This window comes from Aeromonas sp. SrichE-2G, from assembly GCF_017939565.1.
Taxonomy (GTDB): Bacteria; Pseudomonadota; Gammaproteobacteria; order Enterobacterales; family Aeromonadaceae; genus Aeromonas; species Aeromonas taiwanensis.
On sequence record NZ_JAGKRG010000004.1, the window covers coordinates 337,495 to 393,450 of the forward strand.

At 64.0% G+C, this 55,956-nt stretch carries 52 protein-coding genes and 1 pseudogene; 33 read left to right on the top strand and 20 right to left on the bottom strand.

Annotated features, from left to right (window positions below; all coding sequences use genetic code 11):
• Window positions 1–63: 63 nt before the first annotated feature.
• From nrdD to J9885_RS03630, 4 genes are all read left to right on the top strand, one after another.
• Window positions 64–2,181 (top strand): anaerobic ribonucleoside-triphosphate reductase, encoded by a 2,118-nt coding sequence (nrdD, locus tag J9885_RS03615; protein WP_210548122.1) that lies wholly within the window; start codon window positions 64–66, stop codon window positions 2,179–2,181.
• Window positions 2,182–2,279: 98 nt separating this feature from the next.
• Window positions 2,280–2,792: an anaerobic ribonucleoside-triphosphate reductase-activating protein gene (gene nrdG, locus J9885_RS03620; protein ID WP_210548123.1), complete on the top strand. Its 513-nt coding sequence runs from the start codon at window positions 2,280–2,282 to the stop codon at window positions 2,790–2,792.
• A gap of 63 nt (window positions 2,793–2,855) precedes the next feature.
• The gene (locus J9885_RS03625) at window positions 2,856–3,026 is read left to right on the top strand and encodes a YqaE/Pmp3 family membrane protein (protein WP_005343870.1); all 171 of its coding nucleotides are present in this window, start codon (window positions 2,856–2,858) and stop codon (window positions 3,024–3,026) included.
• A gap of 139 nt (window positions 3,027–3,165) precedes the next feature.
• Window positions 3,166–3,558 (top strand): energy transducer TonB, encoded by a 393-nt coding sequence (locus tag J9885_RS03630; protein ID WP_043758813.1) that lies wholly within the window; start codon window positions 3,166–3,168, stop codon window positions 3,556–3,558.
• Between the two features lie 60 nt (window positions 3,559–3,618).
• On the opposite strand, the gene J9885_RS03635 is transcribed toward J9885_RS03630, so the two are convergent.
• From J9885_RS03635 to slyA, 4 genes are all read right to left on the bottom strand, one after another.
• Entirely contained in the window at window positions 3,619–3,978 is a 360-nt protein-coding gene (locus J9885_RS03635; protein ID WP_043152336.1) for an MliC family protein, read from the bottom strand.
• Window positions 3,979–4,174: 196 nt separating this feature from the next.
• A complete protein-coding gene (locus J9885_RS03640; RefSeq protein ID WP_210548124.1) occupies window positions 4,175–5,203 on the bottom strand; it encodes a DUF2955 domain-containing protein in 1,029 nt (342 codons plus the stop codon).
• 10 nt (window positions 5,204–5,213) lie between these two features.
• A complete protein-coding gene (locus J9885_RS03645; protein ID WP_043758817.1) occupies window positions 5,214–6,269 on the bottom strand; it encodes an HlyD family secretion protein in 1,056 nt (351 codons plus the stop codon).
• A 1-nt stretch (window position 6,270) separates the two neighbouring features.
• Window positions 6,271–6,744, bottom strand: a complete 474-nt coding sequence (gene slyA, locus J9885_RS03650; protein WP_134695700.1) for a transcriptional regulator SlyA — start codon at window positions 6,742–6,744, stop codon at window positions 6,271–6,273.
• A gap of 215 nt (window positions 6,745–6,959) precedes the next feature.
• Between slyA and J9885_RS03655 the strand changes: the two genes are divergently transcribed.
• The 4 genes from J9885_RS03655 to J9885_RS03670 are packed head-to-tail and all read left to right on the top strand — an operon-like array spanning window position 6,960 to window position 12,110.
• Entirely contained in the window at window positions 6,960–8,270 is a 1,311-nt protein-coding gene (locus J9885_RS03655; RefSeq protein ID WP_210548125.1) for a 2-hydroxycarboxylate transporter family protein, read from the top strand.
• A 10-nt stretch (window positions 8,271–8,280) separates the two neighbouring features.
• On the top strand, window positions 8,281–9,831 hold the full coding sequence (maeA, locus tag J9885_RS03660; RefSeq protein WP_210548126.1) for an oxaloacetate-decarboxylating malate dehydrogenase: 1,551 nt from the start codon (window positions 8,281–8,283) through the stop codon (window positions 9,829–9,831).
• 17 nt (window positions 9,832–9,848) lie between these two features.
• Window positions 9,849–11,414, top strand: a complete 1,566-nt coding sequence (locus J9885_RS03665; RefSeq protein WP_210548127.1) for a sensor histidine kinase — start codon at window positions 9,849–9,851, stop codon at window positions 11,412–11,414.
• A 3-nt stretch (window positions 11,415–11,417) separates the two neighbouring features.
• Window positions 11,418–12,110 (top strand): response regulator, encoded by a 693-nt coding sequence (locus J9885_RS03670; protein WP_043758828.1) that lies wholly within the window; start codon window positions 11,418–11,420, stop codon window positions 12,108–12,110.
• Between the two features lie 95 nt (window positions 12,111–12,205).
• Here J9885_RS03670 and J9885_RS03675 read toward each other — a convergent pair whose 3' ends face one another.
• A complete protein-coding gene (locus J9885_RS03675) occupies window positions 12,206–13,093 on the bottom strand; it encodes a DMT family transporter (protein WP_210548128.1) in 888 nt (295 codons plus the stop codon).
• A gap of 96 nt (window positions 13,094–13,189) precedes the next feature.
• Here J9885_RS03675 and J9885_RS03680 point away from each other — a divergent pair, with 96 nt between their 5' ends.
• The gene (locus J9885_RS03680; protein ID WP_210548129.1) at window positions 13,190–13,981 is read left to right on the top strand and encodes a helix-turn-helix transcriptional regulator; all 792 of its coding nucleotides are present in this window, start codon (window positions 13,190–13,192) and stop codon (window positions 13,979–13,981) included.
• Window positions 13,982–14,060: 79 nt separating this feature from the next.
• Here J9885_RS03680 and J9885_RS03685 read toward each other — a convergent pair whose 3' ends face one another.
• Entirely contained in the window at window positions 14,061–15,578 is a 1,518-nt protein-coding gene (locus J9885_RS03685) for an aldehyde dehydrogenase family protein (RefSeq protein WP_210548130.1), read from the bottom strand.
• 231 nt (window positions 15,579–15,809) lie between these two features.
• Here J9885_RS03685 and J9885_RS03690 point away from each other — a divergent pair, with 231 nt between their 5' ends.
• The 19 genes from J9885_RS03690 (at window position 15,810) to J9885_RS03780 (ending at window position 34,830) form a co-directional block, all read left to right on the top strand.
• Window positions 15,810–17,477, top strand: coding sequence for a sigma-54-dependent Fis family transcriptional regulator (locus tag J9885_RS03690; protein ID WP_210548131.1), 1,668 nt, complete (start codon window positions 15,810–15,812; stop codon window positions 17,475–17,477).
• A 94-nt stretch (window positions 17,478–17,571) separates the two neighbouring features.
• On the top strand, window positions 17,572–18,747 hold the full coding sequence (locus J9885_RS03695; RefSeq protein ID WP_210548132.1) for an acyl-CoA dehydrogenase: 1,176 nt from the start codon (window positions 17,572–17,574) through the stop codon (window positions 18,745–18,747).
• Complete coding sequence (locus J9885_RS03700; RefSeq protein ID WP_210548891.1) at window positions 18,747–19,901, top strand: CoA transferase; 1,155 nt, start codon at window positions 18,747–18,749, stop codon at window positions 19,899–19,901. Before J9885_RS03695 ends, J9885_RS03700 begins: the two co-directional genes overlap by 1 nt.
• 120 nt (window positions 19,902–20,021) lie before the next feature.
• A complete protein-coding gene (locus J9885_RS03705; RefSeq protein ID WP_210548133.1) occupies window positions 20,022–20,432 on the top strand; it encodes a VOC family protein in 411 nt (136 codons plus the stop codon).
• 102 nt (window positions 20,433–20,534) lie between these two features.
• Window positions 20,535–21,224: a phosphate regulon transcriptional regulator PhoB gene (gene phoB, locus J9885_RS03710; RefSeq protein WP_043758840.1), complete on the top strand. Its 690-nt coding sequence runs from the start codon at window positions 20,535–20,537 to the stop codon at window positions 21,222–21,224.
• Between the two features lie 65 nt (window positions 21,225–21,289).
• Window positions 21,290–22,585 carry a phosphate regulon sensor histidine kinase PhoR gene (phoR, locus tag J9885_RS03715; protein ID WP_210548134.1) on the top strand — a complete coding sequence of 432 codons (1,296 nt, stop codon included), beginning with the start codon at window positions 21,290–21,292 and terminating at the stop codon, window positions 22,583–22,585.
• Between the two features lie 248 nt (window positions 22,586–22,833).
• Window positions 22,834–23,808: a phosphate ABC transporter substrate-binding protein PstS family protein gene (locus J9885_RS03720; RefSeq protein WP_043758844.1), complete on the top strand. Its 975-nt coding sequence runs from the start codon at window positions 22,834–22,836 to the stop codon at window positions 23,806–23,808.
• Window positions 23,809–23,961: 153 nt separating this feature from the next.
• Complete coding sequence (locus J9885_RS03725) at window positions 23,962–24,777, top strand: M48 family metallopeptidase (RefSeq protein WP_210548135.1); 816 nt, start codon at window positions 23,962–23,964, stop codon at window positions 24,775–24,777.
• Window positions 24,765–25,271, top strand: coding sequence for a GNAT family N-acetyltransferase (locus tag J9885_RS03730; RefSeq protein ID WP_210548136.1), 507 nt, complete (start codon window positions 24,765–24,767; stop codon window positions 25,269–25,271). Before J9885_RS03725 ends, J9885_RS03730 begins: the two co-directional genes overlap by 13 nt.
• Before the next feature lie 110 nt (window positions 25,272–25,381).
• Window positions 25,382–26,284 (top strand): ROK family protein, encoded by a 903-nt coding sequence (locus J9885_RS03735; RefSeq protein WP_210548137.1) that lies wholly within the window; start codon window positions 25,382–25,384, stop codon window positions 26,282–26,284.
• A gap of 42 nt (window positions 26,285–26,326) precedes the next feature.
• Window positions 26,327–27,052 (top strand): copper homeostasis protein CutC, encoded by a 726-nt coding sequence (locus J9885_RS03740; protein ID WP_210548138.1) that lies wholly within the window; start codon window positions 26,327–26,329, stop codon window positions 27,050–27,052.
• 155 nt (window positions 27,053–27,207) lie between these two features.
• A complete protein-coding gene (locus tag J9885_RS03745) occupies window positions 27,208–27,819 on the top strand; it encodes an FKBP-type peptidyl-prolyl cis-trans isomerase (RefSeq protein ID WP_043758853.1) in 612 nt (203 codons plus the stop codon).
• 147 nt (window positions 27,820–27,966) lie between these two features.
• Window positions 27,967–28,848: an ABC transporter ATP-binding protein gene (locus tag J9885_RS03750; RefSeq protein WP_210548139.1), complete on the top strand. Its 882-nt coding sequence runs from the start codon at window positions 27,967–27,969 to the stop codon at window positions 28,846–28,848.
• Between the two features lie 76 nt (window positions 28,849–28,924).
• Window positions 28,925–29,938 (top strand): ABC transporter permease, encoded by a 1,014-nt coding sequence (locus J9885_RS03755; RefSeq protein WP_210548140.1) that lies wholly within the window; start codon window positions 28,925–28,927, stop codon window positions 29,936–29,938.
• Window positions 29,935–30,234: a DUF2845 domain-containing protein gene (locus J9885_RS03760; protein ID WP_081843642.1), complete on the top strand. Its 300-nt coding sequence runs from the start codon at window positions 29,935–29,937 to the stop codon at window positions 30,232–30,234. The genes J9885_RS03755 and J9885_RS03760 overlap by 4 nt, the downstream gene beginning before the upstream one ends.
• Window positions 30,235–30,701: 467 nt before the next feature.
• Window positions 30,702–31,721: an amino acid ABC transporter substrate-binding protein gene (locus J9885_RS03765; protein WP_210548141.1), complete on the top strand. Its 1,020-nt coding sequence runs from the start codon at window positions 30,702–30,704 to the stop codon at window positions 31,719–31,721.
• Window positions 31,722–31,781: 60 nt separating this feature from the next.
• On the top strand, window positions 31,782–32,969 hold the full coding sequence (locus J9885_RS03770; protein ID WP_246876789.1) for an amino acid ABC transporter permease: 1,188 nt from the start codon (window positions 31,782–31,784) through the stop codon (window positions 32,967–32,969).
• A gap of 9 nt (window positions 32,970–32,978) precedes the next feature.
• Window positions 32,979–34,073 carry an amino acid ABC transporter permease gene (locus tag J9885_RS03775; RefSeq protein WP_210548142.1) on the top strand — a complete coding sequence of 365 codons (1,095 nt, stop codon included), beginning with the start codon at window positions 32,979–32,981 and terminating at the stop codon, window positions 34,071–34,073.
• 13 nt (window positions 34,074–34,086) lie between these two features.
• Window positions 34,087–34,830 (top strand): amino acid ABC transporter ATP-binding protein, encoded by a 744-nt coding sequence (locus tag J9885_RS03780; RefSeq protein WP_043758863.1) that lies wholly within the window; start codon window positions 34,087–34,089, stop codon window positions 34,828–34,830.
• 34 nt (window positions 34,831–34,864) lie between these two features.
• On the opposite strand, the pseudogene J9885_RS03785 reads toward J9885_RS03780, so the two are convergent.
• Window positions 34,865–35,594, bottom strand: a pseudogene (locus tag J9885_RS03785) (IS1595 family transposase).
• Between the two features lie 235 nt (window positions 35,595–35,829).
• On the opposite strand from J9885_RS03785, the gene J9885_RS03790 reads away from it, so the two are divergent.
• Window positions 35,830–36,375, top strand: coding sequence for a hemerythrin domain-containing protein (locus J9885_RS03790; protein WP_210548143.1), 546 nt, complete (start codon window positions 35,830–35,832; stop codon window positions 36,373–36,375).
• 94 nt (window positions 36,376–36,469) lie between these two features.
• Here J9885_RS03790 and J9885_RS03795 read toward each other — a convergent pair whose 3' ends face one another.
• Together J9885_RS03795 and tal are read right to left on the bottom strand one after the other, a co-directional pair.
• The gene (locus tag J9885_RS03795; RefSeq protein ID WP_043762059.1) at window positions 36,470–36,649 is read right to left on the bottom strand and encodes a DUF3545 family protein; all 180 of its coding nucleotides are present in this window, start codon (window positions 36,647–36,649) and stop codon (window positions 36,470–36,472) included.
• 191 nt (window positions 36,650–36,840) lie between these two features.
• Entirely contained in the window at window positions 36,841–37,791 is a 951-nt protein-coding gene (gene tal, locus J9885_RS03800) for a transaldolase (RefSeq protein WP_210548144.1), read from the bottom strand.
• A gap of 726 nt (window positions 37,792–38,517) precedes the next feature.
• Here tal and J9885_RS03805 point away from each other — a divergent pair.
• Window positions 38,518–39,948 carry a sodium:alanine symporter family protein gene (locus tag J9885_RS03805; protein WP_043762056.1) on the top strand — a complete coding sequence of 477 codons (1,431 nt, stop codon included), beginning with the start codon at window positions 38,518–38,520 and terminating at the stop codon, window positions 39,946–39,948.
• 46 nt (window positions 39,949–39,994) lie between these two features.
• Here the strand turns inward: J9885_RS03805 and J9885_RS03810 are convergent, their stop codons facing one another.
• From J9885_RS03810 to J9885_RS03820, 3 genes are read right to left on the bottom strand one after another with little or no spacing between them, the layout of a single operon-like run.
• On the bottom strand, window positions 39,995–41,974 hold the full coding sequence (locus J9885_RS03810; RefSeq protein WP_210548145.1) for a transglutaminaseTgpA domain-containing protein: 1,980 nt from the start codon (window positions 41,972–41,974) through the stop codon (window positions 39,995–39,997).
• On the bottom strand, window positions 41,961–42,950 hold the full coding sequence (locus tag J9885_RS03815; protein ID WP_210548146.1) for a DUF58 domain-containing protein: 990 nt from the start codon (window positions 42,948–42,950) through the stop codon (window positions 41,961–41,963). Before J9885_RS03815 ends, J9885_RS03810 begins: the two co-directional genes overlap by 14 nt.
• Window positions 42,950–43,870 carry an AAA family ATPase gene (locus J9885_RS03820; RefSeq protein ID WP_210548147.1) on the bottom strand — a complete coding sequence of 307 codons (921 nt, stop codon included), beginning with the start codon at window positions 43,868–43,870 and terminating at the stop codon, window positions 42,950–42,952. The genes J9885_RS03815 and J9885_RS03820 overlap by 1 nt, the downstream gene beginning before the upstream one ends.
• Window positions 43,871–44,061: 191 nt before the next feature.
• Between J9885_RS03820 and ampC the strand changes: the two genes are divergently transcribed.
• Window positions 44,062–45,204, top strand: a complete 1,143-nt coding sequence (gene ampC / locus J9885_RS03825) for an FOX/MOX family class C beta-lactamase (protein WP_210548148.1) — start codon at window positions 44,062–44,064, stop codon at window positions 45,202–45,204.
• Between the two features lie 65 nt (window positions 45,205–45,269).
• On the opposite strand, the gene ruvX is transcribed toward ampC, so the two are convergent.
• The 7 genes from ruvX to metK form a co-directional block, all read right to left on the bottom strand.
• Window positions 45,270–45,692, bottom strand: coding sequence for a Holliday junction resolvase RuvX (ruvX, locus tag J9885_RS03830; RefSeq protein WP_043762048.1), 423 nt, complete (start codon window positions 45,690–45,692; stop codon window positions 45,270–45,272).
• A 79-nt stretch (window positions 45,693–45,771) separates the two neighbouring features.
• A complete protein-coding gene (locus J9885_RS03835; RefSeq protein ID WP_043762047.1) occupies window positions 45,772–46,326 on the bottom strand; it encodes a YqgE/AlgH family protein in 555 nt (184 codons plus the stop codon).
• A gap of 183 nt (window positions 46,327–46,509) precedes the next feature.
• The gene (gene gshB, locus J9885_RS03840; protein WP_043762046.1) at window positions 46,510–47,460 is read right to left on the bottom strand and encodes a glutathione synthase; all 951 of its coding nucleotides are present in this window, start codon (window positions 47,458–47,460) and stop codon (window positions 46,510–46,512) included.
• Between the two features lie 51 nt (window positions 47,461–47,511).
• Window positions 47,512–48,243, bottom strand: coding sequence for a 16S rRNA (uracil(1498)-N(3))-methyltransferase (gene rsmE, locus J9885_RS03845; RefSeq protein ID WP_210548149.1), 732 nt, complete (start codon window positions 48,241–48,243; stop codon window positions 47,512–47,514).
• Between the two features lie 62 nt (window positions 48,244–48,305).
• The gene (locus tag J9885_RS03850; protein WP_043762044.1) at window positions 48,306–48,998 is read right to left on the bottom strand and encodes an endonuclease; all 693 of its coding nucleotides are present in this window, start codon (window positions 48,996–48,998) and stop codon (window positions 48,306–48,308) included.
• A 73-nt stretch (window positions 48,999–49,071) separates the two neighbouring features.
• Window positions 49,072–49,599: a SprT family zinc-dependent metalloprotease gene (locus tag J9885_RS03855; protein WP_210548150.1), complete on the bottom strand. Its 528-nt coding sequence runs from the start codon at window positions 49,597–49,599 to the stop codon at window positions 49,072–49,074.
• Between the two features lie 68 nt (window positions 49,600–49,667).
• Window positions 49,668–50,819 (bottom strand): methionine adenosyltransferase, encoded by a 1,152-nt coding sequence (gene metK / locus J9885_RS03860; protein WP_043762042.1) that lies wholly within the window; start codon window positions 50,817–50,819, stop codon window positions 49,668–49,670.
• A 340-nt stretch (window positions 50,820–51,159) separates the two neighbouring features.
• Between metK and tkt the strand changes: the two genes are divergently transcribed.
• Together tkt and J9885_RS03870 are read left to right on the top strand one after the other, a co-directional pair.
• Window positions 51,160–53,151, top strand: a complete 1,992-nt coding sequence (gene tkt / locus J9885_RS03865) for a transketolase (RefSeq protein ID WP_039040146.1) — start codon at window positions 51,160–51,162, stop codon at window positions 53,149–53,151.
• A 360-nt stretch (window positions 53,152–53,511) separates the two neighbouring features.
• Complete coding sequence (locus J9885_RS03870; protein WP_246876790.1) at window positions 53,512–53,922, top strand: hypothetical protein; 411 nt, start codon at window positions 53,512–53,514, stop codon at window positions 53,920–53,922.
• Between the two features lie 92 nt (window positions 53,923–54,014).
• Here the strand turns inward: J9885_RS03870 and J9885_RS03875 are convergent, their stop codons facing one another.
• Entirely contained in the window at window positions 54,015–55,280 is a 1,266-nt protein-coding gene (locus tag J9885_RS03875) for a RidA family protein (protein ID WP_210548151.1), read from the bottom strand.
• Between the last annotated feature and the right edge of the window lie 676 nt (window positions 55,281–55,956).

Genomic DNA, 55,956 nt, shown 5'->3' on the forward strand with positions numbered 1-55,956 from the left:
GGGAAGGGGACTCCATAGGGCGAGCCGAGGGTGGCCGCCAGGCCTTTAATGCGGGGATATTCGATGAAACCGGTAGTGATCAAACGCGATGGATGTCGTGCACCATTCAATGGCCAGCTGATTGCCGAGGCGGTGAGCCGGGCGGCGGAAGCGGTCAATCAGGCCAACCCGGCGCTGGCTGCGGGCATCGCAAACGCGGTCTGCCAGGAGCTGGAAGGGCGCGGCGAGGTGGACATCCACGAGATCCAGAACCGGGTCGAGAACCACCTGATGGCGTCCGACGACAAGGCCATCGCCCGCGCCTACATCGAGTACCGGCACGACAGGGATCAGGCCCGTGAGGCCCGTGGCCGCCTGGCCCAGGAGATCCGCGGCCTGGTGGAGCAGACCAACGCGGCCCTGCTCAACGAGAACGCCAACAAGGATTCCAAGGTGATCCCGACCCAGCGCGATCTGCTGGCGGGCATCGTCGCCAAGCACTACGCCATCAGCCACATGCTGCCCCGGGAGGTGGTGCAGGCCCACGAGAGCGGCGATCTGCACTTCCACGATCTCGACTACTCCCCCTTCTTCCCCATGTTCAACTGCATGCTGATCGATCTGCAGGGGATGCTGACCCACGGCTTCAAGATGGGCAACGCGGAGATCGACACCCCCAAATCCATCAGCACCGCCACCGCGGTGACCGCCCAGATCATCGCCCAGGTAGCGAGCCACATCTATGGCGGCACCACCATCAACCGCATCGACGAGGTGCTGGCGCCCTATGTGACCATCAGCTGGCACAAGCACCGGGAGGTGGCCGAGGAGTGGGGGATCCAGGACGTGGATGCCTACGCCATGGCCCGCACCGAGAAGGAGTGTCACGACGCCTTCCAGTCCCTGGAATACGAGGTGAATACCCTGCACACCGCCAACGGCCAGACCCCCTTCGTCACCTTCGGCTTTGGCCTCGGGGACAGCTGGGAGTCGCGCCTCATCCAGCGCGCCATCCTCGGCAACCGCATCACGGGCCTTGGCAAGAACAGGAAGACCGCCGTCTTCCCGAAACTGGTGTTCGCCATCAAGGATGGCCTGAACCACAAACCGGGGGACCCCAACTACGACATCAAGCGGCTGGCCCTGGAGTGCGCCTCCAAGCGGATGTACCCGGACATCCTCAACTACGACCAGGTGGTCAAGGTCACCGGCTCCTTCAAGACCCCCATGGGGTGCCGCTCCTTCCTCGGTGCCTACGAGGAACACGGCGAGCTGGTACACGAGGGGCGCAACAATCTGGGGGTAGTGAGCCTCAACCTGCCGCGCATCGCGTTGAAATCCCGCGATGAGGCGGACTTCTGGGACAAGCTGGATGCTGCCCTGCGGGTGGCCAAGCAGGCGCTGATGTACCGCATCGAGCGTCTCAAGGGGGTCAAGGCCAGGGTCGCCCCCATCCTCTACATGGAGGGGGCCTGCGGCGTGCGCCTCAAGGCGGACGACAACATCAGCGAGATCTTCAAGCACGGCCGCGCCTCCATTTCCCTGGGCTACATCGGGGTGCACGAGACCATCAACGCCCTGTTCGGCACCAACACCCATCTGTTCGACAGCGAGGTGCTGCGGGAGAAGGCCATCGCCATCATAGCGCGGCTCAAGGCGGCCACCGACGAGTGGAAGGAGGAGACCGGCTACGGCTTCAGCCTCTACTCCACCCCGAGCGAGAACCTCTGCACCCGCTTCTGCCGCATCGACGCCAAGGAGTTCGGCGTGGTGGCCGGGGTGACCGACAAGGGCTACTACACCAACAGCTTCCACCTGGACGTGGAGAAGCAGGTGAACCCCTACGACAAGCTGGACTTCGAGGCGCCCTATCCGCCCATCGCCAGCGGCGGTTTCATCTGCTACGGCGAGTACCCCAACATCCAGCACAACCTGGAGGCGCTGGAGAACGTCTGGGACTACAGCTATGACAAGGTGCCCTATTACGGGACCAACACCCCCATCGACGAGTGCTACGACTGCGGCTTCACCGGCGAGTTCGAGTGCACCTCCAAGGGGTTCACCTGCCCGCGCTGCGGCAACCACGATCCGGCCAAGGTGTCGGTGACCCGTCGGGTGTGCGGCTACCTCGGCAGCCCGGATGCGCGCCCCTTCAACGCGGGCAAGCAGGAAGAGGTTAAGCGCCGCGTCAAGCACATGTGAACGCAGTGGCGATGTAGCACCGGCCCCTGACTCCAGGGGCCATTTTCATGGGAGGTAAGCCACCCGGCGCCTTCCATGAGGGAAGCAGGAAACAAGCGATGCACTACCACCAGTACTATCCGGTCGATGTGATCAACGGTCCCGGCACCCGCGCCACCCTGTTCGTGTCGGGTTGCGAACACCAGTGCCCCGGCTGCTACAACCAGAGCACCTGGCGGCTCGATGGCGGCAAACTGTTCGATCAGGCCATGAGCGATCGCATCATTGCGGATCTCAACGACACCCGCATCAAGCGGCGGGGGCTGTCGCTCTCCGGCGGCGATCCGCTCCACCCCGCCAACGTGCCTTTTGTGCTGGCGCTGGTGCAGAGGGTGCGCGCCGAGTGCCCCGGCAAGGACATCTGGTGCTGGACAGGCTATCTGCTCGGCGAACTCAGCCCGGCCCAGCGGGAGCTGGTGGCCTTGCTGGACGTGCTGGTGGACGGCAAGTTCGAGAAGGGACTGGCGGATCCCGGCCTGCTGTGGCGCGGCAGCAGCAACCAGATCATTCACCACCTCGATGCATGGCGGGCGCAACAGGGGCAAGACATCCCCTGTCAGGTTTGCAGTTGAGGCCAGGGATGTTTATGGTTAGCCCATTCCAATTCCTGTGACATCGTTACGAGGAGATGCGCGATGAACAATCTGCTCAAGATCCTGCTGGCCATTTTTCTGCCCCCGGTCTGCGCCTTTATCCAGGTGGGCTTCAGCCTGCATTTCTTGATCAACATAGTGCTGACCCTGCTCGGCGGTCTGCCCGGCATGGTCCACGCGCTCTGGCTGGTGGTGAGCGACAAGCGCGGCTGATCCGCCCGATTGAAAAAGGCCAACCCCGGGGTTGGCCTTTTTGTTGCCCGCCAGATGGGGGCTTCCCGTATGAGCCCTTTCATCTGACACTGGCACGCCGTTCAAGGAGACGAACGGTGCAACGAAGAGGGAGTGTCGAGTGCGTTTGAAGGTGTTGTTGCTGTGGGCCAGCCTGGGCCTGCTGGGGGGCTGTGCCAGCCCGAGTCCGACCGTGAAGCTGAACCAGCCTCCGGTGGATGTCACCTGGGAAGAGCTGCCCAGATACTGGGTGCTGGTGGGGGACATAGGCGTCTTCCGCCCGGTCGGGGGGCTGCCGGAGAAGCGGCCGGTCAAGGGGTATGTGAAGCTCCGCTATCTCATCGATTCCAATGGCAATCTGTTCAGCCCTGAAGTCCTGGCATCCGAGCCCCCCGGCGTGCTGGATCTCATCGCCATCTCCGGGCTGGCGAAGATGCGCTACCGGGCATCCGATCAGAATCCACAAGCCATTCCGGCTCGGGTTGAGGCACGATTCGAAGTGGAAGTGAAATGACAAACACCCCGGCCTGGCCGGGGTGTTGCGTGTCTGCAATGCGCCATGGCGGCGCCAGGCTTACTGCTCCTTGCAGTCGTTGTAGCGGCTCTGCCACTCCCCGGCCTCATCGCGCATCTCGACGAACCCCTCCTTGCCCTTGTTCCACCAGACCACCTCGTGATCGTCGGTGTAGCGGGCGCCGGAGGCGGAGACGGCCTGGGGCAGGGTGTAGTCCTTGCCATCGGGCAGGGCGAGCTTGACGAAGTTCAGGCTCTCGTCCGAGAGGGAGAAGTAGCGTACCTGCACCTTCTGGTTCTGTTCGCACAGGTAGGTGACGGTATCCCCGCCGGTGACACCCAGCTTGCCGGTACCCAGATCGCAGCCGCTGAGCAGGGTCAGGGCCCCGGTTCCCAGTAGTAAGAGCTTGGCGTGTTTCATGTTGCATCCTTTGATCGGTGTCATATGGCATTGAGCCTAACAGGATGAGGATCAACTGCAACCTCATCAAGGGCCGCCTGCGTCGGGATGCGTCCTGCTGGCGGCTGCTCGCGTCATTTCCTGTGCAGCGGGCAAAAAAAACGCCCCGGCAGGCAAGCGGGGCGAAAGGGAGCCGTCCTTTGGCTGCAGAAAAGGGTCAATGGCCGAAGCGGGTCGCCTCGAAGTGGTTGAGCAGGCGATGGAGGAGGTAGCAGGCCAGCAGGGTGACGACGATGGCAAAGAGGATGCTGCTCACCCGGTAGAGGGCGCTGAACACCAGATCATTGCCCGGCGTCAGGTACTGGCCGAACAGGATGCCGAGGGTGGTGAGGGCGCCGAAGCCGACGCCGGAACCGCTCGCCTCCTTCACGTGGGCATGGCTGAACAGCATGGCCCCGAGCCAGAGCAGCGGGGTGACCAGCAGCAGTTGCCCTGACCAGTCGTAGAGCACCAGCTGGCCGACCAGGCCGAAGCTGACCCCGAGCAGGGTGCCCATGGCCCGCTTGCGGGCATAGCCCAGGGCGCCGTTCCAGTGCATGGGGAAGAGCAGCAGCAGGGTGGTGGCCTGGGCCGACATGGAGTCGCGCAGATCGAAGATCTGGAACACCAGGAACGACAGGGTGGCGATGCTGGCCCCCAGCAGGGCCTCGTGGCGCATCCGGTGCGGCGCTTTGGGGGAGGGGGTCGGCAGGGGCCTGGCCTCCACGTCCGGGATCAGGGCCGTCATCAGGTAGGCGATGAGGACCGACAGGACGCTGGCCCAGATGTTGCTGAAGATGAGGTCGTTCAGATCGGTCCCGGGGTAGCTGGCAAAGTGCAGCATGATGCTGAGGCTCAGCACCCCGTTGGCACCGAACAGGAACAGGCTGCCCCGGGACATGGCGGCGAAACGGTAGAGGAACAGCAGGAAGACGATGGGCAGCATGAGCCCGGGGTGTCCCCCGAACAACCCGCCGAGCAGCCCCACCTCCAGCCCGCACATCACGGAAGAGGCGATGAGCTGGCGGGCTGCGTGGCCGCTCATCACGGGGATCATGCCGAGCAGCAGCACCGGGGTGACGGTGAAGAAGACCCCGTTGCTCCAGCCGAAGATCTTGCACAGCACAAACCCCAGGGTGCAGCCAAAGGCGATGCGCAGGCACTGGCGCAGTTCATTGGCGGTGAGGGGTCTGTGCCACAGGTTCATGGTCGTCATCTCAGTAGATGTAGTGCAGCAGGCTGAGCAGGCGGATCTGGCCGCGGGCAAACAGGGCACTCAGGGAACCCTCCGGCAGCAGCTGGACGGTGGCGCGGGCCCCGGCCGGCAAGTGAGCGGGCAGCTGCTCCAGGGTCAGGTGCAGGCGCAGGCGCTGGGCATCGCGCACCCAGCGATCCGATTCTACTGGCGCCGCCAGGGTGCCGTTGGCATCGAACTGGCCGGCGCTGACCCCGGCATCCAGGCTGGCGACGCGGGCCGGGTAGAGGCGACCGGGTTCACCGTCGAAGGCGATCAGGGCCTGGCTGCCCGGGCTGATGTGACGCAGGCTCTTCTCGCGAAAATCGGCGATCACGTCCACCTGCTCGGAGACCAGGGCCAGCAGGGGGGAACCCGCGTTGGCCACGCTGCCCGGCTTGAGTTGCAGGTTGGTGATGATGCCATCCTGACTCGCGTGGACCCGGCTGTAGGCGAGGTTGAGCTCGGCCTGGGCGAGGCGGTTGCGGGCCTGGCGCAGCAGCAGGTTGTCGTCGCCTGGCAGGCCACGATTGACACGGGCCTGCTCCACGCGAGCCTGGCTGCCGATCAGGTTGGCCCGGGCAGTGCGGGCGGCGCTGTCGGCGTCGTCCTTCTGCTGTTCCGACACCATGTGGCGGCGGTAGAGGGCGTCGATACGCGCCGCTTCCCGCTGCTTCTGGTCGGCCTGGGTCTGCAGGGAGCTGTACTCCGCCTCATTGGCGGTCAGGGTGGCGTCCAGCTGGCGGTTCTGCTGCTGGGCCTGATCCAGGGCGAGCCTGGCCTGCTCGACCGCGAGTTCGAAGGGGACGGGGTCGAGGGCGAACAGCAGATCCCCCTGCTTGACGTGCTGGTTGTTGGTCACGGCCACCTCGGTCACCTTGCCGCTGACCTGGGGCGCCATCTTGGTGACGACGCGGGTCGCCATGGCCTGGGGCGTCAGGGGCATCTTGATGTCGGCCAGCAGGAAGTAGCCAAACACCAGGGTGAAGCAGACGATGGCCCACTTTATCCAGCGTTTGAATTGTTGATCCGGGGTCATCTCATTCTCTCTCTTCGTGATGTGCGGCTATCTTGCCGAGGGCATTGGTGGAGATGCGGTGCACAATGTCTTCAAACTGGGACAGCTCCTGCTGGCTGATGCCGACGAGCAGCTCCCGGCGGATCTCCATGATGCGATCCTCGATCTGGTCGAGCAGCGCCTTGCCGGCCGGGGTCAGGGTGACGATGCGGGCCCGCTTGTCCTGGCTGCAGCAGTGGCGCTCGATCAGCCCCTGCTCCTCCAGCTGACCCAGGGTCCGCATCAGGGAGGGGAGTTCGATCTCCAGGGCCTCGGCCAGGGTCTTCTGGCTGAGGTGGCCGCCGAGCCGGCTCAGCTTCCACAGGGCGGTCCAGCGGGGGTGAGTCAGTCCCAGGGGGGCGAGCTCCTGGTCGGCCACGGTGCGCCACAACCGGTGCAGCCGCCCCAACTGTTCGGCGAGGGAGAGCTCTCGCAACATTTCCAGATCCTTTCCCATGACGGGCACCTCAATTACTTAGCTTGCGAAGCATTATAATTGTTTCGCAGGCTAAGTAAATAGTGTGATACAGGTCACGTTCAGTTTTTGGGGGCGGGGGGCCGGGAATGGTGCTTAAGGTTTCAATGTTTTTATATGGCTTTGTAAGGCCGCTAACCGACAGTGTCCGGGGGGAGCAGTAGAGTGGCGCCACACCACAATGCTGGAGCATAACAATGACAAACCTCTCTACCTCACGCGCACAGGTCAAGTCCCCCTGGGGTGACCAACAGATCGCCGGCATGCCCATGATGATCTTCCTCGGGCTCGCCACCTGCGTCCTCTTCTCGGGCTGGAACGGCTCCCTGCCGCTGGGCATGGTCGGCGCCCTGGCGCTGATGTTCGTCCTCGGCACCCTGCTGACCGAGCTCGGCGAGCGTATCACCCCCATCCGTGAATACTTGGGGGGCGGCACCATACTCGCCATTTTCGGCGGCGCTGCCCTGTTCGAATATGGCGTCATGCCGGCCGAGGCGGGCCAGGTGATCACGAACTTCATGAAGGAGGGGGGCTTTCTCAACTTCTTCATCGCGAGCCTGGTGACCGGCTCCGTGTTCGGCATGAGCGGTGCCCTGCTCAAGAATGCCGCCATGCGCTACCTGCCGGTGATCCTGGGGGGCGTGGTGCTGGCGCTGGTGAGCGTCGGCCTGGTCGGCGTGCTCCTGGGTTACGGCTTCAAGAACGCGGTGCTGCTCATCGGCCTGCCCATCATGGGCGGCGGCATGGGGGCCGGCGCCGTGCCGCTGGTGGAGATCCTCTCCGGGCCGCTGCAGATGTCGAGCGCCGATCTGCTGTCGCGCATGGTGCCCGCCGTGGTGATCGCCAATACCCTGGCCATCCTGGTGGGCTCCCTGCTGGCGCGCCTCGGCCGCCGCTACCCCTCCCTGACCGGCAACGGCAAGCTGATGGTGAAAGAAAGCACCGACAGGGTGGCCGAGGAGAAGGCGCAGGCGCCGACCCTTGAGAGCCTGGGGCTCGGCCTCTTCATCAGCTCCAGCATGTTCGTGCTGGGCTCATTGCTCGGCAACTTCATCCCCATGCACCCCTTCGCCCTGATGATCCTGGCGGTGGCCATCATCAAGGTGAGCGGCCTGCTGCCACGCCGCTACGAGCAGGCGGCCGCAGACTGGTACCAGTTCGTGGTGGGCAACCTCACCCCCTCCCTGCTGGTGGGCATCGGGGTCGCCTACACCAGCATTCCCGAGCTCATCGGCGCCTTCTCGGTCAACTACTTCATCATGGTGCTGACGACAGTGGTGGGGGGCGCCCTGGGAGCGGCCATCGTGGGCCGGATGATCGGCTTCTACCCCATCGAGGCGGCCATCACGGGGGGCCTGTGCATGGCCAACATGGGGGGGACCGGCGACGTGGCCGTGCTGTCGGCGGCCCAGCGCATGACGCTGATGCCGTTCGCCCAGATTTCGTCCCGTCTCGGGGGGGCCTTCATGCTGATCCTGGCGACCCTCATCATCTCCCTGCTGGCATAAGGAACAGACAATGAACGACACCATGATGGGCACCAGCCTGCCCTATGCCGAGCGCAAGCGTCAGGGCCTGATGGGGCGCATGCCCCACAAGGAGGAGTCCCTCTCCCAGCAGCGGCGCCGGATCTACCGCCTGGTCAGTGCCATGCAGAGCCCCTTCGATCAGCACCTGCTGCTGCGCCAGCTGCAGGAGGACAACCCGGTGCTCTTCTACGATCTCGTGCGCCACCACCTGCCCGAGCTCCTGCCCATCATCTACACCCCAGTGGTGGGGGAGGCGTGCCAGCGCCACAGCGATCTCTACCTGCGCAGCCACGGCCTCTACCTCTCCTGGCACGACAGGGACGATCTGGACGATATCTTCACCAGCGTGGAGCAGGAGGTGGACGTCATTGTCATCTCCGATGGCGAGCGGGTGCTGGGGCTCGGGGATCTCGGCATCGGCGGCATGGGGATCTGCATCGGCAAGCTGGCGCTCTACAGCGCCGCCGGCGGCATCAACCCGGCGCGCACCCTGCCCCTGTGCGTGGACGTGGGCACCAACAACCCGGAGCTGCTGGAGGACGACTCCTACCTCGGCTGGCAGGCGCCGCGGGTCGACGGGGAGGCCTACTACCTCTTCATGGACAAGGTGGTGGCGGCCATTCGCAAGCGCTGGCCCGGGGTAGTGCTGCAGTTCGAGGACTTCGCCGGCAAGCACGCCGCGAACCTGCTGGCCCGCTACCGGGACGAGCTCTGCATGTTCAACGACGACATTCAGGGCACGGCGGCGGTGGCCTCGGCCTGCGTGCTGGCAGGCTTGCAGCAGGCGGGCAGCCGGCTGGCCGACACCCCTGTGCTCATCGTCGGCGCGGGCTCGGCGGGCTGCGGCATCGCCGCCATGCTGGCCCAGCTGGCGGGCAGTCCCGAGCAGATCTGGCTGTTCGATCAGGACGGCCTGGTGTGCCGGGATCGCGCCAGCCTCACCCCGGCCCAGCAGCCCTTCGCCCGCGCACCCGGGGAGGGAGGGCTGACCCTGCCCGAGCTCATCAGGCAGCGGCGCCCCGGGGTGCTCATCGGGGTGAGCGGTCAGGGGGGCCTGTTCGACGAGGCGGTGCTGACGGCCATGGGGGAGGCGTGCGAGCGCCCCGTCATCCTGCCGCTCTCCAACCCCACCCGCAGCGCCGAGGCGACCCCGGCCGAGGTGTGGCAGGCCACCGGCGGACGGGCCCTGCTCGCCACCGGCAGCCCCTTCCCGTCGGTGGCGGTGGCAGGGGAGATGCGCGGGGTCTCCCAGTGCAACAACGTCTACGTCTTCCCCGGCATCGGCCTCGGTGCCTGCGCCGTCAAGGCGCGCCGCATCAGCGACGGCATGCTGCAGGCGGCGGTGCGGGCAGTGGGTGCCTACCCGCTCGCCGAGGGGCGGCTGCTGCCCCCCATCGAGCAGGTGGGGGAGGTGGCGCGCGCCGTGGCCCGTGCCGTGGCGCTCTGTGCCCGTGACGAGGGGCTGGCGGATTTTGCCGGTGATCCTGCCCCCATGATTGACCAGACCTGGTGGCGCCCGCACTATTGGTCCGCCTCCTGACGTTGCAAGGTAACAAGATGAAACTGCGCCACCAGCTAGTCACCCTCTCCCTCGGTCTGTCACTGCTGCTGATCCTGATCCTGGGGGGCCTGCTCGCGCTCTTCATCCGCCACCTGCTGGAGAGCAACCTGGAGGATAAAGGCAGCGATCTGGCGCGGGTGCTGGCGGCGGATACCCGGGTGGTGCAGGCGCTGCAGCAGGGGCAGGATCCGGGGTTGCGGGACTATGTGCAGGGGATCTGCGACCGCACCGATGCCGCTTACATGGTGGTGACGGACGAGCACGCCATTCGCCTGAGCCACCCCTCGCCGGAGCTGGTGGGCGCGAGCTTTCGCGGCGAGGATATCTGGCCGGCGATCCAGGAGCGGCGCAGCTACTGCTCCAGGGACGTCGGCACCCTGGGACCGGCCATCCGCTGCTTCTCTCCCGTCATCGGGGCGGACGGGCGCGCCATCGGCGCCGTGGTGGTGGGCTACCTGATGCGGACGGTGGAGGGCATCTACCTGGAGCGGATCGCCCTGCTCATCAGCGCCATCGGCGCCGTGCTGGGCTGCGGCCTGCTCCTGGCGTTCTGGGTGCAGCATCGGCTGCGCCGCACCCTGCTGGATCTGGAGCCGGAGACCATAGCAAACCGCTTCGCCCAGCAGGATCTGGTGTTGGAGGGCATCTCTGAGGGCATAGTGGCCCTGGACGCCGGCGATCGCATCCGGATGATCAACAGCGCCGCCTTCTATCAGCTGCGCCTGCCCGGCACCGGCCGTCATGCCCTGCTGGGACGCTCCCTGGCAGAGCTGGCCCCCAGCCTGCTGCCGACCCTGACCCAGGAGGGCGGGGTGCGTTTCTCCGTGCAGGGGGAGGACTTCGTCGGTCACTGGCAGGATCTCGGCGGGCGGGAGCCGGGTCGCATGCTCATCTTCAGCCGGCCGGATGGCACCGGCAGCCTCGGCATGCAGGTGACCCACCTGCGCCAGTACGCCGAGATGCTGCGGATCCAGACCCACGAGTTCGCCAACAAGCTGGGCAGCCTCTCCGGCCTGCTCCAGCTTGGCCACGTGGATCAGGCGGTGGAGCTCATCCAGCAGGAGAACGAGGCCTGCCAGACCATGCTCCAGGATGTGCTGCGGACCATAGAGAACAAGCCGGTGGCCGGGCTCATCCTCGGCAAGTTCAGCCGGGCGCGGGAGCTGGGGGTCGAGCTGGTGCTGGATCCCGGCTCGGCACTCGGGGAGTATCCGGCGGAGGTATCGGCGGATCTCATCACCTGCCTTGGCAACCTGCTGGACAACGGCCTGCGTGCCGCCTGGGCGAACCGTGCCCATTGCCCCCCCAGGGTGCTGCTCTCCCTCGATGACTTCGGCCGGCGCCTGGTGATCGAGGTGGAGGACAGCGGCGAAGGGGTGGACGAGGCGCTGGCGGACCATTTGTTCGACTACGGCGTGAGCCGTCAGACCGGCGATCATGGCGTAGGTCTCTTTCTGGTCAAGAAGACCGTGGCCCGTCGTGGGGGTGTGATAGAATGGCGGCGCACCGCCGAGCAGACGACACTGTTCGGTATCTATTTGAATAAAAACCAATTGGTGTAAGTCATGAAGCCAATTTTCACGCTGATTATCGAGGATGACGAACGGATCGGCGCCATTCTGGCGGAACTGATCTCCTCGACCCCGGGATACTCATTGCTGGGGCGGGCCGGCAGCCTGGCCGAGGCCGATCTCATGCTGCGCGCCACCGAGCCCCAACTGCTGATCGTCGACATCTCCCTGCCCGATGGCTCGGGCCTGGAGTGGGTCAACCAGCTGCGTCACCACAACCGGGAGGTGTTCGTGGTCATGGTCACCGCCTCCTGCGACGTGGAGACCATACAGCAGGCCCTGAACCTGGGGGTGCAGGACTACATCATCAAGCCGCTTCGGCTGTTTCGCATCCAGCAGAGCCTGGACGAGATACTGACCCTGCACCGGCGCCTGTGCGAGCGCGGCCTGCTGGAGCAGAGCGACCTCGATCGGCTGATGGGCAAGGGGCGGGTGCAGCCGAGGGAGGTGCGCGACACCCCCAAGGGGATCGACGCCATCACCCTGCGCCAGGTGCTGGAGCTGCTGGCGGGGGAGCCCGACAACGCCTTCTCCACCGATACGGTGGCGCTGCGCCTTTCACTCAGCCGCACCACGGCGCGCCGCTATCTGGAGTTTCTGGAGTCCGAGGACAAGCTGGACGTGGATCTCAACTATGGCCAGCGCGGTCGCCCGGAGCGGCGCTACCACTGGCGGCGCAGCAACTGAGCCGAGGGGCTCGCAAGCCTGCACGCGAGCAACGCAAGACAAAACAGAAAAGGGAGCCTGGGCTCCCTTTTCTGTTGGCCGTGTTCGGGCCCGCCTCAGGCCTCTTCCGCCAGGACGGGGCGGGCTCTTGGCTTGAGCTGGGCGAGCATGACGCCCCCCAGGATGAGGCCACCCCCCAGCAGGTGATAGCCGTGGATGGGCTCCCCCAGGGTGATGACGGCGATGAGCGCCGTGCACAGGGGCATCAGGTTCATGAACACCGAGGTGCGCTCCGGCCCCAGGCTCGCCAGGCCGCGCATCCAGCAGTAGGCGGCAAACAGGGAAGAGGCGATGCCGGCAAACAGCACCATGCCCCAGCCCTCCCGGGGCACCGCCAGCGACTCGGCGCTGAGGGCGACCGGGACCAGCAGCAGCACCGCCAGCAGGATCTGCAGATAGAGGTTGAGCCAGGGGCCGAACGGCAGTTGCCAGCGGCGGATCAGGAGGCCATAGAGCGCATAGCTGGCGGCCCCCAGCAGCATCATGCCATCGCCGGGATTGATGCCGGTGTGCAGCAGCGCCAGCGGCTCGCCCTGGCCGAGCAGCCAGAACACCCCGAACAGGGAGAGGCTCATGCCGAGCAACGCTTGCCTGCCGGCGCGCTGACCGAAGAAGAGCGCGCCTTGCAGCAGGGTGAGCAGGGGCAGCAGGGAGCCGATGACCCCCATGTTGGTGGCCGAGGTCGAGTGGGCGGCGTAGTAGGCGAGGCACTGGTAGAGCACCATGCCGAGCAGGGAGAGCACCAGCAACTTGCCGAACCAGGGGCGGATCTCGCTGCGCCGGCGCCAGAGAGCGGGCAGGCAGAAGGGGCTCAGGGCCAGGGCGGCGATCACCCAGCGGTAAAACGAGATGGCAGCGGGATCCACCACGCCGGCGGCGGCCTTGGAGACCACGGTATTGGCGGCCCAGATCAGGATGGCGAGCAGGGGGAAGAGAATGGGCATAGGCACTCCTTGAGTCGATGGTGAGAGTCTAGCCTTGTCTTGAACGATGCAAGTAGCGTAAATAAGACATGTCATAACCGCTTTGGGACATTTTCCATGGGAAGCCGCACCCTGGCCGAGCAGGATCGCCTGCTGGCCCCCCCCAACCCCCTCTATTTTCGCTACAGCCAGATCCAGGGGGGCAACGCCTGTGCCGAACATGCCCACCCCTGGGGCCAGCTCAGCCTCATCAGCCTGGGGGTCATGGTGGTGGAGGTGGGGGGGCAGCGGCTGGTGGCGCCGCCGGACTACCTCATCTGGGTGCCGGCCAATCTGCCCCACAGCGCCTTCAACGAGCAGACCCTGGATTACACCTCCATCTACGTGAGCCACGCGCTGGCCCCGCGCCTGCCCCGGGAACCCCAGCTGCTGGCGCTCACCCCCCTGCTGCGCGCCCTGCTGGACGACTTCACCCAGCGCCGGGTCGGCCATCTGGAGGACGAGTGGGACGCCCGCCAGGGGGAGCTCTTCATCGAGAAGCTGGCGCGTACCCGCTGCCAGCCGAGCTACCTGCCCCAGAGCCGGGATCGCCTGCTCGCCCCCCTGCTGGCGGCGCTGCAGGCGGCTCCCGAGGATAACCGCACTCTGGCCGAGTGGGCCAGGGCGCTGCACAGCACGGAGCGCACCCTGGCGCGGCACTGCCAGAAGGAGCTTGGCATGAGCCTCGGCCAGTGGCGCACCCGGCTGCGCCTGGTCAAGGCGCTGGACTGGCTGCGCGGCGACATGCCGGTGCAGGAGATCGCCTGGCGCCTGGGCTACACCTCCACCTCGGCTTTTATCGCCATGTTCCAGCGCGAACAGGGCTGCGCCCCCCAGCGCTATCGCCAGCAGCTGGGTCAGCCCGGGTGATCCCGGTGGCAGCCGGACAGAGTTCGGCGGAAAAAGAGAGGGCGCCTGACAGGCGCCCTTTTTATCAGCGATGACCGGCTTAGAAGAAGCCGAGGGGGTTGATGTCGTGGCTCACCAGCAGGTTCTTGGTGTTCTGGTAGTGGTCCAGCATCATCTTGTGGGTCTCGCGACCGATCCCTGACTTCTTGTAGCCGCCGAAGGCCGCGTGGGCCGGGTAGGTGTGGTAGCAGTTGACCCAGACCCGGCCGGCCTGGATGCCGCGCCCCATGCGCCAGGCCAGGTTGCTGTCCCGGGTCCACAGCCCCGCCCCCAGGCCGTACTGGGTGTCGTTGGCAATCGCCAGCGCATCCGCCTCGTCCTTGAAGGTGGTGACCCCCAGGGCCGGCCCGAAGATCTCCTCCTGGAACACCCGCATCTTGTTCTGGCCGTGGAAGATGGTGGGCTGGATGTAGAAGCCTCCCTCCAGCCCGCTCACCCTGGCCGCGCCGCCGCCGATCAGCATTTTTGCCCCTTCGCCACGGCCAATCTCCATGTAGCTCAGGATCTTGTCGAACTGCTCGCGGGACGCCTGGGCGCCCACCTGGGTGGCGGTGTCGAGGGGGTTGCCCTGGACGATGGTGCGGGCACGGGCCAGCACTTTGTCCATGAAGTCGTCATAGATGCTCTCCTGCACCAGGGCGCGGGAGGGGCAGGTGCACACCTCGCCCTGGTTGAAGAAGGTCATCAGCATGCCTTCCACCGCCTTGTCGATGTAGCTGCTCTCGTGCTGCATCACGTCGGCGAAGTAGATGTTGGGGGACTTGCCGCCGAGCTCGACGGTGGAGGGGATCAGCTTGTCGGCGGCGCAGCGCAGGATATGGGCCCCCACCTCGGTGGAGCCGGTGAAGGCGAGCTTCTGGATCCGGTTGCTGGTGGCGAGCGCCTGGCCCGCCTCGGCGCCGAAGCCGTTGACCACGTTGACCACGCCGGGGGGCAGGATGTCCTTGATGAGATCCATCATCAGCATGATGGTGACCGGGGTCTGCTCGGCGGGCTTGAGCACGCTGCAGCAACCGGCCGCGAGCACGGGAGCCAGCTTCCAGGCGGCCATCAGCAGGGGGAAGTTCCACGGGATGATCTGGCCGACCACGCCGATGGGCTCCTTGAAGTGGTAGCTGACGGTGTTCTGATCCAGCTCGGCGGCCGAGCCCTCCTGGGCGCGGATGCAGCCGGCGAAGTAGCGGAAGTGATCCACCACCAGGGGCAGGTCGGCGGCCAGGGTTTCGCGCACCGCCTTGCCGTTCTCCCAGGTCTCGGCGATGGCGAGCCGCTCTATGTTCTGTTCGATGCGATCGGCGATGCGCAGCAGCAGGTTGCTGCGCTCGGTGACGCTGGTCTTGCTCCAGGCCGGGAAGGCCTTGTGGGCGGCGTCGAGCGCGAGCTCGATGTCGGCGGCGTCGGAGCGGGCCACCTCGCAAAACACGCGGCCATCCACCGGCGAGATGTTCTCGAAGTAGCGACCGGCGCGCGGCGCGACCCAGTCGCCACCGATGAAGTTGTCGTAACGGGACTTGAAGCTGACCAGGGCACCTGCCTGACCGGGAGCGGTATAAATCATCTCATCATCCTTATGTGTGTGGTCCTGACCGGCCGGAGAGGCCGGCTGCACTCCTGCTTTCGCAAGGGGCGTGCCAGAGGGTCTGACCAGCATCACAAAAGTTACAAAAACGTTATCAAATGGGGTGCGGCGGCGTATCTTGATTAACCAGTGACCCTGGCGACGACCACAGAAGTGTGCCGTTTCTGGACAGGGGTCGTGACACTGTGCCCTTTGTGAACAGGAGGCGTGATGAGCGAGTTCCCCCAATCTGGTTCCAGCCCGATCCAGCGTTCCTGGCAGCGCTGCCTGCATCAGGGGCTGCACCGCCAGCAGAGCGCCGAGCTGGATCTGCTGCCCCTGGGGGAACTGTCGGCCCGCCAGGAGGAGCACAGGCTGCTTATCGCCAGCTTCCAGCGCTTCGTGCTGCCCCTCTTCGAGCAGCTGCTGGCGGGCCGCCCCTGCCGCCTGCTGCTGTGCGACGGCGAGGGGGCCATCCTGGCCGCCAGCGGTGACGACGGCTTCGCCCGCCACGCCGAGCGGGTCTTTTTGCGCAGCGGCGCCCGCTGGGGAGAGGCGAGCAAGGGCACCAACGCCATCGGCACTGCGCTGGCCGAACAGGGGGAGGTGCAGGTGCTCGGCGCCCAGCACTTCTTCGCCCAGCACAGTTTTCTCAGTTGCAGCGCCTGTCCGCTGCTCGGGCCGGACGGCCGCCTGCTCGGGGTGCTCGACATCTCCACCGATGCGGCCCACCACGACGGCGACATGCTGGGCACGGTGCGCCTCCTGGCCATGACCCTGGAGAACGCGCTGCTGACGAGCCAGCCGGGCTGGCTGGTGGATCTCGATCCCCAGAGTTTCTGGTCCGCCCGCCTGCTGCTGGGGGAGGCTGGTGAGCTGCTCGGGGCCAACCGGGCCGGCCGGCTCTGGCTCGGCCAGCACCCCTTCGACGGCAAGCAGTGGCTGCGGGAGGGGCGCGCCCTGCGGCTGGTGCCGGAGCCTGCCTCCCCCCGGCCCCGCAGGCAGGAGGACGCCAGGGAGTTGAAGGCGCCCGGGGAGGTACCCCTCAAGATGCTGGAGCGCGGCATATCCCTGCTCATCGAGGGGGAGACCGGCAGCGGCAAGGAGCATCTGGTGCGCGATCTCCATCGCCGCTCGAGTCACCACGAGAAGCCCCTGGTGTGCGTCAACTGCGGCGCCCTGCCGGCGGATCTGGTGGAGGCAGAGCTGTTCGGTTATGTGGGCGGGGCCTTCAGCGGTGCCCGCAGCCAGGGCAGTCAGGGATACCTGCGCGCCGCTCACGGCGGCATCCTGATGCTGGACGAGATTGGCGAGCTGCCGCTCTCGGCCCAGACCCGGTTGCTGCGGGTATTGCAGGAGCGCGTCGTCACCCCGGTTGGCAGCACGCGCCCCGAGCCGGTGGATTTCTGGCTGGTGTCGGCGAGCCATCGGGATCTGGCGGCCATGGTGGCGGCCGGCACCTTTCGCGAAGATCTCTACTACCGCATCTGCGGCTGGCGCCAGCAGCTGGCCCCATTGCGGGCCTGGCTGGCAGAAGATCGGCGGGCACTGATCCTGCGGTTGCTGGCCGAGATGGACCCGGCGCTGCAGCTGACCCGGGAGGCCGAGCAGCAGCTGCTGACCCACCCCCTGCCTGGCAACGTGCGCCAGCTCAAGCAGGCGCTGGAGGTGGCCTGCGTGCTGGCGGAGGGAGAGGGCTGGATTGAACCCGCCCACCTCCATCTGCCGGAGGCGACCGCCGTGCCGGCCCCTTCGGGCGAGGGCACCACCTTGCGCGCTCAGAGCCGCCAGCGGGTGCAGCAGACCCTGGCGGAGTGTGGCGGCAACGTGAGCGAGGCGGCGCGCCGGCTCGGCATCAGCCGCACCACCCTCTATCGGGCGTTGCGAGGGGAGGCGTGACACAGGTGTTGTCCACCCGCTTCCCTGGTCAGGCAGGGTCTGCAAGAGACCCGTTTGTTACGGTTTGATTCTTTCACATGGCATGGAGTGCCTTATGACGCGTACCCCCTTCGATTGGCAAGACCCCTTCTTTCTGGATGACCAGCTGAGCGACGAGGAGCGGCTCATCCGCGACGCCGCCCGCGATTACTGTCAGTCCCGCCTGATGCCGAGGGTGCTGGAGGCCAACCGCCGCGAGCAGTTTGATCGCACCATCATGAACGAGCTGGGGGAGCTGGGGCTGCTCGGCGCCACCCTGCCGGAGCAGTATGGCTGCGCCGGGGTCAATCACGTGGCTTACGGCCTCATCGCCCGGGAGGTGGAGCGGGTCGACAGCGGCTACCGTTCGGCCATGAGCGTGCAATCGTCCCTGGTGATGCACCCGATCCACGCCTATGGCGACGAGGCCCAGCGCCAGCGCTGGCTGCCGGGGCTGGCCCGGGGCGAGCTGGTGGGCTGCTTTGGCCTCACCGAGCCGGATGCGGGCTCGGATCCGGGTTCCATGAAGAGCCGCGCCGAGCGGGTCGACGGCGGTTATCTGCTCACCGGCAACAAGATGTGGATCACCAACTCCCCCATCGCCGATCTCTTCGTGGTGTGGGCCAAGCTGGACGGCGAGATCACCGGCTTCGTGCTGGAGCAGGGGATGGCCGGGCTGTCGGCCCCCAAGATCGAGGGCAAGTTCTCCCTGCGCGCCTCCATCACCGGCGAGATCGTGATGGATCGGGTCTTCGTGCCCGAGGCCAACCGGCTGGCCGGGGTGAGCGGCCTCAAGGGGCCGTTCGGCTGCCTGAACAAGGCGCGTTACGGCATCGCCTGGGGGGCGCTCGGCGCCGCCGAGTTCTGCTGGCACGCCGCCCGCCAGTACGGGCTGGATCGCCAGCAGTTCGGTCGCCCCTTGGCCGCCACCCAGCTGTTCCAGCTCAAGCTCGCCAACATGCAGACCGAGATTGCCCTCGGCCTGCAGGGCTGCCTGCGCGCCGGGCGCCTGATGGACGAGGGGCGCTGCCCGGTGGAGCTGGTGTCGCTCATCAAGCGCAACAGCTGCGGCAAGGCGCTGGAGATAGCCCGCATCGCCCGCGACATGCACGGCGGCAACGGCATCAGCGACGAGTTTCACGTCATTCGCCACCTGATGAACCTGGAAGCGGTCAACACCTACGAGGGGACCCACGACATCCACGCCCTGATCCTGGGGCGGGCCCAGACCGATCTGCAGGCGTTCGAGTGATGGGGCCGCTCGCCGGTGTGCGCGTGCTGGATCTCAGCCGCGTGCTGGCCGGCCCCTGGGCCAGCCAGCTGCTTGCCGATCTCGGCGCCGACGTGGTCAAGGTGGAGGCCCCCGGGCGCGGTGACGACACCCGCCATTGGGGCCCGCCCGAGCTGGTGGCGGGGGAGGCGGCCTACTTTCACGCCGCCAACCGGGGCAAGCGTTCCATCGCCCTGGATCTAGCGCGCGACAGAGACACCCTGCTGGCCCTGGTGGACTGTGCCGACGTGGTGATCGAGAACTTCAAGGTGGGGGGGCTCGCGCGCTACGGCCTTGACTACCCTAGCCTCAAGGCCCGCCGCCCAGAGCTCATCTACTGCTCCATCACCGGCTTTGGCCAGGACGGGCCCTGGGCCCAGCGACCCGGTTACGATCTGCTGATCCAGGGGCTGGGCGGATTGATGAGCATCACGGGTCAACCCGATGGGGTGCCCGGCGGCGGGCCGGTCAAGGTGGGGGTGGCGCTCGTCGACATCCTCACCGGCCTCTACGCCACCATCGGTATCCAGGCGGCCCTGCGTCACCGGGAGCGGACCGGGGAGGGGCAGCAGATCGATCTGGCCCTGCTGGACGTGTCGGTGGCGGTGCTGGCCAACCAGGCGATGAATTATCTCGCCACCGGTCAGGCCCCCGGGCGCCTTGGCAACGGTCACCCCAATATCGTCCCCTATGACGTCTACCCCACCAGCGATGGCCACCTCATCCTCGCGGTGGGCAACGACGGCCAGTTTGCCGCCCTGGCGGCCCTGCTGGGGGAACCCGGGTGGGCGCAGGATCCCGACTTTGCCACCAACGCCGCCCGGGTGCGCCAGCGCCACCGGCTCAACGCCCAGATTGCCGAGCGGTTGCTGGCGCGCACCAGCGCCGAGTGGACGGCCCTGCTGGAGGCGGCCGGGGTCCCGGGCGGCCCCATCCTCACCCTGGATGCCCTGTTCGCCCTCGAGCAGGGGGCGGTGCGCGGCTGGGTGCAGCAGGTGCAGCGCGGTGAGCAGACCTTGCCGACCCTGGCCAACCCGCTCCATCTGTCGGCCACCCCGGTGCGCTACGCGCGCGCCTCGCCGGCCCTGGACGGTGACCGGGATGCGGTGCTGCGCGACTGGCTTGGGCAGGGCTGAGCAAGGGCGAGCGAGCCTGCCAGGCGGCAGGATCTGCTCGCCATTGTCCCGGATCGCTGGAGCCAGAGCGACGCGCCCGCTATGATGCGCCCCGTTCATTCATCTGTGGAGGCACTTCCCATGGCACAACATCTTGGCGCCCTGACCCTGCTGGTGGCCGACTATGACGAGGCCATCGCCTTCTTTACCCGAGGGATGGGCTTCGCGCTGCTGGAAGACACTCTGCTCGATGAACCGGGCAAGCCGGGCAAGCGCTGGGTGCGGGTTGCCCCCAGGGGGGCCCCCGGTTCCGCCCTGTTGCTGGCGCGGGCAGCCAGCGAGGAGCAGCAGGCCGCCATCGGCCGGCAGGGGGGCGGCCGAGTCTTCCTCTTCCTCGAGACCGATGACTTCTGGGGGGACTACGAACGCATGCGGAAATACGGCGTTCATTTCTGTGAAGAACCCAGGTGCGAGCCTTACGGCACCGTAGTGGTGTTCGAGGACATCAGCGGCAACCGCTGGGATCTGTTGCAACGCACTGCTGCCAACTGAATCTGAAAACGTTTATCATCCCGCCCGTCATAAAGTCATAAAAGTGTCACAGAAAGTTCTAATAATTGGCGCACCCATCTTCACAGAGGAGAGAGAAGGGATATGGCTAAGCGAATTCTGGTGGTCGAGGACGAGGCACCGATCCGCGAAATGCTCTGCTTCGTGCTCGAGCAGAAGGGATATGAAACAGTAGAGGCGGAAGACTACGCCGATGGACTGGCAAAGGTGCGCGAGCCTTACCCCGAACTCATCGTGCTGGACTGGATGATGCCCGGTGGCAGCGGCATCCAGTTCATCAAGCAGCTCAAGCAGGATGAGATGACCCGCCAGATCCCGGTGGTGATGCTGACCGCCCGCGGTGAGGAAGAGGACAAGGTCCGCGGCCTGGAGGCGGGTGCCGACGACTACATCACCAAGCCGTTCTCCCCCAAGGAGCTGACCGCCCGCCTGCATGCGGTGATGCGCCGCGTCTCTCCCACCTCGGTGGACGAGGTGATCGAGGTGCAGGGGCTCAAGCTGGATCCGGTGTCTCACCGGGTCAGCGCCGAGGAGAAGGCGCTGGACATGGGGCCGACCGAGTTCAAGCTGCTACATTTCTTCATGACTCACCCGGAGCGGGTCTACAGCCGCGAGCAGCTGCTCAACAACGTCTGGGGTACCAATGTGTACGTCGAGGACAGAACCGTGGACGTGCATATCCGCCGCCTGCGCAAGGCTATCGAGGAGACGGGGCACGACAGGCTGATCCAGACGGTGCGCGGGGCTGGTTACCGCTTCTCGACCCGCCTCTAGGGACCCCATGCCGGACGCGCCTGCTGGCGCAGCTCCCTGCTCTTTGCCGTCTCTAGGAGACCTGAATGTTGCAACCTTACGCCTGGCGGCGACAGTTGTGGCGAATGGCGTTCTTCTACGCCCCCTTCGTCTTGGTAGGTTGGTTAATCGATCATCTCGCGCTCTGCCTGCTGGTGGCGACCGTGCTCCATCTGGGCTGGCACTATCGCTTCCAGAAGCGGCTGTCGGATTGGCTGTGGCACGATCGCAGCCTGGTCCCCCCCCATGGCAGCGGTAGCTGGGAATACATCTTCAACGGCATCTACAAGTTGCAGCAGCGCCACCGTGCCCGTCGCCGGGAGCTGGCGGGTCTTATCCGCCGTTTCCGGGAGGGGGCAGAGGCGCTGCCCGACGCCGCCGTGGTGTTTCGCACCGACGGCAGCATCCTCTGGTGCAACCGGCTGGCGGAGCAACTGCTCGGCTTTCGCTGGCCGGAGGACGCCGGCCAGCACATCGGCAACCTCATCCGTCACCCGGCCTTTGCCGCCTACCTCGGCAAGGGGCAGTACGACGAACCGTTCGAGATGGCGTCCCCCATCAACGAGGAGAAATTCCTCGAGTTTCGCATCATGCCCTATGCCGAGGATCAGGCCATGCTGGTGGTGCGGGACGTGACCCGGCTGCGCAGCCTGGAGAAGACCCGCAAGCACTTTGTCTCCAACGTCTCCCACGAGCTGCGCACCCCCCTCACCGTGCTCAAGGGCTACCTGGAGATGACCGAGGAGCCGCCGCCGCCCGCCATGTGGGCCAAGGCGCACAGGGTGATGATGGAGCAGACCATCCGCATGGATAACCTGGTCAACCAGCTGCTTACCCTGTCACGCATCGAAGCCGCCCCCACGGTGGATCTCTCCCACCTGGTGGACATGCCCGCCATGCTGGGGCTGCTGGAGCAGGAGGCGCGGGCGCTCTCCGGCGAGCGGGGCCACGAGATCGTGTTCAACGTGCAGTCGAACCTGTTCGTGCGCGGGGATCAGGATCAGCTGCGCAGCGCCGTCTCCAACCTGGTCTACAACGCCATTCACTACACCCCAGCGGGACGCAAGATCACCGTGGAGTGGCGCAAGCAGGGGCAGATGGCGCTCTTCGGGGTGCAGGACGAAGGGGAGGGGATTGCCCCCGAGCACCTGTCGCGTCTCACCGAGCGCTTCTACCGGGTGGACAAGGCACGCTCGCGTCACACCGGGGGGTCCGGGCTCGGCCTTGCCATCGTCAAGCATGCCCTGAGCCATCACGATGCCCAGCTGGAGATAGAGAGCCGTGTCGGGGCGGGCAGCCGCTTCAGCTTCCTCATTCCCGCCCGCATGGTGGTGATTAAATAGCCTTTCACAGCAATGGGTTAGCAACGAAAGGAGGGCTGCGTTCGCAGCCCTCCTTGCATTTGTGCAAAACCTTGCTCATGTCATTAAAGTGTCACATTAAATCCATAAATTTGTCACTGCCAGGTCAGATACTGGCGCCGTTTCAAGAACGGACCTTCTGTAACTGTGGAGAGGGTGATCGGGTTTGAACCATGTATCGACGTCATACTGACGATTGCCTTCTGCAACCTTGGACTTGGAGAGATTGGATGAAACTCAACAAACTGGCTGGTGTCATCGGATTCACCGCTGCAACCCTGTTTTCTGTCAGCGCACTGGCCTACGGTGTCGACAAGGATCTGCCGGAATACGCACCGACCAGCGGCATCTCGGGCAACCTGTCCTCTGTCGGCTCGGACACCCTGGCCAACATGATGACCCTGTGGGCCGAAGAATTTAAGCGCATGTACCCCAACGTCAACGTGCAGATCCAGGCCGCCGGTTCTTCTACCGCGCCTACTGCCCTGACTGAAGGCGTCGCCCAGTTTGGCCCTATGAGCCGTGCCATGAAGGCCGGTGAAGAGGAAGCTTTCGAGAAGCGCTACGGCTACAAGCCGACCGCTATCCGCGTCGCGGTCGATGCCCTGGCGGTGTTCGTCAACAAGGACAACCCCATCAAGGGTCTGACCATGTCGCAAATCGACGCCATCTTCTCCAGCACCCTCAAGTGCGGCGAACCTAAGGCAGCCACCAAATGGTCCGATCTGGGTCTGGATGGCAGCTGGTCCGGCAAGGATCTGCAGCTGTTCGGTCGCAACTCCGTGTCCGGCACCTACGGTTACTTCAAGGAGCACGCCCTGTGCAACGGTGACTTCAAGAGCGGCGTGAACGAACAGCCGGGCTCTGCCTCCGTGGTGCAGTCCGTCTCCTCCTCCCTGAACGGCATCGGCTACTCCGGCATCGGTTACGTCACTTCCGGCGTGCGCGCCGTGCCGCTCTCCAAGGATGGCAAGACCTTCATCGAGGCGACCTCGGACAACGCCATCACCGGCAAGTACCCGCTCTCCCGCTTCCTGTACGTCTACGTGAACAAGCATCCGAACAAGCCGCTCTCCCCGATGGAGCAGGAGTTCGTGAAGATGATGCTCTCCAAGGCGGGCCAGAGCATAGTGGCGAAGGATGGCTATGTGCCGGTACCGGCCAAGGTGGTGCAGGCCGACCTGAAGAAACTGGGCATCATGTAATCACTCATGTCCCAGCAGCAAAAACGAGCCCCAAGCGGGCTCGTTTTTATTTTGGCGCCCTGGGATCTTTTTGGTCGCAGGGCGCGGTTGCTGGCTTGCACCGGACGGCGGCATTTCCGAAAATAGGGCAACTTCATGGTTAAGGACCTTTTCATGCGTGCCTCCTCCCTGTCCCTCTTCGCCCTGACAGCCCTGTGCAGCGCCCTGCTGGCAGGTTGTGCCCAGTCGCCGACCGGCCGCAGCCAGATGCTGCTCTTCTCCCCCCAGCAGATGAGCCAGCTGGGGGCCGACTCCTTCGAGCAGATGAAGCAGCAGGAGAAGGTGAGCAAGGATGCCAGGATGAATACCTATGTCTCCTGCGTGGCCAGGGCGGTGACCGCCCAGGTGCCCGCCAGCTATGGCATCACCAGCTGGGAGGTGGTGGTGTTCGACTCCAAGGAGGTCAACGCCTTCGCCCTGCCCGGCGGCAAGATCGGCGTCTACAGTGGCCTGCTCAAGGTGGCCAGGAATCAGGACCAGCTCGCCACCGTCATCGGTCACGAGCTGACCCACGTGCTGGCCCAGCACTCCAACGAGCGTCTCTCCCGCGACCAGCTGACCGGTCTCGGGCTGGCGGTGGCCGATGCGGCCATCGGCAGCAGTAGCAGCCTCGGGGGGGCGGCCACCATGGCGGCCCTGGGTCTCGGGGTCCAGGTGGGGATCGCCTTGCCTTATGGCCGGACCCAGGAGAGCGAGGCGGACAGGCTCGGTCTCGAGCTGATGGCGCGCGCCGGTTTCAACCCGGCCGAGGCCATTCCCCTGTGGCAGAACATGAGCGCCGCCTCCGGGGGCAAGGCCCCGCCCCAGCTGCTCTCCACTCACCCCAGCGACCAGAGCCGGATCGCGGAGTTGCAGGCCCAGCAGGGCGAGGTGCAGCCCCTGTATCAGCAGGCGAGAGCCTCAGGGCTGGTACCCCAGTGCAAGGCATAACGCTGCGCCTGGCCCGGGCTGCCGACGCCGCCGCCATGACGGTGATGCAGCGGGCCAGCTGGCTGGCGGCCTATGGCGGCGTGCTCGGCAGCGACATGCTGGCCCAGCTCGCCGTCACCGATCATCTTCACATCTGGCGCCAGCGGCTCGCCGAGGCCGGCCCCATCCCCATGCTGATCTGCCGGGACGAGGTGGTCATCGGCCTGCTCTACTGGCAAACGTCCGTGGAAGAGGGGCTGATGATGGCGCGCATCCGGGCGCTCTATCTTCACCCGGATCACTGGCGTCAGGGCCATGGCAAGCGGTTGTGGCAGGCGGTGGCGGTGCAGATGCGCCGGGCCGGCTGCGAGTGCGTCAGGCTCTGGCTGCTCGACGGCAATCACATCGGCGAGGGATTCTACCTGCGCCGCGGCTTCGTGTTCGACGGTCAGGAGCGTACTCTGACCAGCCTTGGCCAACCTTGCCAGCAACGACAAATGTTCCGCTTGCTTTGATCTCTCTCCCGTTTTTCGCCCCAGGTCACTTTATTTTTTTTGCGAATTAATACAATGTGCCCCATCTGGACAGACTGGGGTGGACGGGTCCACCGGCAAGGGAGTGTGGCATGTATTACGGATTTGATATCGGTGGCACCAAGATCGCGTTCTCGGTGTACGACGGCGCCCTGGCTCTCTGCCATGAGGAGCGCATGAGTACGCCGGGCAACGACTATCAGGCGCTCCAGCAGGCAATCCGTGAGCGAGTCGAGGCGGCCGACGTGCGTTTTGGCGTGAAGGGGGCCGTGGGGATCGGGTTTCCCGGCATCCTCAATCGTCTCGACGGAAGCATAGTGGCGGCGAACCTGCCCGCCATTCACGGTCGTCACCTGGGGGCGGATCTGGCCGAGCTGCTGAGTCGTCCGGTCAGGGTGGACAACGATGCCAACTGCTTCCTCTGGTCCGAAGTACACCAGGGAGCGGCCGAGGGGGCCGACAGTGCGCTGGGCGTCACTATCGGTACCGGGATAGGCGGCGCCGTCTATCTGGCGGGGCGCCTCATCCAGGGGCGCAACTGGCTGGCCGGCGAGATTGGCCACTACCCGCTGCCGGCCACCATCCTGATGAAATACCCCGACCTGCCCCGTCCCCGTTGCGGCTGCGGCCGTCTGGTCTGTTTCGAGACCTACGCCTCGGGCACCGGCCTGGAGCGGCTCTATCACCACTTTCGCGGGGAGCGCGCCAGCGGTCACCAGATCGTCGAGCGTGCCGAGGCCCGGGAGCCTGCGGCGCTCTCGACCATCGACTGCTGGCTGGAGATCCTGGCAGCCGGCATCGCCACCGCCATCTCGGTGATCGATCCGGACGTGGTGGTACTGGGGGGAGGCCTCAGCGTCCTGCCGGCCCTGTATGAAGAGCTGCCCAAACGCCTGCCCGGCCATCTGCTTCCCGGCGTCGCCCTGCCCGAGATCCGCGAGGCCCGCTTTGGCGGGGCCGGCGGTGTGCGTGGGGCCGCCCTGCTCAATCTGTGAGATCGGACCGCGGGTCTGATCTCCCCGAATCAAGGAGTCATCATGACCCGTCTTGAAATCTGTATCGACAACCTGGAATCCCTGTTTACCGCCCAGGAGGCCGGTGCCGATCGCATCGAGCTCTGCTCCGCCCTGGGCCTCGGCGGCCTGACCCCCTCCTACGGCTTCATGCAGCAGGTGGCACGCCATGCCACCGTGCCCGTCTACGCCATGATCCGTCCCCGTGCCGGCGATTTCTGCTTTGGCGACGACGAGTTCGAGATCATGCTGCAAGACATCGCCGCCGCCCGCGCCGCCGGCCTGCAGGGGGTCGTGGTCGGCCTGCTGGACGAAGAGGGGCGGGTGCCCGCCGCCAGGCTCCGCCAGCTGGTGGCGGCGGCCGGGCCGCTCGGGGTCACCTTCCACCGCGCCATCGATCTCTGCTCCGACTGGCGCGCCGATCTGGAGGTGATCGTGGCCGCGGGTTGCGAGCGCATCCTGAGCTCGGGCCATGCGCCGACCGCGCTGGCAGGGCTCGAGACCCTGCAGGCCATGCAGCAGGCGCTGGCGGGCCGCGCCAGCCTGATGCCGGGGGCCGGGGTCAATGCCGACAACGTGCGCACCATCATCGAGTTCACCGGGGTTAGCGAGGTACACATGTCCGGTATGGGCTGGCGTGGCGGCATGGTGCCGCATGGGGTCAACATGGGTACCTCGGACGACGGCCGCGTGAATATCACGGATGGCGCCAAGGTGGCCGCGGTGCGGGCCCTGATTGACCGGGCTTGAAGAAAGCACCTAAGCAAAATGTCGCCAGCCTGTTGCCCGCTTGTGTGAACTCTCTCCCACGGGCGGGCAAATCAGGGCTACCGCCCGCAGCACGGTGCCCAAAAGTCTGTTATCATCCCGTCTCTTTTACCATCAGGACCCGGAGCAATCTCTCAATGTCCCAATACGACTCTATCGAACAGAAGGCCAGCTACGGCATCGGCCGCAACATGGGTGATCAACTGGCGCAGCAAGCCTTCGCCGGTCTGGATATCCCGGCCCTGCAACAAGGTCTGGCAGATGCCCTGAACGGTCTGGAGTTCGCGGTCAGCCGTGACGATATCAACGATGCCTTCCAGGTCATCACCGCCCGCATGCAGGAAGAGCAGGAAGCTGCCGCCAAGGCCGCTGCCGCCGAAGGCGAAGCCTTCCTGGCCGACAACGCCAAGCGCGCCGAAGTGAACGTGACCGACTCCGGTCTGCAGTACGAAGTCATGGTTGAAGGCAACGGCGCCGTGCCGGTGGCCGGTCAGTCCGTGCGCGTGCACTACCACGGTACCTTCACCCACGGTGGCGTGTTCGACAGCTCCGTCGCCCGCGGCCAGCCGGCCGAGTTCCCGGTGACTGGCGTTATCGCCGGCTGGGTAGAAGCCCTGCAGCTGATGCCGGTTGGCTCCAAGTGGAAGCTCTACATCCCGCAGGATCTGGCATACGGTGCCCGTGGCGCCGGCTCCATCCCGCCGTACTCCGCTCTGGTGTTCGAAGTGGAACTGCTGGACATCCTGTGATCCGGCTGACGTGATGAAAACGGCGACCCCAGGGTCGCCGTTTGTTTTTGTGCGCTTCTCCGCCCTCTTCGCAATGGGCTTTGTGTCTGCGCGGGGGATTTGGATATAGTCAGAGCGTCGCCATCCGGCCGCGCGAGGAGAGACGCCATGGCAGCCATCATCGAGGTCGTCGATCTCGTCAAGCACTTCCCCGGCGTCAGGGCGGTGGACGGGCTCAGCTTCGCCATTCCTGCCGGCTGCTGTTTCGGCCTGCTCGGTCCGAACGGGGCGGGCAAGACCACCTGCATCGAGTTGCTGGAGGGGATCCTCACCCCGGACAGCGGCGAGATCCTGTTTCACGGCGCGCCGCGGGGCCCCGATTACCGCTCTCGCATCGGTATCCAGTTCCAGCACACGGCGCTGCAGGACTTTCTGACGGTACGGGATACCCTGCGCCTGTTTGCCAGCCTCTACCCCAATCCTCTGCCGCGGGAACTGCTCATCGAGCTGTGCGCCCTGGGCGAGTTCATCGACAGGGACAGTCGCAAGCTCTCCGGTGGTCAGCGTCAGCGCCTGCTGCTGGCCCTGGCCCTGCTCGGCGACCCCGAACTGCTGTTTCTGGATGAACCCACGACGGGGCTGGATCCCCAGGCCCGCCACCATTTCTGGGAGCGTATCGAGGCGATCAAGGCCCAGGGCAAGACGGTGGTGCTCACCACCCACTACATGGATGAAGCGCAGCAGCTGTGCGATCAGATTGCCATCGTCGATCACGGCCACCTGCTGAGCCTGGATACCCCGGGGGCCCTGCTGGCCCACCACTTCGACGGCGTGCTGGTGCGCCTGGCGGATCACCCGGCCCTGGCCGGGCTTGGTTACCCCCTGCGCCCGGCGGGCGATCAGGTGGAGCTGAGCTGCCCCGACGTGGCGGCCTTGCTGCCGCGGCTGCTGAGCCTGGGCGTGCCGCTCACCGGCATGCAGGTGCGCTCCCCCAATCTGGAGGATCTCTTCCTGCACCTGACCGGCCATAGCCTGCGGAGCGGCGCATGAAGAGGCGCATTTGCTGTGAGGGGGGAGGTGTGTGCCAGGTGGTTGCCCGACGGGTGTCAGGTGCGAGGATCAGAAGATGACGGGAGCCATCAAGCGCATCGGCGCGCTCTTTTACGCCAGAACCCTCGAATTCGTGCGCGATCGGGCCGCCCTGGTGTGGAACCTGGTCTTCCCGCTCTTGCTGGTGATCGGCTTCTCCCTCATCTTCTCGGGTCCCCCCAAGCCGCTGGTACAGATAGGGGTGGTGGGGGTTCTGCCTGCCACCTACGCTCCCCTGCACGATGTCCCGCTGCTCAGGGTCATCCACTATGACGAGGCGGAGAAGGGGCGGCTCAAGGTGCGCCACCATCAGCTGGACCTGCTGATCTCGCCGGGGGAGGGGCGCTACTGGATCAACCCGGATGCTCCCCAGGGGGCCATGGCCGAATACCTGCTGCACCAGGCGGTGCCCGTGCCGCTGCACAGGGAGGCCCTGAGGGGCAGAGCCATCCGCTACGGCGACTGGTTGCTGCCCGGGGTCATCGGCATGAACCTGATGTTCTCCGGCCTGTTCGGCGTCGGCTTCGTCATCGTGCGCTATCGCAAGAACGGGGTGCTCAAACGGCTTGGCGCCACGCCACTCTCGGCCGCCGAGTTTCTCTGCGCCCAGTTGCTGTCGCGGGTGATGATTACGCTGGTCGTGAGCCTGCTGGTCTTTCTGGTGGCCTATTGGCTGCTGGATGTGCCCCTGCTCGGGTCTGGCTGGTTGCTGCTGCTGATCGCCCTGGTCGGCGGGACGGCCATGGCCTCCCTCGGCCTGCTCATCGCCGCCCGGATCCAGAACGAGGAGCTGGCGAGCGGTTTGCTCAATCTCATCAGCTTGCCCATGATGTTCTTGTCCGGCGTCTGGTTCTCGCTGGAGGGCTCTCCCCCCTGGTTGCAGGCCCTGGGGGCCTGTCTACCCCTGAGCCAGATCATCGAGGCGGCCCGCGCCGTGATGCTGGAAGGGGCGGGGTGGCAGGCGGTGGCGGGGAGTCTGGGTCAGGTCATGTTGTTTGCCCTGGCGTGTATCGCGCTGGGTTCGATCCTGTTCAAATGGAGTGCAAAATGAAACCGATTCTGTGGTTGCTGCTGGTGGCGGTCTTGCCCGTGCATGCCGGCACCCTGCGCTGCAAGAGCGCCTTGCTGACCGAGGGTGACACCACGGCCGAGCTCTTGATCCGCTGCGGCCAGCCCCTGCTCAAGGAGGATCTCACCCGCTACGAGGAGAACGGCTTCGGGGCGCGGATGACGGTCAAGTATGCCGAACGCTGGACCTACAACTTCGGCAAGAGCGAGTTCATGCAATTCGTTACCGTCGAGAACGGCGTCATCACCGAGATCGAAGACGGCCCCCGCGGCGGTTGAGCCCTCCCGACCCGGGGGAGCACGCCAAATGTGGCAATGTGGCTCCGGCCTCCCTCCCGGCTTGTGCCACCCTCGCCCCCACGTTTTCATGTTCTCTCCCCAGATTGCCCGATATTGGTTCATCCCCCCCAATGGTGGGCCCCGTGGGCAGAAATGTGAGCCTGATGAGTGAGTTGTCAGCGCGTTTTTATGCCCCATCCCGGTGCGCCCGATTTTTTTGCGAAAAATAATCCTCACACTACGAGGGGCTTTTAACAGCAGGCCATTTTGTAAATAAGGGTCTATTTTTGATTCTAAGAGTGCATATCGACCCGCTTGCCTATTTTGTGCTGTTGCACCAGATTTGGGCCGGTTTGCACCGATTGACAGGTTTTTGAGTCGCTCGATAAGCTGCGAAAAAGCAAGTAAATGAAGGCATCTTGCCAGGTTTTGGTGCCTATTTGAATCAAACCACAGGGAAGAGTGAGATGAAGCAGATACACAAGGCAGGTATGGTAATGGTGCTGTCGCTGGTGGCAGCCAATGCGTGGGCCGACGGCACACTGGATGCCGTCAAGAAGAAGGGATTCGTTCAGTGCGGGGTGGGTGATGGCCTGCCTGGCTTCTCCAATCCGGATGTCAAGGGCACCTGGACCGGTCTGGACGTGGACGTGTGCCGGGCTGTGGCTGCGGCTGTGCTGGGGGATGCCGGCAAGGTCAAGTATGTCTCCCTCACCGCCAAGGAGCGGTTCACCGCCCTGCAGTCCGGCGAGGTGGATCTGCTGTCGCGCAACACCACCTGGACCCTGACCCGGGACGGGTCGCTGGGTCTGACCTTTGCCGGGGTGAACTACTACGATGGCCAGGGCTTCCTGGTCAAGCAGTCCCTCGGGGTCAAGAGTGCCAAGGAGCTTGACGGCGCCGCCGTCTGCATCCAGTCCGGTACCACCACAGAGCTCAACCTGGCGGACTATTTCCGTGCCAATGGTGGCATGAAATATACCCCTGTGGTGTTCGATACCTCGGATCAGACCGTCAAGGGGTTCGAGGCGGGGCGCTGCGACGTGCTGACCTCGGATCAGTCCCAGCTCTATGCCCTCAAGATCAAGCTCACCAAGCCGGCGGAGGCCATGGTGCTGCCTGAGGTGATCTCCAAGGAGCCGCTGGGGCCTGCCGTGCGCCAGGGGGACGATCAGTGGTTCAAGGTGGTGCGCTGGAGTCTGAACGCCATGCTCAACGCCGAGGAAGCCGGGGTCACCAGTGCCAACGTGGACGAGATGCTCAAGTCCACCAACCCGGATATCCGCCGTCTGCTGGGACTGGAAGAGCCCAAGGGATCGGTGCTGGGGCTCGATGACAAGTGGGCCTACAACATCGTCAAACAGGTCGGCAACTACGGTGAATCCTTCGATCGCAACGTCGGCGCCGGCTCTCCCCTCAAGATCGATCGCGGTATCAACGCGCTCTGGAACAAGGGTGGCCTGATGTACGCGCCGCCCATCCGCTGAGTCGACAACAATCGGGGGGCAAGGCCCCCCATTTCCCCTGGCTTTGTCGGAGTCATCCTCATGGCGTTACACGCATCAAACCATAGGAAAGAACAGGGCCGCTGGTGGTATGACGCCAAGGTGCGGGCATTGATCTTCCAGTGCCTGGCCATCGCGGTCGTTGTCGGGTTCCTGTTCTACATCGTCAACAATGCCCTGACCAATCTGGCCACCCGTGGCATCACCACCGGCTTCGGTTTCCTGGGCAACACGGCGGGCTTCGGTATTCTGCAGAGCCTGATCCCCTATGACGAAACCTATACCTTCGGTCGTACCTTCGTGGTGGGGCTGCTCAACACCCTGCTGGTTTCCGTGCTCGGCATCCTGTTTGCCACCCTGCTCGGTTTCATGCTCGGGGTGGCGCGTCTGTCGCGCAACTGGCTGGTGGCGCGGATTGCGGCCGTCTACATAGAGACGTTTCGCAACATCCCGCTGTTGTTGCAGATCTTCTTCTGGTACTTCTCGGTACTGCGTACCCTGCCATCACCGCGCCAGAGCGTGGATCTGGGGGGGCTCGCCTTCCTCAACGTGCGGGGCTTCTATCTACCCAAGCCGGTGTTCGAAGAGGGATTCGGTTACGTGCTCTGGGCCCTGCTGATCGCCGTGGTGCTGAGCTGGGGACTGAGCCGCTGGGCACGGCGCCGTCAGGCCCTGACCGGCAGGATTTTCCCGTTCTGGCGCTGTGCGGCCGGGTTGGTCATTCTGCTCCCGGCCGTCACCTTCCTGCTGGCGGGCAGTCCGCTCAACTGGAGCGTGCCAGCGTTGCAGGGATTCAACTTCCGGGGAGGGATGACGGTCCTGCCCGAGCTTGCGGCTCTGCTGCTGGCGCTGACCATCTACACGGCGGCCTTCATCGCGGAGATAGTGCGCTCCGGCATCCTGGCCATCAGCAAGGGGCAGACGGAGGCCGCCTCCGCACTCGGGCTCTCTCCCGCCAAGACGTTGCGGCTGGTGATCATTCCCCAGGCGATGCGGGTCATCATCCCTCCCTTGACCAGCCAGTATCTGAACCTCACCAAGAACTCCTCGCTGGCCACGGCCATCGGCTATCCGGATCTGGTGTCTGTCTTCATGGGCACCACCCTCAACCAGACCGGGCAGGCCATCGAGGTCATCGCCATGACCATGGGGGTCTATCTCGTCATCAGTATCACCACCTCGGTGCTGATGAACATCTACAACCGCAGGATGACGCTGGTTGAGCGCTAGGGAGCTGTCATGTTCGTGAACGAATTGCAGGAGGCCCTGCCGCCTCCCAGCCATCGCCGGGGCCTGGTCGCCTGGCTCAGGCAGAATCTGTTTCCCAACTGGTGGAATGGCCTGTTGACCCTGGCGCTGGCCTATCTACTGCTGCCACTGATCTGGTCCGCCCTGGACTGGGCGCTGTTCTCGGCCACCTGGCAGGGGAACAGCCGTGAAGCCTGCGCCGAGGGAGGGGCGTGCTGGATCTTCATCGAGAGCCGGCTGGGGCAGTATCTCTATGGCTTCTATCCGGCCGATCAGTACTGGCGCATCAACCTGACCTTCGCCGGCCTGGCGGTGCTGCTGGCCTTGCTGATATGGCCCAAAACCCCGCGCAAGGGGTGGCTGGCGCTCTTTACCCTGCTGGTGTTTCCTGTCATCGCCTTTCTCCTCATCCATGGCGGTGCGGGACTTGAGGTGGTGGAGACGAACCGCTGGGGCGGGCTGATGCTGACCCTGGTGCTGGCGGTGGTGGGCATAGTGGTCGCCCTGCCGTTCGGCATCCTGCTGGCGCTGGGGCGTCGCTCCCACATGCCGGTCATCTCCAGTCTCTCCACCGTCTACATCGAGTTCTGGCGGGCGGTGCCGCTCATCACAGTGCTCTTCATGGCGTCCGTCATGCTGCCGCTGTTCATGAGTACCGAGGTGGAGCTCGACAAGCTGCTGCGGGCGCTCATCGGCATCATCCTGTTCCAGGCGGCCTATGTGGCCGAGGTGGTGAGAGGGGGGTTGCAGGCAATACCCAAGGGGCAGTACGAGGCGGGGGATGCCCTGGGGCTCTCCTACTGGAAGGTGATGGGGCTCATCATCATGCCCCAGGCCCTCAAGATCACCATCCCCTCGCTGGTGAACACCTTTATCTCCCTGTTCAAGGACACCAGCCTGGTGCTCATCATCGGGCTGTTCGATCTGTTGGCCATCTCCAAGGTGGCGCTGGCGGATCCGGCCTGGCTGGGGTATTCCACCGAGGCGTATGTCTTTATCGCCATGATTTTCTGGATGTTCTGTTTTGGCATGTCCCGCTACTCCATCTATCTGGAGCGCAAACTCAACACGGGCCACAAGCATTAGGAGTAGTTTCGAGATGAAAACGGACGCTGTCGTCGAACTGAAAGCAGTCAACAAGTGGTACGGTGAATTTCATGTGCTGCGCAACATCAACCTGCAGGTGGGCAGAGGAGAGAAGATCGTCATCTGCGGCCCATCTGGCTCAGGCAAGTCCACCATGATCCGCTGCATCAACCGGCTGGAGGAGCACCAGAGCGGACACATCCTGGTCAAGGGCACGGCCCTGACCTCGGATCTCAAGAACATTGAGGCGGTGCGCCGGGAGGTGGGGATGGTGTTCCAGCACTTCAACCTCTTCCCCCATCTGACCGTGCTGGAGAATTGCTGCCTTGCCCCCATCTGGGTCAAGCAGTTGCCGCGCAAGGAGGCCGAGGAGATCGCCATGAACTTCCTGCGCCGGGTCCGGATCCCGGAGCAGGCGCTGAAGTACCCGGGCCAGCTCTCCGGCGGCCAGCAGCAACGGGTCGCCATCGCCCGCAGTCTGTGCATGAACCCCCAGGTCATGCTGTTTGACGAGCCCACCTCGGCGCTGGATCCCGAGATGGTGCGCGAGGTGCTGGACGTCATGGTGGAGCTGGCCCACGAGGGGATGACCATGCTCTGCGTCACCCACGAGATGGGGTTTGCCAAGCAGGTGGCTGACCGGGTGATCTTCATGGACAGAGGGCAGATCATCGAGGAGAACGTGCCGGATCAGTTCTTCGACAATCCCCAGTCGGATCGGACCAAGCTCTTCCTCTCCCAGATCCTGCAGCATTGAGCACCCATCGGGTGCGATGTGCGCCATAAAAAGGCTATGTGCCGATGACGTGTTGTATGGGGCGCCCTGGCGCCTCATACGAGCACAGCCTGATGTTCACCTCCCTTCCGTACCGATCCAGCATCCTGCGCCAACCCAGATAATTTTTCAGGTAAGACGTCGCAACTCTGTGGAATCGCTCCATCCACTCCTTCAACCGCTGGTGATATCCGTTCACATGCTGGATGTGGTATGCCCATGCTTGGCTGCAACTGGCATACCCCCAGTGCCATCACTGCAGAGCACTGCATCGGGCGCGATGAGTGGTTGCAACATCGTGTTCATCGCTTGCGCATCCAGCTTTTCCAGCTGAAAGTCAGCTTGGTGGTCCGTCCGGTCTCGTACCACGATTGCGTCAGAGTCACTCGGTCCCGTTTTTATGAGGCGTCCTTTGCCACCCTGCTGCTTGGCGGGACGTGACCAGACAGGTTGGCCTCTCTGGCGGTGAGACCTTTGATTAGGGGGTTGGCATAGGTTTGCCAGCATTGGAGTTTTCTAATGCGCCCCAATAGAGTCCTTGTTAAGACGGAGCGGGCTCGTAAGCATTGTTTACAGTGGTAGCGCCTTAACCCCTGCTCCAGTCCCAAGGGGCGATCGGGCCTAGTTGGGCATGACAATAGAGACGAGCAGAGCAATCCAGTAGTAGGGTATTCATTGGGGGAACTGGGTTGCTGTAACTCACGCTGGGCGATATGCCGTTGTCGCACAGAGCGTTGTGGGAACACCCTAAGGAGATACTGGAAGGCTTGGTATCCATAAGGGAGCTCCCAAGGTGATGTTCTGCGCCAAGGCTAGCCTACCAAGATGCTATTAGGACTGAGCCTTATGCAAGTGGGGGTGGGCCGTGCAGGAATCCGGGCGTCCATTGTCTGCTGCCGACTTGATTGAGTGCAAAGTTCACGTAATAAATGACCGTATACTCGAGAGAGTATTCTTCTCAATTCAGTGCAAGGAGTGCCCATGTTATCGAGTCTGCACAAGGACCACATCAACATCACCCGGTTGCTGACGCTGCTCAGGCAGAAGCTGGTCGCCATTCGCAACGAGCAGCCGGTGAGCTATTTCCTGCTCAGGGATGTGGTGGACTACCTGAGGGAGGTATCCGACAAGTACCACCACCCGAAAGAGGACATGATTTACGAATACTACCTGAAGTACAGGGTCGTGGAGGGGGAGGTGGCGAACCGCCTGCATGAGGAGCACGCCCGCCTGCTGGATGCGGGCACTGAGCTCAAGGAGATGGTGGAGATGATCCTGATGGACGCGGTCATCCCGCTGGATCAGTTCACCGACAGGCTGGAGCAGTTCATCGCGCAGCAGGAGGCGCACATGAACTATGAGGAAGGGGTGATCTTCCCCCATCTGCGCGACTCCCTGACAGAAGATGACTGGCGCCACCTCGAACAGCTCTGGCAAAACCGGGCCATCAATGATCCCCTGTTCGGGGCCGAGGTGAGCCAACACTTCCAGGCGCTGGCCAAACAGCTCTCGCTGCCTGCCTCCTGAGTTCCCAACACCTGAAAACAACGCCCCAGCCAAGCCGGGGCGTTGTTTTCAGGTGTCCGCTCATCCGAGCATGACAGGGGCGAGCTTGCTGCGATCAGAGTTCCAGTTCGTCCGACCCCTCGTAGGCGATGTCGATGGCCTGCAGCTCCTTTTGCAGGCGGTGCTTGTCTTTAAGCGCCTCAATCTCACGCCATTTGCGTTTTTTTCCCGTTGTCCCGCGGCTACGTGAACCCAGCTCAACGACCTCGTCAAAATCGAAGTTGAACATGTCCATGGCTCCCTCCTTGGTTTTATGGTTTTCACCATCCGTATAACACGACGCCTTTGAAAATAAAACGTTTTTATGACGGAGTTGTGACAAGCGGGAACGGGGATAAAAAAACCGGGCTGCCCTTGCGGGAGCCCGGTTGTTATCGACCCGACAGCGGTGGCTGATGACGGATCAGATGGCCGCTATGGCGTCTGTCAGAGACGGCTGGCCAGCATGGTTTCCAGCTTGCCCTGGTCGACGGCGAACATGCGGATGCCTTCGGCCAGTTTCTCGACGGCCATGGCGTCCTGGTTCAGCTCCCAGCGGAATTCGGCTTCGCTCATCGGAGTCGGTTTGGCCTGACGCTCGCCGGTGTAGTCCAGCTTGCGCACCACGGCGCCTTCAGCCTTGCTCAGCTCTTCCAGCAGGGCAGGGCCAATGGTCAGGCGGTCGCAGCCGGCCAGTTCCAGGATCTCGCCGGTGTTGCGGAAGCTCGCACCCATGACCACGGTCGGGTAGTCATGCTGCTTGTAGTAGTTGTAGATGGCAGTGACGGAGACCACGCCCGGATCTTCGCTCGCGGTGTAGTCACGGTTGTGCTTGGCCTTGTACCAGTCGAGGATGCGGCCCACGAACGGGGAGATCAGGAAGGCACCGGCTTCGGCACAGGCACGGGCCTGGGCGAAGGAGAACAGCAGGGTCAGGTTGCACTGGATGCCCTCTTTCTCCAGCACCTCGGCGGCGCGGATCCCTTCCCAGGTGGAGGCCAGCTTGATCAGGATGCGATCGTTGCTGATGCCTGCTTCGTTGTAAAGGCGGATCAATTTGCGAGCCTTGGCGATGCTGGCGTCGGTGTCGAAGGAGAGACGGGCGTCCACTTCGGTGGAGATGCGGCCCGGGACGATTTTCAGCACTTCCAGACCGATGTTGACCGCCAGCTTGTCGCCCGCGTCGATGACTTGCTGTGCCTTGTCCTGGCTCTGGGATTTGGCCCAGTTGATGGCGTCTTCGATCAGGGGGGCATACTCGGGGATTTCGGATGCCTTCAACACCAGGGAGGGGTTGGTGGTGGCATCGATGGGCTGGTAACGCTTGATGGCTTCGATATCACCGGTATCGGCAACTACCGTGGTCAGGGCTTTCAGCTGGGTCAATTTATCGGCCATAGCAAATATCATCTCTTTATGAGGGAGCAATCCCAGGGGTTGCGGGCATGAGACGACAGTTCTGAAATAAAATTACAAAATCCCGGCGGCTCAGGCTCAGAAAGGCACGATGGGGGCGACCCATCGTCATTGCCTGCCTAATTAATACGGATGTGGCGCTTCCTGCAATAGGGGCGCTTGTATGGGAATCATCCAGGCGTGGGAAAGGGAGGGGAGGCTAAGATAAAAGTATTTGATAAAAAAGACTTTTATTGATTTTTCTGGGAATGGATGGCGGCTTTGGCAAACACAGTTTTTTTCATGGACTGTCAGTTTTGTGCGGCATGTCACATAAATATTATTGTCAGCTACTTGAAATTTAATTACGTGTAAAACGTTTTGCGTTTTCAGCCCCGAAAAGTGCGCACCGAAAGGCAAACGCTTGTCTTCTTGCCGACCCCCGGGTCTGCGCGCTTGGCCACCCCGGGGCGCGTGCACGTGTGGTTCTCTATTGCCCCCCTATTGAGGTTGCCCCCCATACTGAATCAATTTTTGTTGATTTTTTGCGTGCTTAATGAAGCTTTTTTGCGTCAAATCGCTCGTTTTTTGCCTCCATAGTGAGCTGCATCACTATTCTGAATTCCCTCGCTATGCTAGATTCCGCCCCTTCGGCGCAATGCTAATTCGGAAATTGACAGAGAGCGGTCAGCGCAGACTGACCATGGATGTGATAACAACGAGAGATTTATGGACACCTTGATTGCAATGATTAACGACCTGATGTGGGGAGCCGTGCTCATTTACCTGCTGATCGGGGTCGGACTCTTCTTTACCTTCCGCCTGGGTTTTATCCAGGTCCGCCACTTCGGCCACATGTTCTCGGTTCTGCGCAATAGCCGCAAATCCGACAGCGCCGGCATCTCCTCCTTCCAGGCCCTGTGTACCAGCCTGGCCGCCCGCGTCGGCACGGGCAACCTGGCCGGTGTGGCCGTCGCCATCTATCTGGGCGGCCCGGGTGCCGTGTTCTGGATGTGGCTGATCGCTTTCATCGGCATGGCCACCGCCTTCGTCGAGAGCACCCTGGCCCAGCTCTACAAGGTCAAGGATGAGGACGGTAACTACCGTGGTGGCCCCGCCTATTACATGGAGAAGGGGCTTGGCATGCGCTGGATGGGGGTGGTCTTCTCCCTCTGCCTGCTGCTGGCCTTCGGCTTGGTGTTCAACGCGGTGCAGGCCAACTCCATCAGCCTGGCCATGAACGTCGCCTTCGGCATCCCCGACTGGGTGAGTGGTCTGGCCCTGGTGGTGCTCTCCGGCCTCATCATCTTCGGCGGCATCCGCGGCATCGCCCGTTTCGCCGAGCTGGTGGTGCCCTTCATGGCGCTGGCTTACATCCTGATGGCGCTGTTCGTGGTGATCATGAATATCGGTGAGTTGCCCGGGGTTCTGGCTCTCATCGTCAAGTCTGCCTTCGGTATCGAGCAGGCGGGTTCCGGTGCCATGGGCTATGCCATCTCCCAGGCGATGATCAACGGCATCAAGCGCGGTCTCTTCTCCAACGAGGCGGGCATGGGCTCTGCCCCCAACGCCGCCGCGACCGCGACCCCCTATCCGCCCCATCCGGCTTCCCAGGGCTATGTGCAGATGCTGGGTGTCTTCCTCGACACCATCGTCATCTGTACCTGTACTGCGGCCATCATCCTGATGTCCGGTCAGTTCGAGCCGGGCTCCGGCGTGACCGGGGTCGAGCTGACCCAGCGTGCGCTCTCCTCCCAGGTGGGTGGCGGTGGCAACATCTTTATCGCTGCGGCCATCTTCTTCTTCGCCTTCACCTCCATCGTGGCGAACTACTCCTACGCCGAGACCAACCTGGTGTTCCTCGAGCACAACCACAAGGGCGGCCTGATGCTGTTCCGGATGTTCGTGCTGGGCATGGTGATGTTCGGTTCCGTGGGCGAGCTGCCGACCGTGTGGGCCCTGGCGGATGTCTCCATGGGGCTGATGGCCATCGTCAACCTGATCGCCATCCTGCTGCTCTCCGGCGTCGCCATCAAGCTGGCCAAGGATTACAACGACCAGCTCAAGGTGGGTCGTGTGCCCACCTTCGATGCCAACAAGTACCCCGAGCTGCGCAGCCAGCTGGAAGAAGGGATCTGGGACAACCCGCCCAAAAAATAAGAACGAGTGAGTCAGACCGACAAGGGGAGCCAGTGGCTCCCCTTTTTTATCGCTCCGGGCGGTCCCAGCGGTGGCAGACCTGGGCCAGCCGCCGCTGCAACTGGCGCCAGCAGCGCCGTTGTTGACGCCGGTCTAGCGGGGCATAGCGCCATCTGCGATAGAGCCAGGCACTCCGCCTGAGGGGATGGGCCAGCTCGGGGCGCTGCTGTGCCAGCCGTTCGCACCAGGCGGTCATGGCCTCCCCCGGGGCGGGGACGCAGCCGCTGCGCTGGCCTCGCTTCAGCAGGGGCGACCAGATCCGCCGCTGCGGTGGCTGGCGGCCGGGCCAGAGCAGGGGCAGGCTCACCAGCAGGGTGACCAGCATCAGGCTGGCGAGGATGAGCCAGGGTGTCTGGCCGGCCAGCACGGGCCAGCGTTGGCCGAGCCGTTGCCATAACTGGCTGGCATCGTGACCCAGCACCCAGCGGCTCCATTGATAGTCGATGTTGCTGCCCCACCAGCGCAGCTGGTTGAGCAGTGCCCAGTCGCGATAGCGCTGCAGGGAGAGGGGATCGGCGGCGGTAAACTCCGCGTTCAACGCCTCGGGGATGCCTTCCTCGATGCGATTTGGCGCGACCACCGCCGTGGGGTCGATACGCCGCCAGTGTCCGCGCGCATCGAGGTACTCCACCCAGGCGTGGGCATCGAACTGGTGGACGGCGAGATAGTTGCCGCTGGGATTCCACTCGCCGCCAAGATAACCGGTCACCAGCCGGGCCGGCACTCCGGCCGCGCGCAGCACGAAGGCGGTGGCCATGGCGTAATGGCCGCAAAAGCCGCGCCGGGTATCGAACAGAAACTCATCCACCCCATGGTCTGCGAGCGGCGGGGGGGTCAGGGTGTAGGCGTAGGGCTCGCGGCGAAAGGTCGCCAGCAAGGCGGCCACCATGGCATCCCGTTCGGGGTATCGCTCGCGCAAGTCGAGGGCGAAGGCGCGCGCCCTGGGGTTGCCCGTTGTGGGCAGTTGCAGGTTGCGCTGGCGCGATGACGGGGCGACATCTTGATCCGCCTGAAGGCCGCTTACCCGATAACGAATGGTGGTCTCGCCGCGCCCCTGGCGATAGAGGGTGGCAAGGGGGGTCAGCTGCACCGGGCCCTCCAGCACCCCGGGGGCGGTCAGGGCAAAGGCCCAGCGATGGCGCTGGGGCTCGGCGATCACCTCGTAGGTGCCAACCGGCAGGGGCGTGCCGAAGAGGGGGGGCGATGGGGTCTCCCTGGGGGGCACCCTGCCCTGCCAGGCCTTGACCTCGGCGCTCAGCTGCCAGCGGCGGCCGTCGAAATACTCCTGGCGCATCACCGGAAAGTAGCGTTCTCTCGCGGGGGGCGGGTCGCCTGCGAAGGTGACGCGAAAGGCGAGCTCGGACGAGTTTGCCAGCTCGCTGATGTCTCCTGGCGACACCGTCTCCGAGAGTCCCGACAGGGCGCGACTGGTGGAGGGCATCTGCCAGAGCGGCGGCAGCCTCGGCAGCAGCAAGAAGAGGCTCACGAGCAGGGGCAGGGCCAGCAGCAGCGCAAAACCCGCCTGGCGCCAGGGCTGTTGCCGGGTCGGTGCCACCGCAGTCACCAGGGCGGTGACCGACAGCCAGAGGGCCAGCACCATCGCCATTGCCCAGCCGATGCTCTGGCGATGTACCAGCGCCAGCGCGATGAGGAAGAAGGCAAGCAGCAGCACCTGCTCTATGTCCCGCTCTCGCCGTACCTCGATTACCTTCAGGCCGTAGCCAAGCCAGAGCAGGTTGATGAGGGCGGGCAAGGTGCCGAGCGCCCGCCATTGCCACACCAGGATCAGAATGCCGATGATGGCCAGAACAGCCAGTTGTCGGGCCGGGGGCGGGCGCCAGCCCCGCCACAGCATCATGGCGCGGGCACTCAGGGTGAGCGCACCCACTGCCAGCACCCAGAGCTGCAACTGGGGCCAGAGCGCCGTGGCCAGCAGCAGCTGCTGCAAGGCGACAAGGGGCAGCAGGCGACGGTTATCGAGCAGCATCAGTCCCCCTCTCTGCCGTCGTCTCCCCCCTGTCGCCAAGGCGTGCCAGCGCCAGCCGGCAACGCTGGAGGAAGGCCGGTCCGCTCTCGGGGCCGAGCGTCTGGCCCGCCAGGGTCAGGGTGAAGGGAAGGCCCCGCCTCGCATAGTCGGCGCACCACCAGGCCAGCACCGCCAGCCGAGCTTCGAGATCCTGACCGCCGACCCGGGAGAGGGAGAGGTGGGAATCATCCAGCAGGGGCTCTTCGAACTGCTTGATCAGAAGGCCGCGTCCCTGGGCGAGCTGTTTCCAGGCGATCCGGCTCGGCGGTTCTCCCGGGCGATGGGGCCGCAGGGCGTCAAAGTCTCCCAGGGTGGCCGGCATGGCCTGTCCCCGGCCTTCTCGTTCCCCCTGTGACGAGCCCGCGAGCAGGTTCCCATGAAGGGGGGCGGGCGCGAGCCAGGCCTCCAGTTGCAGATCCAGCAGCGACCAGCAGCGAAACAGCCCCAGAGGATAGCGGCTCTCCACCCGCAGCCTGCTCAAGGCCACCCGGCCGCGCCTGCCTCCCTTGATCGCCAGCAGCAAACTGTCAGGGGCCGAGTCGGCCTGGGCCAGCCAGAGGGTTCCCTCGTTCAGGGTCAGCAGCAGTGCCCGGGCCGGGCGGCGTGCGTGTACCGTCACCCGGATGGGCAGGGACTGGCCCGCCTCGCCGAGGGCCATGGGGCCACCGAACAGGGAGAGCCCAAGCAGGTTGCGATGGGTGAGCCACATGGCGACCATGAACAGGCTGGCGAGGCAGTAGGCAACCAGCATCACCAGGTTGTTCTGGTAGTTGGTGCCGAGCAGGTAGATGGCGATCATCACCAGCAGATAGCCAAGTCCTAGGCGGGTGGGCAGGATGAACAGGCTGCGCGGCCCCAGGGTGATGCGGTGGGCGGGGGGAATGCGGCGGGCCAGCCAGCGCCGCTGCCACAACGCCCTGCGTTGCCGCCAGCCCATCAGGGGCGATCCGGATCGACCCGGGCCAGCAGGCGCTGGCTCAGGGGGCAGGCCTCGCCGCGCTGCACGCCGAAGCTCCCCCGGAGCCTGTGCTCGGCCACGTAAGGGAAGACGGCCTGCACATCCTCTGCCGTCACGAAGCGGCGCCCCGCCACCAGAGCCCAGGCGCGGCTGACCGCCAGCAGGGTGCGGGCAGCCCGGGGGGAGAGGGGCTGGGGCAACTCTTCATCGATGCGGCTCTGGTGGACCAGCGCCAGCAGGTAGTCGAGGGTGGCCTCGGAGAGGTGGATTTCCTCCGCCTCGGCCTGCAGGGTGGCCAGGGCGGCGGTGTCCAGCTGGCGGCTCAGGGTGAGGGGCTGGCTGGCACCACGCAGCAGCCGACGTTCGGCCTCCGGCGAGGGAAAACCCAGCGACAGGCGCACGGCGAAGCGGTCGAGCTGGGACTCTGGCAGGGGGTAGGTGCCCGCCTGATCCGCCGGGTTCTGGGTGGCGATGACGAAGAAGGGGGAGGGTAGCGGATAGCTCTGCCCCTCCATGCTCACCCTGTGCTCGGCCATGGCCTCCAGCAGGGCGCTCTGCACCTTGGGGCTGGCGCGGTTGATCTCGTCGGCCAGCAGCACCTGGGTGAAGACTGGGCCGGGGTGAAAACGAAACTGCTGCTCGGCCTTGTCGAAGATCTGCAGCCCCAGCAGGTCGGCGGGGAGCAGATCGGCGGTGAACTGCACACGCCGGCAGTCGAGACCCAGTACCTGGGCCAGGGCGTGGGCCAGGGTGGTCTTGCCCATGCCGGGCAGATCCTCGATCAGCAGGTGGCCGCGGGCCAGCAGGGTGACCAGAGCTACCCTGAGCTGCAGCGGTTTGCCGAGGATCACCTGCTCCAGGGCTGTCAGCAGCCGGGTGATCAGTGGTTGTGTCTGCACGGGCGTATCCCCTCTTCGTTGCCGCCCCTACAGCTTATACGCCAGCTGCAGGGCAAGGGGGGAACCAAGAAGATAACTCATTGAAACAGGCTGGTTTAGAGAGCCGACTTCACACAGACTTCACCCGGGTTCATGCCTGGCACACGCTGAGCGGTTAGGCTGGCGCCTCCTGAATACATTGAGAACTTGCCATGAAACACACGACAACCCTGCCTCTGCTCGCCCTCGGCACCCTGCTGATGTCTCCTCTTTCCCTGGCCTCCTCCGTGGATCCGCTGGATGGGATGGTGGGCGGGGTCATCCGTCCGCTGCTCAAGGAGTACCGGATCCCGGGCATGGCGGTGGCCGTGGTCAAGGATGGCCGGGCCCACTACTTCAACTACGGCATGGCCGATCGGGAGAGAGGGGTTCCCGTGAGCGAGCGGACCCTGTTCGAGATAGGGTCGGTCAGCAAGACCCTGACCGCGACCCTGGGGGCCTATGCCGTGGTCAAGGGGACCATGGGGCTGGATGACAAGGCGAGCCAGCACGCGCCCTGGCTCAAGGGGTCGGCCTTCGACGGCATCAGCATGGCCGACCTCGCCACCTACAGCGCGGGCGGCCTGCCGCTGCAGTTCCCCGACGAGGTGGATTCTGCGGTGAAGATGCAGGCTTACTATCGCCAGTGGACGCCCACCTTCGGGGCGGGCACCCATCGCCAGTACTCCAACCCCAGCATCGGCCTGTTCGGTTATCTGGCGGCGAGCAGCATGAAGCAGCCGTTTGAGCGCTTGATGGAGCAGACGATCCTGCCGGGGCTTGGTCTGCACCACACCTATCTCGATGTGCCCCAGCAGGCCATGGGGCACTACGCCTACGGCTACTCGAAGGAGGACAAGCCCATCCGGGTCACTCCCGGCATGCTGGCGGACGAGGCCTACGGTATCAAGACCAGCTCGGCGGATCTGCTGCGCTTTGTGAAGGCCAACATCAGCGGGGTGGAAGACGGAGCCATGCAGCAGGCCATCGACCTGACCCACCAGGGCCAGTACACGGTGGGGGAGATGACCCAGGGGCTCGGGTGGGAGCGCTACGCCTACCCCATCAGCGAAGCGGCCCTGCTCGGGGGCAATTCGACCCGGATGATCCTCGAGGCCAACCCGGCGGCGCCTGCGCCCGCGGCGGCGGGGCACCCTGTGCTCTTCAACAAGACCGGCTCGACCAACGGCTTTGGCGCCTATGTGGCTTTCGTGCCGGCCAAGGGGATCGGCATCGTCATGCTGGCCAATCGCAACTATCCCAACGAGGCTCGCATCAAGGCGGCCCACACCATCCTGACCCGGCTGGCCGAGTGAGATGAAAGAGGGCGGTCCATTGCGCGAATGGCCGCCCTCTCGTGGGTTCCTGTCAGCTCGTCCTGTCAGTCGTACTGCTCTTCCATCCAGGCTTCGACGATGAGCTGGGCGGAGACGCCATCCACGCTCCCCTTGTCCAGCGCCTTGTAGCCGCCGCGCTCGAATAGGCGGGCGCGGGCGTCCGTGGTGGTGAGCCGCTCATCCTTGAACTCCACCGGCTTGCCGAAACGGCCGTGCAGACGGTTGCCGAACTTGCGGGCCCGCACCGTGATCTCCTGATCGGTGCCGTCCATGTTGAGTGGCAGGCCGACGATGAGCAGATCCGGTTGCCACTCCTTGAGCAGTTTCTCTATCTCGTCCCAGTTGGGAATGCCGTCGTTGGCCTTGAGGGAACGAAGGGGGCGGGCGCTGCCCGTGAGCTCCTGGCCGATGGCGACACCTATGCTCTTGGTGCCGTAATCAAAGCCCATGATGCTGCGTGATGACATGGGGATTTCCTCGAAATGGGGTAAGGGAGGGGCGCTGCAACCGCGCCCCTGGACGCAAGCGCCCCGGGACAAGCCGGGACTAGCTGTGCCCCACCTGGCTGGAGAGGTGCAGGGGATTGACGCCTATGCTGGCGGCGGCCTGCTGCCAGCGCTGGTGGATGGGGGTGTCAAAGACCAGCTTGGGGTTGGGGGGGATCACCAGCCAGGAGCCGTCCGCCAGCTCCTGCTCGAGCTGACCGGCGCTCCAGCCTGCATAGCCCAGGGCGACCAGCCAGTGGCTCGGCGCATCGTCGGTGCCCAGGGTCTCGAGGATGTCCTTGGAGGTGGTGACCATCATCTCGTCGCTCACCTGCAGGGTGGAGTTGAAGCCGGGTCTGAAGCTGTGCAGCACGAAGCCGCGATCGGCATGCACCGGGCCGCCCTGCAACACCGGCTGCTTCATCTCTGTCGTATCGGGCGGGCTCAGCTTGAGCTTGGCCAGCATGTTGTCCAGGGTCATGTCGACCGGGATGTTGACCACCAGCCCCATGGCCCCTTCGCTGTTGTGCTCGCACAGGTAGACGAGGGAGCGCTGGAAGTAGGCGTCCGTGAGGCTCGGCATGGCGAGCAGGAAGTGGTTTTGCAGTGTTTGCATAGAGTGCATGGAGCGCATGGATCTCAAAGCGTACAAAGGTATTGGGGTGATTATGGCAGTTGATGGCGGCGGGCAAAACCGCTTTTTACGGCCCTGGCGTTGAGCCGAGCCCAGTTCCGGTAAAGAGAACGAAAGGGGCCAAAAGGCCCCTGCGTACTCCTCTTCCCTGCCGGGAAGAGCTGTTCAGCGTCCCAGGCGGCGCTCGATGGCGTCCATCAGCATGCCGGTGATGTGCACCGGGAAGGCCGCCTCGATCTCGCGGATGCAGGTCGGACTGGTGACATTGATCTCGGTCAGGCGATCGCCAATGATGTCGAGCCCGACGAAGATGAGCCCCTTCTCCTTCAGGGTCGGCCCCACCGCGCGGGCGATGGCCCAGTCCGCCTCGCTCAGGGGACGCGCCTCGCCACGGCCGCCGGCGGCCAGGTTGCCGCGGGTCTCGCCCTGGGCCGGGATGCGCGCCAGGCAGTAGGGGACCGGCTCGCCGTCCACCACCAGCACCCGCTTGTCGCCATCCTTGATGGCCGGCAGATAGGTCTGGGCCATGCAGTAGCGCTGGCCGTGCTCGGTGAGGGTCTCGATGATGACGCCGACGTTGGCGTCATCCTCCTTCATGCGGAAGATGGAGGCGCCACCCATGCCGTCCAGCGGCTTGAGGATGACGTCCCTGTGCTCGGCGTGGAAGGCGCGCAACTTGTCGGCACGACGGGTCACCAGGGTGGTCGGGGTGTGCTCGGCGAACCAGGCGGTGTAGAGCTTCTCGTTGGCGTCGCGCAGGCTCTGTGGCTTGTTGACGATGAGGCAGCCCTCGTCCTCGGCGCGTTCCAGCATGTAGGTGGCGTAGATGAACTCGGTGTCGAACGGCGGATCCTTGCGCATCAGGATCACGTCCAGATTGGAGAGGGGCTGATCGACCACCTCGCCCAGGGTGAACCAGTGGGCGTAGTCATGCTTGACCGTCAGCGGGCGCATGGTGCCAAACGCCCGGCCAGCCTGCATGTAGAGATCCTTCATCTCCAGATAGAAGAGCTCGTAGCCGCGCTTCTGCGCCTCTTCGAGCATGGCGAAGCTGGAGTCTTTCTTGATGTTGATGGACGAGATGGGGTCCATCACGATGCCGAGTTTGATGGTCATCCGAGATTCCTTCTGGTGGCTCGATTGCGTTTTAGATGAGCAAGACCTGTGTCAGGCCAGATCGCCGAAGCGGCACTGCAGCGCCGTGATGGCGGTCAGGGCGGCGGTTTCGGTGCGCAGCACCCGCGGCCCCAGCAGCATCTCCTTGAAGTCTTCCTGCACGGTACGGGCGATCTCGTCGCTGGACAAGCCCCCTTCCGGGCCGATCAGCAGGCGCACGCCGTGCTCCGGCACCGGCAGGGTGTTGATGCTGTAAGGGGCGCGCGGGTGCAGGTTGAGCTTGAGCTCGTTGGTCTCTTCCGCCAGCCAGGCGTCCAGCTCCATGGGCATGCGCACCTCGGGCACGGTATTGCGGCCGCACTGTTCGCAGGCGCTGATCACCACCTTCTGCCACTGCTCGCGCTTCTTCTCCAGCCGGTCTGCCGGCAGCTTGACGCCGCAGCGCTCGGAGAATAGGGGGGTGATGCAGGTGACGCCGAGCTCCACGGATTTCTGGATGGTGAAGTCCATCTTGTCGCCACGGCTGATCACCTGGCCCAGGTGGATTGCGAGCGGCGACTCCACCGAGCGCTGCTCGCAGCCGTCGATGCGCACCTCCACCGACTTCTTGCCGACGGCGGCGATGGTGGCGGGGTACTGGTTGCCGTCGCCGTTGAACAGTTCGATCTGCTGGCCCGGCTGCATGCGCAGTACCCGGCCGATGTGGTTGGCACCGTCTTCCGACAGGGCCAGGGTCTGGCCCGCCTGCAGGGGGGCCGGTTCATAGATACGTGGGATGCGCATGGCTCAATATCAGTCTCTTGTTCGGGAAAAGGGAGATTCACTCCCTTGTCTCCCAGATGGGGTTATTGGCACTGCTTTTCAATGAAGGGATTGGTATTGCCCTGCAGCTTGCCGATGCGGCGGTTGCGCTCGCACTCCCAGCGATCGGCCGGGTACAGGCGATCCCAGGCTTCGAAGAGTTTACGCTGTTGGGCGGCGAGACGCAGCCCGTACTGCTGGCTCATATAGAGATAGGCACGGGCGATCTGGCCGCGCACCGGCCCCTTGGGCGGCTGTACCTGGCGATCCTTGAAGTCCACCAGCATCTGGCACTTGCCGTACTGGTTCGGCTTGCCGTTCCAGTCGGAGAAGCGGAAGTTCGCCCGATCGCCGTTCACCTCGCCGATGGCGGGGAAGAGGTTGTGCATGTCCCCCTCCATCCTGTTGAACTCGTCGCTCTTGCCGCAGTTCTTGCGGCCCCCGTCCTGCCAGCACTGCAGCTGGTGGCCGAACTCCCAGGCGGGCACCACGTGCTCCCACTCGATGCGGGCGGCGCGCTCGGCCTGCTTGCGTGGCAGGTAGCCGCAGCTCTCCCAGTCGGGGGCCATCTTCTTGCCGCTGAACTTGATGTTGCAGCCGCAATAGAAGGTGGTGGGATGGCTCTGGTAGAGCTTGTTCAAGTCCTGCTTGGCGGCGCGGAAGGTCTGGATGTTGTCGGCAAGGGCCGGGGCGCTGACCAGCAGGGCCAGGCAGAGGGAGAGCAGAGGGCGAAACATGAATATCCTTGGCAATGAAACAGTTGGGTGAAGAAGATGCGCACACTATCACAGGTGCGCGACACGGGGTGACTCAATCCGCCGGGGCGTCGCGCTGCCACACCAGGGGCTGGCGGCAGCGGCGGCAGTGATAGCGGGCCTCGCCGCGCACCACCTTGTTGTGGCGACGCACCGAGAGCCGGTGCTGCTGGCAGGTGCAGGCATACGGGAATGTGGGCTGGGCCAGCACCGCGAGATCGAAGCTGTGGGTGGTCCTGGGCTCAAGGCCGAACACTTCCCGCATCACCGACTGCCACTGTCTGCCGTGGGGCAGCACCCGGCTCTTGCCACGACCCTCTCCCCACAGGGCATAGACCAGCAGGTGGGCCACCTCGTGGGGCACCACCTCGGCCAGAAAGGCCTGCTGGTTGGCCTGATAGAGGGCGGGGTTGAAGCGCAGCTCCCAGGTCTGCAGCCGCGCCGACCCCGCAGCCCGGCCCCGCATGTTGCAGTGGATCTGCGGGCGCGGGAAGGGGCGGCCGAGACGCGCCTCGGCCTGGGTGAAGCACGCATCGACACGTTGATGCAACAGGGATTCAAGCTGGGCAGGGATGGCGGGCATCGGGTTCTCGGCAAATGGCGGACAAGCAAAAGGGGAGCCAGGCTCCCCTTTCATCACGACAGCGTGCCTTACAGGCCGGCGGCAGCGCGCAGCAGCTCGGCCTTGTCGGTCTTCTCCCAGGGGAACTCGTCGCGGCCGAAGTGGCCGTAAGCGGCGGTTGCCTGGTAGATCGGGCGCTTCAGATCCAGCATCTCGATGAGGCCGTACGGGCGCAGTTCGAAGAACTCGCGCACCAGCTTGACCAGCAGCTCCTCGGCCACCTTGCCGGTACCGAAGGTCTCGACGCTGATGGAGGTGGGCTCGGCCACGCCGATGGCGTAGGAGACCTGCACTTCACAGCGATCGGCCAGGCCGGCGGCGACGATGTTCTTGGCCACGTAGCGGGCGGCGTAGGCGGCGGAGCGGTCCACCTTGGACGGATCCTTGCCGGAGAAGGCGCCACCACCGTGACGGGCCATGCCGCCGTAGGTGTCGACGATGATCTTGCGACCGGTCAGACCGCAGTCACCCATGGGGCCGCCGATGACGAAACGGCCGGTCGGGTTGATGAAGTACTTGGTGTCCTTGTTGATCCACTCTGCCGGCAGCACCGGCTTGATGATCTCTTCGCGCACCGCTTCCACCAGGTCGCTGTGGCTGATGGAGTCACAGTGCTGGGTGGAGAGGACCACGGCGTCCACGCCCAGGATCTTGCCTGCGTCGTCGTAGGCGAAGGTCAGCTGGCTCTTGGCATCCGGACGCAGCCACGGCAGGGTGCCGTTTTTACGCACTTCGGCCTGACGCTTCACCAGCAGGTGGGAGTAGGTGATGGGCGCGGGCATCAGCACGTCGGTTTCGTTGGTGGCGTAGCCGAACATCAGGCCCTGGTCACCGGCACCTTGCTCCAGCGGGTCGGTACGGTCGACGCCCTGGTTGATGTCCGGGGACTGCTTGCCGATGGCGTTCAGCACGGCGCAGGAGTCGGCGTCGAAGCCCATGTCGGAGTGGGTGTAGCCGATCTCGCGCACGGTGTCGCGCACGATCTGTTCGATGTCGACCCAGGCAGAGGTGGTCACTTCGCCGGCGACCATCACCATGCCGGTCTTGACCAGGGTTTCACAGGCGACGCGCGCCTTGGTGTCCTGCTCCAGGATGGCGTCCAGCACCGCATCGGAGATCTGGTCGGCGATTTTATCGGGATGGCCTTCGGAGACCGACTCGGAAGTAAACAGCTTTGCCATGTTTGGTTCTCAATTCGTAAGGGTTATCGCCTTGGCCATAACCGGATAATGACAGGATGACTGTAGAGGTATCTACATCTGGACGTCTATTTTAGTGAGGTCACCCAGTGATTGCCAGCACTATTTGGGATTGGAGCCGACCGGGCCAAGGTTCGGGGTGGATCCACCTCCATGGGGGTAAGGGAGGGGAAAGATTGAATCGTTTTCCCGCAGCAGAAAAGCGATTGTGCTCTCAAAGCCACTTTATTCACCCAGATAATATTTGCACGCCGCGCCCCCTGCTGGGACAATAACGCGCCTTAATCTTGGCCATCAAATGAAGCAATCGCAGGAGATACAGATGCCTTCTCGTAAAGAGCTTGCCAATGCCATTCGTGCATTGAGTATGGATGCCGTTCAAAAAGCCAACTCCGGTCACCCGGGCGCCCCCATGGGAATGGCAGATATCGCTGAAGTGCTGTGGCGCAGCCACCTGAAACATAACCCGAACAACCCCAAGTGGGCCGACCGCGACCGTTTCATTCTCTCCAACGGCCACGGCTCCATGCTGCTGTACTCCCTGCTGCACCTCTCCGGTTATGACCTCTCCATCGACGATCTGAAAAACTTCCGCCAACTGCACTCTCGCACCCCGGGTCACCCGGAGTACGGTTATGCGCCGGGCGTTGAAACCACTACCGGTCCGCTGGGTCAGGGCATCACCAACGCCGTGGGCATGGCGATCGCCGAAAAGGCCATGGCCGAGCAATTCAACCAGCCGGGTCACGACATCGTTGACCACTACACCTACGCCTTTATGGGCGACGGCTGCCTGATGGAAGGCATCTCCCACGAAGCCTGCTCCCTGGCCGGCACCCTGGGCCTGGGCAAGCTGATCGCGTTCTGGGATGACAACGGCATCTCCATCGACGGTCACGTGGAAGGCTGGTTCACCGACGACACTCCCAAGCGCTTCGAAGCCTACGGCTGGCACGTCATCCCGGCCGTGGACGGTCACAACCCGGAAGCGATCAACGCTGCCATCGAAGCCGCCAAGGCCGAGACCGGCAAGCCGACCCTGATCTGCTGCCGCACCATCATCGGTTACGGTTCCCCGAACAAGTCCGGCTCCCACGACTGCCACGGCGCACCGCTGGGCAACGACGAGATCGCCGCCGCCCGTGCCTTCCTGAAGTGGGACCACGCGCCGTTCGTCATCCCGTCCGACATCGCCGCCGAGTGGAACGGTCAGGAGAAGGGCGCCAAGCTCGAATCCGACTGGGCTGCCAAGTTCGCCGCCTATGAAGCCGCTCACCCGGCCCTGGCTGCCGAATTCAAGCGCCGCACCACTGGCGAGCTGCCGGCCAACTGGGCTGCTGAATCCGCCAAGATCATCGAAACCCTGCAGGCCAACCCGGCCAAGATCGCGACCCGTAAAGCGTCCCAGAACTCCCTGGAAGCCTTCGGCAAGCTGCTGCCGGAATTCATGGGCGGCTCCGCCGACCTGGCTCCGTCCAACCTGACCATGTGGTCCGGCTCCAAGTCCCTGACTCCCGAGAGCGCCGCAGGCAACTACATCCACTACGGCGTGCGCGAGTTCGGCATGTCCGCCATCATGAACGGCATCGCCCTGCACGGTGGTTTCATCCCCTACGGCGCTACCTTCCTGATGTTCATGGAGTACGCCCGCAACGCCCTGCGCATGGCCGCCCTGATGAAGCAGCGCGCCATCTTCGTCTACACCCACGACTCCATCGGTCTGGGTGAAGATGGCCCGACTCACCAGCCGGTGGAGCAGATCGCCTCCCTGCGTCTGACCCCGAACATGAGCACCTGGCGCCCCTGTGACCAGGTAGAGTCCGCCATCGCCTGGAAACACGCCATCGAACGTACCGACGGCCCGACCTCCCTGATCTTCTCCCGTCAGAACCTGGCCCAGATGGACCGCACTGCCCAGCAACTGGCCGATGCCGCCAAGGGTGGCTATGTGCTGAAGGATTGCGCTGGTACCCCGGAGCTGATCCTGATCGCCACCGGTTCCGAAGTGGAGCTGGCCGTGGCCGCCTATGAGCAGCTGACTGCCAAGGGCCGTGCCGTGCGCGTGGTCTCCATCCCCTCTACCGACGTGTTCGATGCCCAGTCCGCCGAGTACAAGGAGTCCGTCCTGCCGGCCGCCGTCACCAAGCGCGTGGCCATCGAAGCGGGCATCGCCGACTACTGGTACAAGTACGTGGGCTTTGGCGGCAAGATCATCGGCATGCGCACCTTCGGTGAGTCCGCCCCGGCCGAGCTGCTGTTCAAGGAATTCGGCTTTACCGTGGAAAACGTGGTGGCGACCGCTGAGTCCCTGTAACAGCCCCTATAATTCCTGACCATTGGCCGCGCAGGCCCAATAGCCGGAAAATAAAACGCCCTCCATCGCAAGATGGGGGGCGTTTTTTATCATATTTGAAATGCGTCATCGGAATGCATCGCCAATCTTGGACATATCATCCAACTTCACCAGCGTGCATGTTTGAGCCATCTTTATTTCTCTTTACTGTCAATAAGGCGTGGTGTCATATGGTGCTTTGTGGAATATGATATGCGTATAAAGGCCGACCGCTCTGTATCTCATGCAGCATCATCTTTTTGGTGGATTTTTCATCATATTATGATGGTCGTAATTTATGAATTCTAAATCAGGCTGTATATGGTTTCTTGCAAGGATGGAATGTTCAGAATGGCTTGCTCTATAGTGATTGATAGGTCAGAGAGAAAACTGCATATAAATTCTGACTCGTATGATGTGAACCGTATTTCTGATGTGCAGGTGAAGGTACTTACCTGGAAGGATAAAGTGACCAATATGTTATTGCTTGGACTGATCACATCCAGCATTCTCTTCTATTTTATTCCGACGGAAGCGCAGGGAAAGGGCATGACGCTATTTCTCCCCACAGTCGCGTTTCTGTTGGGGGCTGCGATGGCCTTTATCTCCAGTGCAAGGTACGTCCTCAGGCTGGAGTTTAAACACACCGATGAAACCGGTGTGCAATGGATCACTGTCGCCAAGGGCAGAACGGCACTGGAGTATGAGGCCTTTAAATTGAAAGAGGCTGAGCTTAAACAATTCCTTGGATAGGGAGCGCAGCTCCTTGGCCTTAGGGACAAGGTGGATGCCAGATAAAAAGACACCGGCCTAGGCCGGTGTCTCTTTATCGTTAAAGCAAGGTGTTACACCTGCGGCGGGGTGCTTTCCGCATTGGACATCACCGCATCCATCTGGATCAGGGCGCCGGCGGGCAGCTCGCTCACGCCAATCACGGTGCGGGCGGGCAGATAGGCCGGGAAGTATTTGGTGTAGATGGCGTTTACTGCGTCCAGATCCGCGATGTTGGCCAGCTGGATATTGACCTTGACGATATCGTCCATCACGTGGCCGATGCTCTCCACGATGGTCTTGATATGGCCGAGGCACTGGGCGGTCTGTTCTTTGATACAGCCGGTCAGGATCTTGCCGGTGGCCATGTCGACCGGCAGCTGGCCGGCGATATGGTTGTAGTGGGAGAAGGCGACGGTCTGGGTGTGCAGGGGGCTGCGCGGTGCCTTGTCGGTATTGCGGGCGCGGATCACCAGGTTGTGTCTGTCTTCCACCAGCTGGGGCGGGGTGCCATCGCCGTGGGAGATGACCACATCCATCTGCACCCGGGCACCGAGCGGCAGGGCAGAGGCTGCGATCACGCTGCGGGCCGGCAGGTAGGCGACGGCGCGGGCGATGGCGGAGTCCGGGAAGAAGGTGGTGTAGACCTCGTTGACGGCGTCGAGATCCGCCAGATTGGCCAGGTAGACGGTGACCTTGACGATGTCGTCAAAGGGCACGTCGATCCCCTCCAGCACCGCCTTGATGTTGTGCAGGCACTGGGCCGCCTGCTCGCGGATACCGCCGCCAATCAGGGTGCCGGAGGCGGGGTCGATGGGCAGCTGGGCGCCGATGTTGTTGTAGTGGGAGAAGGCGACGCTCTGGCTGGAGAGCGGATCCTGCGGGGCGCGATCGCAGCTTCGGGCGAGCTTGAGCAGGGGGCAGGGCGCCTGGGGGAAGGTGCCTTCGCCGTTGGAGAGCAGGGCGTCCATCTGCACCCTGGCATCCAGCGGCAGGGCGGCGACGGCGAGCACGGTGCGGGTCGGCAGATGGTGGGGGAAGAACTCGCGATAGACGGCGTTGACCGCCTCCAGATCGGCGATATCCGTCAGGAACAGGGTCACCTTCACCATGTCCTCCATGCCGTGGCCGATGCTCTGGACGATGGCTTGGATATTGGTGAGACACTGTCTGGCCTGGGCCTGGATATCCCCCTCGATCACCTTGCCCGTCCTGGGATCGACGGGGAGCTGGGCGGCAATATTGTTGTAGTGGGAGAAGGCCACGCTCTGGGTATAGGGGCCCAGATCCTGTGGGGCGTTGGGGGTATTTCTGGCGGATTTGATGATGGTACCACTCATGGCGATACTCCTTTTTCGTTTTTGATGTAGGGTCAGGCCACGCTTCTCTGCATTGCCGGATACCCGACTGGCGGCGAATCCGACTCGTTTTCTGGCGGCAACCGTTGCCCGTACCCGGCGTAACACGACGGGGAAAAGGAAACATTGCCATCACAATGTCGAGTCTGAATTCGGCGTCGCCAGCGCGGGCGAACGGACGATGGGGAAACATTGGCTTGATATTTCAGACAGGGGGATTCTAGGGGGCGATTATTCTGGGATGCAAACCGGGATCCGGTTTCTATGAGGTGGCTCAACAGAGTGAAATATATTCATTTTGCTATTCAATTCATGGCGGGGATCACAATTAAAGGTGACGGCGATCCCGTTTTTATGTCCGTTCGGAGGCAGATGACCTCTTATTTTTACCGATTACGGTTACAGCGTGTGAATAACAGGTTAATCCCCCTGATGTAAATGCAGGTTATTCACTCTGTTTTGCATAGCTATTTATTTTCAGGTCTGTCGGGGGGCTTTCCATGATGGCAAAAATATGCCTTTTGGGGGCTGCCTTGCCTGCATTGAAATAACATTCAGCCCCTCTGCATGGCAGCAAATCGACATGGCAAGAAGAGGGGCCGTTTATCGCCTGTTGCCGTGGCAAGCCAGTCAGGTTGCCGCCCGGGTTATGCCATAT

Bases quoted from the DNA above. Each gene is read 5' to 3' on its own strand.
- J9885_RS03635 (WP_043152336.1), bottom strand. From the start codon at position 3,978: ATGAAACACGCCAAGCTCTTACTACTGGGAACCGGGGCCCTGACCCTG.
- J9885_RS03855 (WP_210548150.1), bottom strand. From the start codon at position 49,599: ATGCCCGCCATCCCTGCCCAGCTTGAATCCCTGTTGCATCAACGTGTC.
- tkt (WP_039040146.1), top strand. From the start codon at position 51,160: ATGCCTTCTCGTAAAGAGCTTGCCAATGCCATTCGTGCATTGAGTATG.
- J9885_RS03675 (WP_210548128.1), bottom strand. From the start codon at position 13,093: ATGCCCATTCTCTTCCCCCTGCTCGCCATCCTGATCTGGGCCGCCAAT.
- J9885_RS03700 (WP_210548891.1), top strand. From the start codon at position 18,747: ATGGGGCCGCTCGCCGGTGTGCGCGTGCTGGATCTCAGCCGCGTGCTG.
- tal (WP_210548144.1), bottom strand. From the start codon at position 37,791: ATGGCCGATAAATTGACCCAGCTGAAAGCCCTGACCACGGTAGTTGCC.
- J9885_RS03655 (WP_210548125.1), top strand. From the start codon at position 6,960: ATGACAAACCTCTCTACCTCACGCGCACAGGTCAAGTCCCCCTGGGGT.
- metK (WP_043762042.1), bottom strand. From the start codon at position 50,819: ATGGCAAAGCTGTTTACTTCCGAGTCGGTCTCCGAAGGCCATCCCGAT.
- J9885_RS03805 (WP_043762056.1), top strand. From the start codon at position 38,518: ATGGACACCTTGATTGCAATGATTAACGACCTGATGTGGGGAGCCGTG.
- J9885_RS03645 (WP_043758817.1), bottom strand. From the start codon at position 6,269: ATGACCCCGGATCAACAATTCAAACGCTGGATAAAGTGGGCCATCGTC.
- ampC (WP_210548148.1), top strand. From the start codon at position 44,062: ATGAAACACACGACAACCCTGCCTCTGCTCGCCCTCGGCACCCTGCTG.
- J9885_RS03775 (WP_210548142.1), top strand. From the start codon at position 32,979: ATGTTCGTGAACGAATTGCAGGAGGCCCTGCCGCCTCCCAGCCATCGC.
- rsmE (WP_210548149.1), bottom strand. From the start codon at position 48,243: ATGCGCATCCCACGTATCTATGAACCGGCCCCCCTGCAGGCGGGCCAG.
- J9885_RS03850 (WP_043762044.1), bottom strand. From the start codon at position 48,998: ATGTTTCGCCCTCTGCTCTCCCTCTGCCTGGCCCTGCTGGTCAGCGCC.
- ruvX (WP_043762048.1), bottom strand. From the start codon at position 45,692: ATGTCATCACGCAGCATCATGGGCTTTGATTACGGCACCAAGAGCATA.
- J9885_RS03720 (WP_043758844.1), top strand. From the start codon at position 22,834: ATGAAACTCAACAAACTGGCTGGTGTCATCGGATTCACCGCTGCAACC.
- J9885_RS03770 (WP_246876789.1), top strand. From the start codon at position 31,782: ATGGCGTTACACGCATCAAACCATAGGAAAGAACAGGGCCGCTGGTGG.
- J9885_RS03780 (WP_043758863.1), top strand. From the start codon at position 34,087: ATGAAAACGGACGCTGTCGTCGAACTGAAAGCAGTCAACAAGTGGTAC.
- J9885_RS03790 (WP_210548143.1), top strand. From the start codon at position 35,830: ATGTTATCGAGTCTGCACAAGGACCACATCAACATCACCCGGTTGCTG.
- maeA (WP_210548126.1), top strand. From the start codon at position 8,281: ATGAACGACACCATGATGGGCACCAGCCTGCCCTATGCCGAGCGCAAG.
- J9885_RS03685 (WP_210548130.1), bottom strand. From the start codon at position 15,578: ATGATTTATACCGCTCCCGGTCAGGCAGGTGCCCTGGTCAGCTTCAAG.
- J9885_RS03740 (WP_210548138.1), top strand. From the start codon at position 26,327: ATGACCCGTCTTGAAATCTGTATCGACAACCTGGAATCCCTGTTTACC.
- J9885_RS03735 (WP_210548137.1), top strand. From the start codon at position 25,382: ATGTATTACGGATTTGATATCGGTGGCACCAAGATCGCGTTCTCGGTG.
- phoR (WP_210548134.1), top strand. From the start codon at position 21,290: ATGTTGCAACCTTACGCCTGGCGGCGACAGTTGTGGCGAATGGCGTTC.
- J9885_RS03640 (WP_210548124.1), bottom strand. From the start codon at position 5,203: ATGAACCTGTGGCACAGACCCCTCACCGCCAATGAACTGCGCCAGTGC.
- J9885_RS03625 (WP_005343870.1), top strand. From the start codon at position 2,856: ATGAACAATCTGCTCAAGATCCTGCTGGCCATTTTTCTGCCCCCGGTC.
- J9885_RS03670 (WP_043758828.1), top strand. From the start codon at position 11,418: ATGAAGCCAATTTTCACGCTGATTATCGAGGATGACGAACGGATCGGC.
- nrdG (WP_210548123.1), top strand. From the start codon at position 2,280: ATGCACTACCACCAGTACTATCCGGTCGATGTGATCAACGGTCCCGGC.
- J9885_RS03870 (WP_246876790.1), top strand. From the start codon at position 53,512: ATGTTCAGAATGGCTTGCTCTATAGTGATTGATAGGTCAGAGAGAAAA.
- J9885_RS03680 (WP_210548129.1), top strand. From the start codon at position 13,190: ATGGGAAGCCGCACCCTGGCCGAGCAGGATCGCCTGCTGGCCCCCCCC.
- J9885_RS03705 (WP_210548133.1), top strand. From the start codon at position 20,022: ATGGCACAACATCTTGGCGCCCTGACCCTGCTGGTGGCCGACTATGAC.
- phoB (WP_043758840.1), top strand. From the start codon at position 20,535: ATGGCTAAGCGAATTCTGGTGGTCGAGGACGAGGCACCGATCCGCGAA.
- J9885_RS03795 (WP_043762059.1), bottom strand. From the start codon at position 36,649: ATGGACATGTTCAACTTCGATTTTGACGAGGTCGTTGAGCTGGGTTCA.
- J9885_RS03665 (WP_210548127.1), top strand. From the start codon at position 9,849: ATGAAACTGCGCCACCAGCTAGTCACCCTCTCCCTCGGTCTGTCACTG.
- J9885_RS03765 (WP_210548141.1), top strand. From the start codon at position 30,702: ATGAAGCAGATACACAAGGCAGGTATGGTAATGGTGCTGTCGCTGGTG.
- J9885_RS03760 (WP_081843642.1), top strand. From the start codon at position 29,935: ATGAAACCGATTCTGTGGTTGCTGCTGGTGGCGGTCTTGCCCGTGCAT.
- J9885_RS03750 (WP_210548139.1), top strand. From the start codon at position 27,967: ATGGCAGCCATCATCGAGGTCGTCGATCTCGTCAAGCACTTCCCCGGC.
- J9885_RS03815 (WP_210548146.1), bottom strand. From the start codon at position 42,950: ATGGGCTGGCGGCAACGCAGGGCGTTGTGGCAGCGGCGCTGGCTGGCC.
- J9885_RS03875 (WP_210548151.1), bottom strand. From the start codon at position 55,280: ATGAGTGGTACCATCATCAAATCCGCCAGAAATACCCCCAACGCCCCA.
- slyA (WP_134695700.1), bottom strand. From the start codon at position 6,744: ATGGGAAAGGATCTGGAAATGTTGCGAGAGCTCTCCCTCGCCGAACAG.
- J9885_RS03755 (WP_210548140.1), top strand. From the start codon at position 28,925: ATGACGGGAGCCATCAAGCGCATCGGCGCGCTCTTTTACGCCAGAACC.
- J9885_RS03695 (WP_210548132.1), top strand. From the start codon at position 17,572: ATGACGCGTACCCCCTTCGATTGGCAAGACCCCTTCTTTCTGGATGAC.
- J9885_RS03835 (WP_043762047.1), bottom strand. From the start codon at position 46,326: ATGCAAACACTGCAAAACCACTTCCTGCTCGCCATGCCGAGCCTCACG.
- J9885_RS03725 (WP_210548135.1), top strand. From the start codon at position 23,962: ATGCGTGCCTCCTCCCTGTCCCTCTTCGCCCTGACAGCCCTGTGCAGC.
- J9885_RS03810 (WP_210548145.1), bottom strand. From the start codon at position 41,974: ATGCTGCTCGATAACCGTCGCCTGCTGCCCCTTGTCGCCTTGCAGCAG.
- J9885_RS03745 (WP_043758853.1), top strand. From the start codon at position 27,208: ATGTCCCAATACGACTCTATCGAACAGAAGGCCAGCTACGGCATCGGC.
- J9885_RS03690 (WP_210548131.1), top strand. From the start codon at position 15,810: ATGAGCGAGTTCCCCCAATCTGGTTCCAGCCCGATCCAGCGTTCCTGG.
- nrdD (WP_210548122.1), top strand. From the start codon at position 64: ATGAAACCGGTAGTGATCAAACGCGATGGATGTCGTGCACCATTCAAT.
- gshB (WP_043762046.1), bottom strand. From the start codon at position 47,460: ATGACCATCAAACTCGGCATCGTGATGGACCCCATCTCGTCCATCAAC.